This is a genomic window from Fictibacillus sp. FJAT-27399 (assembly GCF_001510655.1).
GTDB lineage: Bacteria > Bacillota > Bacilli > Bacillales > Fictibacillaceae > Fictibacillus_C > Fictibacillus_C marinisediminis.
In genome coordinates, this window is the sequence record NZ_LMVC01000003.1 from 457,552 (window position 1) to 514,657 (window position 57,106).

Genomic DNA, 57,106 nt, shown 5'->3' on the forward strand with positions numbered 1-57,106 from the left:
CAGCCGTCCAGACAAGAACAGTAATAAAAGGTGCACCTTGGGCGGTCGTATTCTTCTCTATCGGTATGTATGTTGTCGTGTATGGTTTGCGAAATGCAGGACTGACCAATTTATTGGCTAGTGCCATTGAATCCGTCACACATCATGGACTATTTGCAGGAACGATTGGAATGGGCTTTATCGCAGCGGTCATCTCTTCTGTGATGAATAATATGCCAACCGTTATGATTGATGCGTTAGCCATATCTGATACCCATACGACAGGTGTCATGAGGGAAGCCTTGATTTATGCGAACGTGATCGGTTCGGACTTGGGGCCGAAACTTACACCGATTGGTTCGTTAGCTACATTATTATGGCTTCATGTGCTGAATACTAAAGGCGTGAAAATAACATGGGGATACTACTTTAAAATTGGGGTCGTTTTAACGGTTCCAACCTTGTTTATAACGTTGACAGGTCTCTATCTATGGTTAATTATCCTTCATTAAATTGAGTTAAGGAGTGTTTGAGAATGGCTAAAAAAACAATCTATTTCTTATGTACCGGAAATTCATGCAGAAGCCAGATGGCAGAAGGCTGGGCTAAAATGCATCTTGGTGAAGAATGGGAAGTAAAAAGCGCAGGGATTGAAGCACATGGCTTAAATCCCAATGCGGTTAAAGCGATGAATGAAGTGGAGATTGATATTTCGAATCAAACATCTGACATCATTGATCCGGATATTTTAAATAACGCAGATCTTGTTGTCACGCTCTGCGGGGATGCGGCTGACAAGTGCCCGATGACTCCTCCGCATGTAAAACGGGATCACTGGGGATTTGATGATCCGGCGAAAGCGGAAGGAACAGAAGAAGAAAAATGGAAGGTGTTCCAGCGAGTACGTGATGAAATCGGAGAACGTATCGCAACGTTCGCGAAAACAGGAAAATAACAAGCAAGGGGCTGTCCAAGAAGTCTGTAAGCTGTTGATTTCCGTTCCAGGCTGCTCGCTTTCCGCGGGGCGTGCGGTGAGCCTCTTGGTGCAAGCACCGGCGGGAGTCTCACCTGTCACGCTAGTCCCGCAGGAGTCTCTCACCTTCCACTTCAATCAACTTTTCATTGAAGATTTTCAAGCCAAAAAGGAGCTGCTGAAGGTCAATTTTCGACTTTCAGGACAGCCCCTTTTTTTTTTGCCGTTTTAATATGGCGGATGATAGAAAGTCTGAGGATAATGGCTTGGATAATACTGATCTTGGCGTTGTTCTCCACTGCAGTTTTTCGGCGGCCCGATAAACGTGGTGGACTGGACGGGTGCGACCGTTTGGATCCATTGTTTTTCATTCATGCAATATGTGTGAGCCATGATGTTGGACGGGGTGAATTTTAAAAGATCGGAACCCAGGATGACATCCGGGGTCGGTGAGTTGAATATAGCCAGCAGGTGGGTTTGGTCAGAGGCAGCCACTTCATAATGCCACCAGCCTTGAGGAACGTTAGCAACCTGCCGGGGTCCGATCGGATAGTGATGGAACTGTTTCGTAAAAGGATTGAAGATGGAAACAACAGCAGAACCGGAAATGCAGTACACAAGCTCTGCGGCATTTTGGTGATAATGAGGTTCGACAATGTTATTGGTGCTCAAGAAAATATCCAATAAGGAAACATTGTCTAACGTGTTTAACTGCTGGATCCCCAAAACATTTATATAATTCTCACGGTCTTTGGTGAACACGTTGCTGCTGACATCGGCGGTGTATTGAGTGGCTGGTGATGTGTAATCCAGGTTTTGCACCATAGTTTACCCTCTTTCTTTTGGCAGATGGTCACTACCATACCCTATGCAGGTGCCCAGATGGCGTGACAGTATTTTTTCCTGCAGCGGCCTCATTTGTCCACTTTGTGACAAAAGAAGCAGAACAAGCCTTATTTTTATGAAAGTGTGATTTATATCACATATGAGAAAAGCCCCTCCGTTATAGCATGAAATAGTACTTATTTCACTCCATCAGGAAGATAGAAACACTGTTTCAGGTTATGAAAGGAGAGGTCACACATGAAGAAACATAAGTCCGGCTATCTTTGGAAGGTTTCTGCTCTGGGCATCACCCTGTTAGCACTTCTAACAGGATGCGACCCGCGGTATCTCGTCTTTAATCCGTCCGGCCCTGTCGCGCAAAAGGAGTTTGACTTAATTGTATTGTCTGCGGTTTTATGTGCCGCTGTGGTGATACCGGTTTTAGTTTTGCTTTTTTATATCGTATACAGGTACCGTGACAAACCGGGCAATAAAGCACCGTATACGCCAGAGTGGAATGACAGCAAAATATTGGAGATCGTGTGGTGGGGAATTCCGGTCATCATTATTTGTATTTTGGGCGTTTACACTGCCAAAACAACGTATTCTCTTGTCAAACCGCCGGTGACAGATGTAAAACCGATTACCATTCAGGTCACCTCACTCGATTGGAAGTGGCTGTTTCAGTATCCCGATCAAAAAATTGCGACCGTCAACTACGCGGAAATCCCGGCCGGCGTTCCAGTTCAATTCCAATTAACATCGGATTCGATGATGAACTCGTTCTGGGTTCCGGAGCTTGGCGGACAAGAATATACGATGCCGGGAATGGCGATGAGGCTCTGGCTGCAGGCAGACAAGCCGGGAACGTACTTCGGATCTGGTGCCAACTTTACCGGAAAAGGTTTTGCACATATGAAATTTAAGGTGGTTGCCAAGCCGCAGGCTGAATTCAACCAATGGGCAAAACAAATCAAAAAATCAGCTCCGGCGCTAACTCAGGAGAGATATGATCTGCTGACGAAAAAAGGACTGGCAGAGAAACAATCATTTTCTTCGTATCCTGAATCCTTGTTTCATAACACGATCGACCGCAACGGCGGCAAATATATGAAGCCTGAGATGAAGCACGGGGGACATGACATGTCGATGATGGACCACGATAAATAATAGAAAAGAAGAAAGGGGGAAAAACAGATGGCAGACAAGGCGAAAGGATTTTTTGTAACCGGCGATCCGCTGATTTATGGCGCGGATGTTGCCATTGTGATCACGCTTCTTGGTATTTTGGTTTTTCTTACGTTTTTCAAAAAATGGGGCTGGCTGTGGCGCGAGTGGCTCACAACCGTTGATCATAAAAAAATCGGAATTATGTATTTGGTATCCTCCCTCCTCATGCTGTTCAGGGGAGGAGTTGACGCACTGCTCATGAGAATGCAGCTGGCGTTCCCGAATTCACACTTTTTGGATTCACAGCATTACAATGAGATTTTTACGACGCACGGCACAATCATGATTTTGTTTATGGCGATGCCCTTTATGTTTGCACTGTTTAACATTGTGGTGCCGCTGCAGCTCGGAGCGCGCGATGTCGCGTATCCGTTCTTGAACGCGCTGAGCTTCTGGCTGTTTTTCTTTGGCGCCATGCTGTTCAACTTATCCTTTGTTGTGGGAGGATCGCCGGATGCCGGCTGGCTGAGCTATCCGCCGTTATCCGAACTTGCGGGAAGCCCGGGGCCGGGACAAAACTTCTATATCTGGGGAATTCAAATCTCGGGGATTGGAAGTCTGGCAACTGGAATTAACTTTCTCGTCACCATTTTAAAGATGCGTGCTCCCGGCATGAAACTCATGAAGATGCCGCTGTTCTCCTGGTCTGTACTGGCCAGCTGCATCACGATCATCTTCGCGTTTCCTGTATTGACGGTAACGCTGGCGTTATTGTTTGTTGACCGCTTTTTCGGTGCCCATATCTTTACGGCAACCGGAGGCGGAAACCCGATGATGTATGTCAACCTGATCTGGATGTGGGGACATCCGGAAGTGTATATCGTAGTGCTGCCGGCGTTCGGTATCTACTCAGAGGTCGTCAGCACCTTCTCGAAAAAGAAAATTTTCGGCTATAAATCCATGGTATTTTCCATGATGATCATCAGTGTACTTTCCTACTTTACGTGGGTCCATCACTTTTTCACGATGGGTGCCGGAGCCGATGTGAATACGTTCTTTGCCATAACAACGATGGCAATCGGTATTCCAACCGGTGTTAAAGTATTCAACTGGCTGTTCACGATGTTCCGCGGCCGCATCAGCATGACGCAGCCGATGCTCTGGACGCTCGCTTTTATTCCCTGCTTTGTCGTTGGGGGAGCGACAGGGGTCATGCTGGCTGTTGCGCCGGCTGACTATCAGTACCATAACAGCTATTTCCTGATTGCCCACTTTCATCAGGTCTTGATTGGCGGGGTCGTCTTCGGGTATTTGGCAGGACTCTACTACTGGTGGCCGAAAATGTTCGGCTTTAAATTGAACGACCGCCTCGGCAAATGGGCATTCTGGACATGGAACATTGGGTTCTATGTATGCTTCATGCCGCAATATGCGCTTGGATTCATGGGCATGACCCGCCGTGTCTATACGTACGGATGGGACATGGGCTGGGCGCCGTACAACCTTGTTTCCACGGGTGGCGCGTTCCTTATGGGAATCGGCTTCGTGTTCCAGGTGTGGCAGATCCTCTACAGCATCAAGAACGGCGAGCGCGATCTTACAGGAGATCCGTGGAACGGCAGGACGCTGGAGTGGTCCATTCCATCTCCTGCTCCGCTTTATAACTTTGCCTATATTCCAGAGGTGAAGAGTGATGATGCCTGGTGGGATATGAAGGAACATAAGCATGGAGCTGCATCTGAAAAAGAAAATAAAGAGTTTGAACCGATCCACATGCCTAAAAACTCAGGTATTCCATTTTTCATGGCGGCGTGCTGGTTTGTAGCTGGATTTGGGCTTACTTTTGAATGGGTGTGGGTAGGAATCGCCGGATTGGCTGGTGTAGCCATCTGCTTGCTGGCCCGTTCCTTCCAGCGGAAAACGGACTACTACATTCCTGTAGATGAAATCAAGCGGACGGAAGCTTCTTTAGGGAGGGTCGTGTGATGGCACAATCGGTAACGTCTATGGATACCCGCCACGAGGCGCATCACGATACGTTTAAATTGCTGGGCTTTTGGATTTTTCTTGTAACAGACTGTATTATTTTCGCTTGTTTGTTTGCTGTATATGCCGTCTTGAGGACTCACACAGATGGAGATCTTACAGGGCATGAGCTGTTTGAGGTCAAGGGCTTTACTGCTGAAACCTTCATCCTTTTGGCAAGCAGCTTTACGAGCGGGCTTGCTTCACTCGCGATGCATAAAGGAAACAAAAAACAGCTGATGGCATGGCTGGCGGTTACCGTATTGCTCGGTATGTCCTTTGTGGGACTTGAAATTATGGAGTTTGCCAAAATGGCAGCTGAAGGAGCAACGATATCCACTAACGCATTTCTTTCTTCCTTTTTTACACTGGTCGGAACGCACGGACTTCACGTCACGTTCGGTTTGATATGGATGATTGGTGTGATGGTTCAGATCGGCAGGCACGGCATCGACCATCTGACCAAAGAAAAAGTAACGATTGTCGGTCTGTACTGGCATTTTCTCGATGTCGTCTGGATCTTCATCTTTACCGTTGTTTATCTGTTGGGGGTGATGTAGATGAACGGACATGAAAACCATGGTTCATCAAAGACATACATTATGGGTTTTCTCTTTTCCATCATTTTAACGATCATCCCGCTGTGGCTTGTGATCCAGCATGTGATGAGCAAGAGCATGCTGACGGTTTCCATTCTTTTGATCGCTTTACTGCAGCTCATCATTCAGTTTTTCTTCTTCATGCACATTAGAGAAGGAGAGAAGCCGAGGTATCATGTGATGGCACTTGTGCTTGGAGCTGTCATGGTGTTCACGATCGTAGCCGGCTCCATCTGGATCATGACGTTTAATTCTCAGGTTCATTAAGGGAATAGACTTTACCTTCCTGCGTGCTGGAGCTGCATGTCGGAAAGCAGATCATGAGCGATAAATCGAGATGAAGGCTGGAGAAAGTGCCGGCACTGCTGATTAGTGATGGTCGGCTGAATAAGAAAATAATAATCTTGTAAAGAGGAAATGTGGGCATTGCTTGATGAATAGGAGCAGGCGATGAAGACCCATTTTCCTCTTTTTCTTTTCATGGGAAGGGTAAAACATACCGGGCAATGCAATCCGGTGAGAAGGTCAGTTTTAGGAATCAGGAAGTATTCGAGGGGATCGAATGTTTCAGGTGTATGCTGTTTGATAAGAAGAGTGGACAACCGTTTTAACTGCTTTTTGCTCAGAATCTCATTTGTGTGCAGTTGGTTAAGGTGTTCTATTTTTTCAGGGACTAAAGAGCTTCGTGTAATGTACTTGAGGTTACTAGGACTGCCTTTGGTTCGAATGATGGTCTGGGGACTGCTGATAACAACGAGGCATTCAATGGGTGGTTGAGGCAGACGGTTCTTTGTAAGCCATTCGGTTAACAGCTTTTTATGGCGTTGGATTTGTATGATCGGATATGCAAATCCTTCTTCTTTACCTTCGTGTGTACGTATCAGCTGTTGATGTGTTTCGTCAAAAAGAAGTGAGCCTGAAGAATTCTTCACTTCTAGATTGAGAAGGTAATAGGGTGTAAGAATGAGTAAATCCATTTGAAATTGACTGTTGAGAGCAGGAAGGCGAATGTCATGGAGGATAAGATGGTCTTTCGGTGGAAGTTCTTGCAGATAAAAGTCGAGGGACTGTTCGCCCCGGTATCCTTTGAACCGGCTGGCCAGCTCTTTTTCGATGATTGGCCGTTTTGGATGGTTTGGGGGCAGTCTGCTAAGCAAGGCTTCTAGTTTTTTGATGATAAGAGGGATTTGTATAGATTTGACGATCATAGCCACTCCTTATTAGATAGATCTCTCTTTTTTAGTAGATTTTCCTGCTTTAGAAGGGTGGTTTTATGGAGGGAGGAGAGCGGATGGGGAGTTTATGTGAAGAATGGAGCGGAAAAGGAGAGGAATTGTGCCGGACGCTCAATTAATTGAGCCGAACATCATTTAATTGAGCGTAACTCAAAATGAATTGATCCAAACTAAAATTCAGATAACTGCGCTCAACTAAGCCAGCCTAATTTCCACAAAAAACCCCACATTATCCTCATGCATTGTCATTTCCTGCAAAGTAAAACCCCTTCATTTCTGTCAATTAGTCTCTCATTCTTACATTTCTTAGGTCATTTTAGCGAGTTTTGTAACATTTTGAAATATAGTTGTAATGTAATTGCCCAAAAACTCCATCTACTAAATGATATAATTGCACTTGGGATTAAAAGAGGGTGTAGGAGAACGTATGGAGGAGGCAATACCATTGAAAAGAAAGATATTAAAGGGGTTATTATCTCTAAGCATTGGCTTGAGTGCTTTTACATACACTTCTGCTCATGCGCAAACGTTGGGTGAGATACATAAAAAGCAAGCTGAAAATCAGGCGAAAAAGCAAGAAAAGAATGCAGAAATCAAAGGCGTGCAAGGACAGCAGGACCAGGTGCTTGAGGAACTGCAAAAAATCGAGTCTACTCTGCAGCAGACGCTGAACGATATTCAGACGAAAAAAACAGAAATCAATGATACGAAAAACGAGATTCAAAGCTTGAAAGACCGAATTGTCAAGATTCAAAAACGCATCAAAGAACGCGATGCGATCTTAAAAGAGCGTGTCCGTTCCATGTATGAAAGTGGCGGAGCGGTGAAGTACCTTGATGTCGTACTTGGCTCACAAAACTTCGGTGATTTCCTTGACCGCTTGATCTCATTAAATTTGATCGCAGAATCTGATAAGTCCATTTTGGAAGATCAAAAGCGAGATAAAGCAGCAGTTGAACAGGATAAACAGCATGTAGAACAAAAGCTGAATTCCTTGAATGCGAAGCTTCAGGAATTAAATGGGCTGAATGATAAGCTCAGCGCCCAAAAAGAAGCAAAAAACAGACTGTCCGCTTCATTAAAGAAGAAGGAAACGCATCTTCATGAAGACGTGACAAGTATTGAAGAGAAAAATCAAATTCTTTCCGCACAGGAAAAAGCGGTAAAAGAAGAGATGGCAAGAGCAAAAAGAGAAGCTGAACAGCGCAAGCGTGAAGAAGCAGCCCGTAAAGAGGCAGCCAAACGTGCGGCTGAACGCCAACAAGAGCGGCATGATTCAGCGCCTTCACCTGCGCCGACTCATAGCGAGCCAAGTGTTTCAGCGAACTTTATCTGGCCTGCCAATGGCTACGTTTCATCGCCATTTGGCAAGCGTTTTGGCGGCAGTGATTTCCATCCGGGTATCGATATCGCTCAAGCTGGATCGGACAATGCGATCTCAGCAGCGGCTTCAGGTACGGTTGCCCGTTCTTACCTATCGTCTTCTTACGGTAATGTCGTATTTATTTCTTCTTTCATTGACGGCCAGCTGTACACGACTGTTTATGCACATATGAGTGAGCGTGCAGTCAGCACAGGACAAAGTGTAACTCAAGGACAACGACTTGGTACGATGGGTAATACTGGACATTCCACTGGACAGCATTTGCATTTCGAACTTCATAAAGGTGAGTGGAACTACGCGAAATCAAACGCTGTAAATCCAATCCCATATCTTCGTTAATCAACACATCAGGGAAGCACAAGGAGACATCTCCATGCTTCCCTTTTTATTTATAAAAAAAGCGGGGTGAGAAGATGAAGGCCAGTCAAGCTCGTAAAAACGCAGAAGATTGGGTGAAGAAGTACGCCAGCTCTGAAAGATGGTTTTTGGGTGCGTATTTCAGCGGATCGACCATCGGACTCGCAGACGACGAAGAACTGCCGGTTGGATCAGACGTCGATATTGTGCTTGTTACTGCAGAGGATGAACCACCGCTGAAACCCGGAAAGTTTCTTTATCGTGATACCTTGCTGGAAGCTACTTATCTACCTCAAAAATTATTAAAATCAGCCCAAGAAGTGCTATCCTCTTACCACTTGGCAGGAAGCTTCCGTACGAACACGATCATTGCTGACCCCACAGGACATTTGCAGAAACTCCAGCAGCAAGTGTCCAAGTATTTTCCGGAGAAAAAATGGGTGAGGAACCGATGCGAAAACGCAATGAGAAGAATTGAATCCGGGCTCGCTGCAATTCAGCCGAATGCACCGATTCATGAACAAGTAACAAGCTGGCTGTTTCCGGCAGGGGTCACGACCCACGTTCTTCTCGTTGCTGCCATGCAGAATCCGACCGTTCGGCTCCGTTACCTTAAAGCGCGCGAGGTACTGGTGGAATACGGACAGGAGGGATTATATACGGATCTGCTGAGGCTGCTCGGCTGTGGGCATTTTACATCTGAAAAAGTGGAGCACCACCTAGCCAACCTTGAAGAAACCTTCGATGGTGCAGCGGCGGTCTCCAGGACGCCGTTCTTTTTCAGTACAGATATTACGAAAATTGCCCGTCCGATCGCCATTGATGGAAGCAGGAAACTGATTCAGGACGGTTTTCATCGAGAAGCTGTATTTTGGATTGCAGCCACGTTTGCGCGATGCCGCACGATCCTTGCAGCAGATGCCCCGCCTGATTTGCAAGAATCACTGGCTCCTGCTTTTACCGAACTCCTCGCTGATTTAGGTATTGCAACCACAAGAGATATCTTTGACAGGGCACAGGAAGTGATCAGCTTTCTGCCGGCTGTATGGGACACCGCCAATGCCCTTATGGCGGCCAACCCTGATATTGATAAAAATAAGTAAAGGCATGCCCCCGGATAAAGGGCATGTCTTTTTTAATACGGCGAGTAAGACCATAAGAGCAAGAATGAGGACGATTTACACCGATGAAAGCTGATAGAATGAGGGCAGAATAATGAAGAGGTGAGTGATGAGATGAATCAGATCGAGCGGTTTAACGAACTACATCAAGGCAATGATTTGCTTTTGGTGAATCCTGTGCTTCAGAAACGGTATGACTATATTGAACCTGAAAACGATAAGCATGCTGCCCTTTACGAAAAACTGCTTAGGAAGGATGATTACGCTGGCTATTATATCGGCGTGACGACAACTGGCATCGCATGCCGCTTTGGCTGCAGCGCTACACCTCCCCACAAGCAGAACACCGTCTTTTCCAAAAGATTATTTGATCTCGTCTGCTTCGGGTTCAGAGAATGCAAAGTTTGCAAGCCGTTAACCCATGGGACCGAACGAGAGGACATCCGGAACTTTGTTGACCTGATACAGAAGGAACAACGTCCGGAAAAATATTTGAAGCAGATCTCTCCGGATGATTCCTCTTATAGCCGTGCGAGGAGATGGTTTTTGAAGCAGCATGACGGAGATCTGCAAAAGTACGTGTACGTCAAGCGGGTAAACGACATGCTCCGCAGCGGAAGCAACCGTGACGAAGAGCTCCCGAATACCCTTAGCTTCCAGAGATACTGGACGCCGATCGGTGTTTTGATCGCCTGTTTTTATGAGGGGGAATGCTGTTTGCTGGAATTTATGGACCGGCGGGCGCTTGAGACCGAGCTTGTTTTTCTGAAAAAGAGACTTAAAGCCAATCTCAAAAAGAGATCAAGCCCATTGAGCCGCCAATTAGGTTTCGAGCTCCAAGAGTATTTCTCCGGGTCACGCAAGGAATTTTCCGTGCCGGTTGCCAGTATCGGAACGGAATTTCAAGTGCAAACATGGAAAGCGCTGAAGGATATACCTTATGGCACGACGCGCAGCTATAAAGGGCAGGCGGAGCATCTGGGACGTCCCAAAGCCGTCAGGGCAGTGGCCAACGCAAACGGCAAGAACCGCATCTGCATCCTTATTCCTTGCCATCGGGTGATCGGGGATAATGGTGACCTGAGAGGATTTGCGGGTGGATTGGACCGAAAACAATTTTTACTTGAACTTGAAAATAACAGAAGTTTACAATAGGAGCAGAGGAAGGGGACAGTGAAGATGGACAATCTCTCATTTGATGAGATGTGGGAAAAAATTATGGCGTGCGACAGTTCGTATGACGGTTTATTTTATACTGCTGTCAAAACGACAAAAATTTATTGCCGTCCTTCCTGCCGCTCGAGAAAACCGAAGAAGATCAACGTGGATTTCTATGGAACTATTCCTGAAGCAGTAGAGGCGGGCTTTCGAGCCTGTAAACGATGCCAGCCGGATGCCGGGCTTTCTCCTCAGATGGAGATCGTCACAAGCGTCAAATCATTTCTTGTTCAGCATTATAAAAAACCGCTCGTTCTTCAGGACATTGCCGATTTTGCCGGTGTCAGTCCGTTTTATCTGGAACGGCAATTTAAACAGGCGACCTCAGAAACGCCGAGGGAATATTTGGAGAAGATCCGGGTAGACAAGGCCGCCCATCTTCTTAAAAATACGAGCCTTACAAATCTCGAAATCTGCTATGAAGCAGGGTTTCGAAGTCCGTCAAATTTTTATAAAGTCTTTCGTACGGTCTTGGATTGTTCACCAAGTGAATTTCGTAATAAGTAAAAGCACTTCTCCTTTGCGGAAGTGCTTTGTGTTTTTTAGAATCGAATTCAGTTCTTCACATCTTCCTTGCTGTGTGTCGGCCCTATATAAACCGATTCTGGTCTGAATATCGTGTTGTCTTCTGACTGTTCAAGAACATGGGCGGTCCAGCCTACCATTCGGCTGGCCGTAAAGGTGGGCGTGAACAGCTCGTCATCCATTTGAATGGCCTTCATAATCGCTGCAGCATAAAATTCTACGTTCGTATACAGCGAACGTCCTGGTTTAAATTCCTGCAATAGAGCAACAGCCGTGCGTTCTGTCTCAAGAGCCAGATCAAGCCATTGGTCTTTTCCTGTCATGTTTAAGAGACGCTCCTTCAAAGCGGCCGCTCTCGGATCAAGTGTTTTATATACGCGATGGCCAAATCCCATCAGCTTCTCACCACGAACTAACTTCTCTCGAATTACTCTTTCGGGATCGCCTGCTTCCGCCACTTCATCCAGCAGTGCGATCACACCGGAAGGGGCACCTCCGTGAAGGGGGCCTTTCATCGTCCCAATGGCTGATGTTGCAGCAGAAACGAGGTCCGATTCTGTGGAAGCTGTTACCCTTGCTGAAAATGTTGAAGCGTTCATCCCATGCTCCAGCGTCAAGATCATATAGGTTTCCAGCGCTTCAGCATGTGCTTTTAAAGGTGGTGTGCCGTTGATCATATAAAGATAGTTTTCAACATGATCTAAGTCCTCGAAGGGAGAAACAAACGGCCTACCTTCTATGCTGCGTATCCGATAGGCTATGATACTCGGAACGAGCGCTGTCAGTCTAATCGCTTGAGCAATCGTAGGTTTCCAGCCATATTCTTCAGAGCCTTCTGAAGAGATGGCGGTTCGGATCACGCTCATCAAATCCATGTTCTTTGGAAGGTGATCAATGATCTCTTTGATCGAACCTGAAAGCTTCCTGTTTCTTTTTAACTCATTCTTCAGATCGTTCAGTTCATTTTCATTTGGAAATTTTCCATGCCATAGAAAGTAGGCTGTTTCTTCGAATGAATAGTGCTTTGTCACTTCGCCGATATCTAAACCTCTGTACAGCAATTTTCCATTCAGGCCATCCACATGGCTGATGGACGTCTGTGCTGCCACAACACCTTTAAGACCTTTTTCCATCAATCATCTCTCCTTTTCTTCTTTGATAACATTGTATAGAATATATATAATTAAGAAAATTAAATCTTTTTAAAGAACTTGATCAGGATCATTAATAAGGAGATAATAATGGAGTTTAATTGGCTATATACCTTTTTAACGGCGGCAGAAACAGGGAATTTTAGAAAAACAGCAGAGATTCTTTACATATCACAGCCTTCCGTAACGGTTCATATTAAGCAGCTTGAAAAAGAAATCGGGGGATTGCTCTTTCATCGGGAAGGAAAGAAAGTTAAACTGACGGAAGACGGAAAACGATACTTGGATCATGCCAAAAAGCTGATTGCCGTTTATGAAAAAGGGCTTGAAGATCTTGCTTCCTTCAGCCAGGGCTATACGAGCAAGCTTATCCTGGCCATCTCACCGCTGATCGCTGACACGATTCTTCCCTTTGTGCTGAAGCGATACTTAAATAAGCATCCTGAAACAGAAATATCGGTGAAAATCATAGAATCAGAACACATCGAACAAGCGGTATTGAACGATGAAGTGGATATTGGTCTATCATGTCTTCCTACAGCCAATTCCAATTTAATCTGTAATCTCCTATACAGAGACAAAGTGATCTTTGTTTGTACACACGATGGCCGGGATTCAGAATCCGCACCGCCTCTGGAAGAAGCAGAAGTATTCGAATTGAATTATCTATTGACTCATAATCACCCAGGTTACTGGGGAGGCTTGATTAAAACGATTAAAGCTAAATATCCTGGTGTGCGAATGATGAAAGTGTCACAAGTGCATATTACGAAAAGATTTATTATAGAAGGGCTTGGGGTATCCTTTCTGCCTGCCTCTACAGTCAGGCGAGAACTGCTGGAGGGAAGGATGCTGGAAGTGGACTGCCATTCTATTCAGCTGCCTGACGCCAATACCTATGCACTGACAAAATACGATCACTCCAAACAAAGAGAATTCCTTTCCTTTGTTTCCAACCATAGAATTTAAAAAAAGGAGAGAAACCAATGAAAAAGAAAATGGCCATGATCAGTATGGCGTTGCTGCTTTTGGCTGCATGTTCATCCAATAACGGACAGGACGAGCAGAAGAAGCATGAAAAGCAAAATCTCGAAGCAGCTGACAGCGTGTTCAAGCAAAACTGTGCAAGCTGCCACGGAAACAATCTTGAAGGAGCAGCAGGGCCTTCACTAAAACATATCGGAAGTAAATATTCGGAAAAAGAAATCATGAGCATTATTTTAAAAGGGCGAAATGGTATGCCGGCCGGTCTATTGACTGGCGGAGACGCGAGGCTTGTGGCGGAGTGGCTCAAGAAAGAACACAAATAGGACACCTTGTAGGGGAATGGTCTTGTAGCTCGTGAGGAATGGGATTGCATTGCCATTCTTATAAACCAAGGATAAGCCAGCTTTTCCTTGATTTCTATTCAGGCTCTGCATTTGTTTCACAAACTGACTGACTCATTCTTCGCCAGCAGTCCCATTCTTGTTCTAAAAGTCAATAGATTTGAGGGTCTCTCTTAGCATCAGTAAGCGAGATGTTTTTTTTGAGAGATTAGCAATAATACGCTCTAACAAGGTACATAACAAAAACCGCCTTTTTAGGCGGTTTTTGTGTTTTATAAGAGGGGGGAGAGCAGGCGAGAGATGGATTCTCTGAAGCGGATCCACTTCGAACGCTCCTGATATTGTTCCCACGTTAATTTACGGGAAAGCTTTACATCCTCGTGAAAAGCGTCCATCAGCTTTTTGGCTATTGTTTTGTTGTATATAAAAGCATTGATTTCAAAGTTCAGCTTTAAGCTTCGGATATCGAAATTGGCGGTCCCGACGGATGATATCTCATCATCTACAACAATCGATTTGGCATGGATAAAGCCGTTGTCATAGATATAGACTTTCGCACCAGCCTTCAGCAAGTCTCCGATATTGGATAACGAAGCCCAATATACGAAAAGATGATCGGGTTTATTCGGTATCATGATCTTTACGTCTACACCCGAATGGCAAGCGATCCGCAGAGTATCCAGCAGACTGGCATCAGGAACAAAGTACGGAGTTTGAATGGTGATCGAATGTTTGGCAAGGGAGATCATCTTGATGTAGCCGTCTTTGATCTGCGGCCACTCCGATTCGGGCCCGCTCGTAACAATCTGCATGCCGATAGCGCCTTTGCCGATTTCCTCAGGAAAAAGGACAGGATCATAATCAATATCATGTCCATATGAGGCTTGGTTCCAGTCTAGTATAAAACGGGTTTGCATGGAGTGGACGGCTGTGCCCTGAATCTTTAAGTGTGTATCACGCCAAAACCCAAACCTCGGGTTAAGCCCCAGGTATTCATCCCCTACGTTAAACCCGCCGACATAACCGATCTTGCCGTCGATAATAACGATCTTCCGGTGATTTCGGTAGTTCATCCGAAAATTAATGAAGGCAAACCTTGTGGGGAAAAAGACTTCAACCTCTCCCCCGGCCTTTCGGAGTTCGGAGAAAAAGCGTTTGGTGAGTGTTCGTGATCCCAATTCATCATATAAGACCCTGACCTTAACCCCTTGTTTTGCTTTTTCGACCAAGACATCCCTTATCTTTCTGCCAAGATTATCTTTTTTAATAATGTAATATTGCAGGTGTATGTGATGTTCTGCCCGTTCGATATCTTGAATCAGATTCTCGAACTTTTTCCCTCCATCAGTAAAAATTTCAACGGAGTTATCCCGTGAAAAGGGAGCCTCGTTATTGACGAGCTGCATGTAGATCAAGTCCTGGCTTGCTCTCTCAGGTTCGTTGCAAAACTCAAAGGACCCGTCCCGAAGATGCTTCATCTGGCTTTTTAAGGTTTTCTCCAAACCAAGCTTTTTTCGGTCATCCCATTGAAATAGCCGGTGTCTGCTTAAGTTTCGTCCGAACAATAAATAAAGAAAAAAGCCACCTAAAGGAATGAACACTAAGACAAGGAGCCATGCCCAGGTGGAACTGGCATCACGGCGTTCCCGAAATACGATGACGGCCGCAAGCAATATATTCAAAATGGTAACAAGCATAAGTAATATAGAAAAAATATGCATAAAATCTCCTTAACAAGCAAGAGTACGGTAGATGTATAACATACCATAATCTCCTTGTATATTCCCAGTTCTTCAAATAACAAGCAGTATGACCGGATTGAATTTTTTCCATAACCCTAAACAAAGTGTATCATAGTACCATTTATCTCCTAATGACTATTGCGAAAGAAAGCATATGGGAGGATATAAGAGGATATCTTCTTATATGTAAGTATATTATGGCTAACTGTTGGGATTCCTAATAGTAACTGTCACACACCCTTATATCAAAGGATACATAGTTTGGTGCAGCTAAGAAACTTCTTTACAATTAAAAAGTTGCGGTTAATCGTTGTCGAAAAATGTCGTGAAACTAGAGGTGATGTTAATGGAAGCAAAAGTGAGTATTAGAAATGTAACCAAAGTATTTGGCAAATCACCGAAAGCTGCCGTTCAATTACTGAAAAAGGGTTACTCCAAGAAAGACATATTAAAAGAAACGGGCAGCACGGTCGGTGTAAATAACGCATCGTTTGATATCTATCCAGGTGAGATCTTCGTGGTCATGGGGTTATCCGGAAGCGGAAAATCCACTTTGATTCGAATGATCAACCGGTTGATCGATCCTTCAAGCGGCGAAATACTTATCGATAATGAAGACATCGTGAAAATGCCTACCTCTCAACTTAGAGAAGTGAGACGCAAGACGATCAGCATGGTGTTTCAAAACTTCGCATTATTTCCTCATAAAACCGTGTTAGAAAACACGGAGTACGGTCTGGAAATACAAAATGTCTCCCCATCGGAACGCAAGGATAAAGCGATGAGATCCCTTGAAATCGTCGGATTAAAGGGGTATGAAAATCAGATGCCATCCCAGTTGAGCGGCGGGATGCAGCAGCGTGTAGGCCTTGCAAGAGCACTGGCAAGCGATACTGATATCCTTTTGATGGATGAAGCATTCAGTGCCCTTGACCCGCTGATCCGGAAAGACATGCAGGACGAACTTCTTGAAATTCAGGAATCCATGAAAAAAACGATCATTTTCATTACACATGATCTGGATGAAGCTTTACGTATCGGCGACCGTATCGCCCTTATGAAAGACGGAAGCATAATTCAGATAGGAACACCTGAAGAAATTATGATGAATCCTGCCAATGAATACGTTGAGCGATTTGTAGAAGATGTGGATATATCACGCGTTCTTACCGCTTCTCACGTTATGAAACGGGCAGAAAAGATTTCTCCTGACAGAGGCCCGAGGGTCGCGCTGCAGATTATGAAAGATCAAGGATATTCAAGCATCTTTATCGTTGACCGCAAGCAAAGATTGCTTGGGGCCGTAACAGCAGATGATGCCTCTAAGGCCATTAAGGAAAACAAGACGATCGAGGAAGTCATGAATAAAGATGTGCTGACTGCAAGTGAAGATACACTTCTTTCCGACTTGCTTGAACCGATGGCGAATACTAATATTCCTCTTGCCGTAATTGATGAAGAAAAACGGTTAAAAGGAGTTATCATCCGGGGCGCTGTCATTGGCGCGCTTGCTGGAAACCGCGATGGGCTGAACGGAAAGGAGGATGACGAATGAATTTTCCGAAAATCCCTTTAGCACAATGGGTTGACCATCTAGTAGACTGGATCACAAATACATTTGATCCTGTCTTTAATGCTATTACTGGATTTATTGAAGGGCTTCTTGGCAACCTTGTTACTCTTCTTGGGATAGGTCCTTCTATCTTGTTAATTTTAATTATTACCCTTTTTGCTCTTTATACGAGCAGATGGGGAGTTGCCATTTTTACATTGGTTGGATTATTGTTAATCGACAATCTTGGATATTGGGATGCAACCGTCGATACGATTGCACTCGTATTGTCGTCAGTTGTCCTGACCATCCTGATCGGAATACCGTTTGGAATTTGGGCTTCACAAAATGATACGGCCAAACGGATCATCACACCGATTCTGGACTTCATGCAAACTATGCCAGCCTTTGTTTACCTAATACCATCTATTCTGTTTTTCGGAATCGGGGTTGTACCGGGTATCCTGGCTTCCGTTATTTTCGCAGTGCCTCCGACGATCCGCCTTACGAATCTCGGAATCCGTGAAGTACCGAAAGATTTAATTGAAGCCACAGAGGCCTTTGGTTCAACAACAGGGCAAAAGCTGTTTAAAGTACAGCTTCCTCTTGCTGCACCAACTATCCTTGCTGGTGTGAACCAGAGTATCATGCTTGCCCTGTCCATGGTCGTTATCGCTTCACTTGTCGGTGCACCTGGACTTGGAGCTGAAGTTTACCGTGCTGTTACTCAAATTAAAGTCGGTGAAGGTTTTGAAGCCGGAATTTCGATCGTTATCATCGCGATCATTCTGGACCGTATCTCTCAGAACTTGCGAAAACCGCTTTTCGGCAATATCATCAATAAAAAAATCGTTTATTCTGTATTGGCAGGTCTGCTAATCGTAGCTTACGCTGCAGTAGCGATCAGCCAGGCAAAACCAGATGAAACCAGCTCAAAAAATGTTGGTGACCAGGTGAACTATGAAATTACGGGTATCGATCCTGGTGCCGGATTGATGAAATCAACAGAAAAAGCAATGAAAGACTATGGTCTGAAGAAAGACTGGACACTGAAAGAAGGTTCAGCCGCAGCGATGACCGCCGAATTGAAAAAAGCGTATGAAAAGAAAGAACCGATCATCGTTACTGGCTGGACGCCGCACTGGATGTTCAGTAAGTACGATCTTAAATACCTGAAGGATCCTAAAGGGTCATACGGTAAAGGTGAATCCATTCACACCTTAACGAAAAAAGGGTTCAAGCAGGAAAATCCAGGTGCTAACAAAATCCTGGATCAGTTCTTCTGGAAGCCTTCTGACATGGAAGAAGTCATGGTGGATGTTCAAGATGGAGCACAGCCTGAAAAAGCTGCAGCGAAATGGGTGAAATCTCATAAACAAGAAGTAGGCAAATGGACGAAAGGCGCACAAAAAGGCAACGGAAAAGAAGTCAAGCTTGTCTATGTGGCCTGGGAATCCGAAATTGCAAGTACGAACGTAGTAGCCAAAGTTCTTGAACAGCAAGGCTATAAAGTAAAACTTCAGCAAGTTGAAGCCGGACCGATGTTCGCCGGTGTGGCTGATGGAAGTGCTGACGCTATGGTTGCAGCATGGCTGCCGACAACGCATAAGGATTATTACGACAAGTATAAAGGCAAATTTGAGGATCTTGGTCCAAACCTAAAAGGTACAAAATTAGGTCTTACCGTTCCAAAATATATGCCGATCGATTCCATCGAAGATTTAAAAAAATAATTCGAACTTCTTGAGGACAGCTTCCTGAAAGCTGTCCTCTTTTTTTAGGAAGACTAATGGCCAAATTCTTCTAATAAACATATAGGGAATACTGCAAATTGTTTGCAAGGGAGAGGTCAGCATGAATAACATTAACTGGGTTGTGAGTGATCCATATGTGTATCAAGCGCTGCAGTCGGTTGTAAGCAAACCGGTTGTCGTCCAGACGGAACGTGGCTCGGTTCGCGGAACGCTTAAACAGGTTGTTCCGGATCACATCGTCGTAGAATCAGCGGGAAACTCCTTTTATATCCGAACTCAACAGATCATTTGGGTCGTGCCAAATCCGCAATTGGTTCCCGAATAATACAACCTTCGCCACGCATAAGCATTGAGGTAGAACGGATCACAGCGGGGGTGAAGCACGATGATGAAGCGTGTGAACAAAATAGCGATAGAGCTTCCTAGGCCGGAACACGGTGACATGAACGGAGCCGCGGCGGTTCAGGAACTATTGGGCGGCAAGTTTGGTGAAATGTCCACGTTAAATAACTATATGTATCAATCGTTTAATTTTCGGGGGAAAAAGAAGTTTAAACCCTTTTATGACCTCGTTGCGAGTATTACGGCAGAAGAGTTCGGCCACGTCGAGCTCGTTGCCAACACGATTAATCTGATGTCGTTCGGAAATACGTTTCCAGGCGACCCTGACAGTACGCCTCTTCAGAATGGGAAAGATGCGCGTTATTCCCTCCACTTTACGACAACGGCACAGGCTGCTTACCCGGGGGACGGAATGGGCCGGCCGTGGAATGGAGACTTTGTCACCAACTCCGGAAGTCTTGTGGGTGATTTGCTTCATAACTATTTGCTCGAGATCGGGGCAAGAACCCATAAAATGCGCTGTTATGAGATGACCGATCACCCAACCGCAAGAACGATGATCGGTTATTTGCTCGTCCGCGGCGGCACTCATATCATCGCTTATGCCAAAGCACTGGAAGTGGCAACAGGGGTTGAGGTTGGTAAGATGCTGCCCGTGCCGAGCCTGGATAACAACAAGTTTGATTATGCTAAGCCATTTATAGATAAAGGGCTTTCCAATGTTTTATATACATGGGGGGAGCCGGAGTACCGGGATATCAGTAAAATCTGGAAAGGAAAAAATCCTGAGACGGGACAGCAGTTAACGGTCATTGACGGCATGCCGGAAGGAGCAAAGGTTCCTGATTTTGAGGAACTGCCTGAAGAGTTTGCTCCGGGCATTGATCAGGATGATTATCAGCGGATTTTGAAGCGGCTGATGTCGAATATATAAGGGGATGCCGGGTCGCTGATGAGTTTTTTGCGGTTCGGCTTCTGTCTTTGTGGGTATTGAGCCAAAATAATACATAATTGAGCCTAACTCCAAATAATGGATTCTAACTTATTATTCATACTATTTCACCCGGAAAACCTTGACATTCATCTTTAAATTAAGGTACTATACTAAAAAATAAAAGCATATCCAGAGCGGCTGAGGGACTGACCCTATGAAGCCCGGCAACCCCCGAATGGGCGGTGCCAATTTCAGACAAGAATCTATTTTGGAAGATAAGCGGACATGTAATCGTCAAAATGAATGTGCCGCCTTCTCCAGATTTGGAGAAGCCTTTTTAATCACATACAGTAAGAGCTGACTAGACATCTAGAGGCTCGTTTAAGCAGGAATCGACCTGTTTAAGCGGGTCTTTTTAATTGGCTGTTTTCGTAACCTTTGTTGCTCCTGGGAGTGGTTGATTTCCGTTTCAGGATGCTCGCTTTAACCGGACCTACTTTCGCGGGGCGTGCGCTGAACCTACCGGCGCGAGCGCCTACTTTCTCGGCGCTTGCGCCTGCGGGTTTCACCTGTCACGCTCGTCCCGCAGGACAAGGAAGGCTTCGGCAGCGTTATATCGCACGAAGAAAATGTGAAATTCATTTTCGAGGAGTCTCGCACCTTGCACTCCAATCAACTTAGCAATGAAGGTTTCTTTACAAAAATGCTCCCAACTAAAGCAACAATCATTAAGAAAAGTGTCATTTTAATTTTAAAAAAAACCGGGGAGGAAAGCGCATGTTCACTTTCTATTGGAGTCTATTGACTTTATTTTGGGTTATCGGACTCTTCATCTGGCATAAAATTTATCCGGACAAGAGGAATGAAGGGTGACCTTTTGTCTGAAAAGACCTTATCTCACAAAAGCGGGATAGGGTCTTTTGATTTTTATGTAAATTGTTTGATTTTCTGCAGTCCGTAGTTTAACCATGGTATGATAAAACATAATGATTACGTTTTATTTTGTTTAAGGAGGATCCTGTTATGTCTCGACCAAAGATACCAACCTATATATTAAGCGGCTTTTTAGGGAGCGGGAAAACGACCGTGCTGCTGAAGATGCTGTCTGATTTTAAAAGCAGGGGGCTCAAGCCGGGCATCGTTCTGAATGAACTCGGACAAGTGAATGTAGAAGGGCATATGTTCAAAGGTGAAAAAATGCTGGAGATGCTGGATGGCTGTATTTGCTGTACGATCCAGGACGACCTTCGCGAGGAACTGCAGTTCTTTTTACAGGATGAGAACGCTGTGGATATTTTGCTGATTGAAGGTACAGGAGTTGCAAATCCGAAGGAAATTCTTGAAGCACTGACGGATCCGCGGCTTCGTGACGGTTTTGAAACGCAATCGATCATCAGTCTGGCCGATGCAAGTAAGTTTCTTGAGTATCAAAGCATATTCTCCAGTTCAAGAGAGATACGCGAGATGCTCAATGAACAAATAACGAGCGCTACACTTATTCTTTTAAACAAGATGGATCTTGTTAACGAGAAAACGAAAGATAAAATCTATAAAAAGCTTAGAAAGCAATTAAAAGCGGAAGTAGAGATCATCGAGACAGTATATGGCGATGTAGAACTGGACGAGTTGCTGAAGAAACGGATGAGCACTGTCGCGGTATCGTTAAGCAAGGAAACAGGAAATGCTGGCCATTCTCATCATGAACATGAAGATCACCACCACCACGAGCATCCATTTAAGGCATTTAAAATAGAAGATTTCCCGGCGGTTGAACGGATCCGGTTTGAAAAATGGCTGAAAAAGCTGCCAGAAAGTGTGCTGCGAGGAAAAGGAATGGTATCACTGGCGTCCCCCTCAGGACTCTATCAATTCCAATTTGCATCGAAAGAAGTAGAAATGGAGCGGATGGAAGATCAAAATTGCAGGACATGCCTCATTTTAATTGGCTATAACATGCCGATTGAGGAAATTCGAGTTTCTTTTCAGCAGGAAGTGCTGCAAACCGTCAGCATCTAGGTACGTTTGGCAAGCTGGATTCAGTGGCGGGCGGAGGTTTACCCGCGGAAATATTTGCCCGCCAACACCACGATTCACACAATCTCCTATTCAGCAAAATCGTATAAAACATGCTACATTAATTCATGATGATAAGAGTGTAAGTTGAAGGAGGATATATCGTGATACGTTTTGGAGTAATCGGAACAAACTGGATTACCGATGCTTTCTTGAAAGCAGCAGGTGACTTGGAAGACCTTAAGCTGGCTGCCGTCTATTCAAGGACGGTGGAGAAAGGGAGAGAGTTCGCGGATAAGTACGGGGTACATACGGTTTTTACCGATGTGGAAGAGATGGCAAAATCCGATGTGATCGATGCGGTTTATGTTGCCAGCCCGAACTCTTTTCACTCGAAGCATGCCATCACGCTGATGAACCATGGCAAGCATGTGCTCTGCGAAAAGCCGCTTGCTTCCAACGCAGAGGAAGTCAAAGAAATGATCGAAGCGGCAAAAGCAAACAAGATTGTTCTGATGGAGGCGCTAAAATCAACCATGCTTCCGGGATTCAAAGCAATTCAAGAAAGTTTGCCCAAAATCGAGACCATAAGAAGATATGTGGGAAACTACTGCCAGTATTCTTCTCGCTATGATGCCTATAAAGAAGGAAACATTTTGAATGCGTTTAAGCCTCAGTTTTCAAATGGAGCACTCATGGACTTGGGAACGTACTGCATCTATCCGCTCGTAGTTCTGTTCGGCAAGCCGATCAGCGTAAAGGCGAGCGGGGTCATGCTGGAATCCGGTGTGGATGGGGAAGGCAGCGTCCTTTTGACGTATGAGTCGATGGAGGCTGTCATTACGTATTCAAAGATTACGGATTCGTTCCTTCCTTCTGAAATTCAGGGGGAGAAAGGGAGCATCATCATTGACCGGATTCATACACCGGAAAAGGTTGAGATTCGCCATCGAGGCGGATCGGTGGAAGATGTCTCTCAAACAGCCCAACATGAACCGATGTATTATGAAGCAAAAGAATTCATCTCTCTGATTCAGCAGGGAAAACTGGAATCAGACATCAACTCTCACGAAAATTCTCTTACAGTCATGGAGATTATGGATGAAGTCCGCAGCCAGATTGGTGTTGTCTATCCAAGCGACCGAAAATAAACGATTTGAACTGCTCAGAGTTTTTTCTGGGCAGTTCTTGTTTAGATAGGCTGTGAGAATGAAATAGTACGTACCATATGAAAATGGGGGTTTGGATGAGAGTGCATTGGTCACACTAAAGGTGACGATCCTTTCATTTACATAGATAGGGAAACTATTAGGCAATGAGGAGTGGAAGACATGACGAAAAAAGTGAAGAAAGCCATTATTCCGGCAGCTGGTCTTGGGACGAGATTTCTGCCGGCCACGAAAGCAATGCCGAAAGAAATGCTGCCTATCGTAGACAAACCAACCATTCAATATATTGTGGAAGAAGCAATTAATTCCGGGATAGAAGATATTCTGATCGTAACAGGTAAAGGAAAACGTGCGATCGAGGATCATTTTGATTATTCATTTGATCTGGAGCAGAGTCTGTTCAGCAAAGGAAAGGTGAAGCTGCTTCAGGAAGTTCAGCGCTCGTCAGAAATGGCAGATATTCATTACATCCGCCAGAAGCAGCCGAAGGGACTTGGGCATGCTGTATGGAGTGCAAGGAAATTTATTGGAGATGAGCCGTTCGCTGTCCTGCTTGGTGATGATATTGTCCAATCGGAAACACCGTGCATTCGCCAGCTGATCCAGCAGTATGAGAAAACAGGATCATCTGTTATCGGGGTAAAGCCTGTTCCAGAAGAAGAAACAGACCGGTACGGGATCATTGAAACGAGAAAACAAGCGGGACGCCTGTATGAGGTCTCCAATTTTGTAGAAAAACCTTCAAAAGGCGAAGCTCCTTCCAACCTGGCGATCATGGGGCGCTACGTTCTTACTCCCGAGATCTTTTCCATTCTCGATAACCAGGAAATCGGGGCCGGAGGGGAGATTCAGCTTACCGATGCCATTCATAGGCTGAACCAGGAGCAGAACGTTTATGCTTATGAGTTTGAGGGTGATCGGTATGATGTAGGGGACAAGCTTGGTTTTATAACAACCACGATTGAATTTGCATTGAAGAACAAAGAGCTTAACGAGCCTCTTATGCATTATTTAAAAGAAAAGCTGATGAACGTGCAGGCTGATCCAAAAATGTAAGCCATTGCCGATTTAAGGGCGTATCCTAAACAGAAGGGGTTCCATGATTGTGAAATACTGGTCAGCCTTGAGTCCGGAAAATAAACATCTGACATTGGCATGGGTGCTGCTGGTTTTGTTCATGGCCCCTCCGTTTATTCTCGGTGAGCATTCTCATATCCGAGTACATGACAATATGGATTCCAACATTGCGTGGTACAAGGTGTTAAAAGAAAGCGGGCAGCTGTTCGGTCCGATGGACACCGTCATTCCGCAAATTATCAACGGCCTTCCCAGGAATGCTTTCGGAACCGAGTTCAGTCTGATCCAATGGCTTCATCACTGGTTTCCGCCTATGACAGCTTATGCCATAAGCCAGGGGATTACCCGGATTTTTGCGTTCATCGGGATGTATTTGCTGCTGTCGAAGCATTTTATGAAAGATGAAAAGGCTTATCCCATAACCGTGTGGGTTTCACTTGCCTTTGCACTTACTCCCTTTTGGCCGTCGGGAATGCTCAGTACGCTAGGGCATCCCCTTGCTTTATGGGCATTTTTAAATATTAGAAAGCACAAAGAAACCTGGAGGGAATGGCTTACGCTTGTACTCCTGCCCCTATACTCCAGTTTTGTGCTTGGATTTTTCTTTTTTCTCACTGCAGTGGGTGTGATCTGGCTTTATGATGCAGTTACAAAAAAGCGGTGGAACATGCGCTTTTTATTCAGCATTGTATTGATGACGGTCCTTTATTTGCTGATTGAATATAGACTCGTATACTCTCTGGTAGTGCCGGAAGCACCGACAAGCCGGAATGAATTCATGAGCTCGAAGCTCTCGTTCTGGCATACGATACGGCTTGTTTTCAAAAACTATTTTCTGGGCCACACGCATGTCCTCACTTTACATACAGCGGTCATTTTACCCATTATGTTTGCTGCGCTTTGGAAGATTTGGAAAGAAAGCAGTGGGGAGATTAAAAAATCGTTCCTTCTCTTATTCTTGCTTAACTTCTTGCTGTCTGTCTGGTATGCCTTTTGGTTTTACAGGGGCTGGACGCCTGTAAAAGAGAAGGTTTCTTTTCTTGCGACGTTCAATTTTGCACGTTTTCATTTTTTGCGCCCGCTCGTTATTTATGTTTTGTTTGCTTTAGGAAGCTGGATTCTATGGAAAATAGAAGGCTGGCGGACATGGATAAAGGCCGGTTTGGCTCTTCAGATTTTTATTTTATGCTGTGCTCATGAGGAGATTTATTACCGTGTTGTCCATGCGCCATCCTTCAAGGAGTTTTATGCCGTCAAACAATTCGAGGAGATGGAACACTATATCGGAATGCCGCAGTCTTCCTATCGAGTGGCGAGCATCGGGATCCATCCTGCCATCGCCCAGTATAACGGCTTTTACACCCTTGATACATACAACAATTATTATCCGCTGTCTTATAAGCATAAGTTTCGCAGAATTATTGCCAAAGAACTTGATAAAGACCGGATGCTAAAAAATTACTTTGATCAATGGGGAAACCGGTGCTATCTTTTTGCAGATGAGCTGGGAAAGAAGTACCACTACACGAAACATTCAAAGAAACGCATTCAGCATCTCCAGCTGAACACGAAAGTCTTTACTCAAATGGGAGGCCGGTATATCTTTTCCGCGCTTCCGATTGATAATGCAGAAGAAAATCACCTGCATTTTGTAAAAGCATTTTCTCAAAAGGAATCGGCTTGGAGGATTTATTTGTATCGTGCTGAAGAAATGGACTAAAAATGGCAAAAGGAGTAGCCGGAATAGATGGCTGATGAGAAATGAAACATTCATTTGTACGATTTTTGATAGTTGGTGTAATCAATACATTGGTCGGATTATCGGTGATCTATCTGCTGCTTCATGCGGCAGATGTATCGTATTGGCTGGCAACATTTTTAGGAAACGCAGTTGGCGCATGTGTGAGCTATGTGCTAAACCGGATGTTCACGTTTAAAAGCTCCTCACCAGTAGCGGGAAGTATGGTACGGTTTGCTATCGTCATTCTTCTCTGCTATTTTATCGCCTATTATGCCGGAATTCGGATCGCAGACTGGGCCTTCTCAGCAATAATTCCTCTGCCAAAACACTTTGCCAAAGATGCCGCTGTTTTGATAGGAACAGGACTGTATACGGTTCTGAATTATGCCGGACAAAAACGCTTCGTGTTTACGGAGAGCAGCAGCTCTGGTAAAGCGGGCACTATGACGCGAGAGTAATTAAATAACAGTTCTTTACTTCGTTCCGGGTGCGGGATGATCTACCCCTTTTACATGATGCTGATGGCCATCGTCTACACTTGTGTAAAAGTCGTAATAGTGAACATGCATGCCGTTGCCTACTGGAATAGGCGGACCAGAATAGGCTCGGTAATGGTGGGTATGGCCATTTTCAAACATCACGTACCCTTCCGTAAAATGGATGTGGCCTCCGTCCTGTGTAGGAATGGGTGGAGAAGTGACATCAAGGCATTGATGGACGTGGTCTCCAGCCATGGAAGTATAATCAACGGAACCATGATTGTGGTTGGGAACAAACCCTTGGACAAAGTCATCCTTTCCCACTTTGTTGTTCATAAGAATCTCCTCCTGTAACATTTGGCCTAATCAATAGTTATGTTCTGTTTTGTTTTATTTTCCAAAATTTTATGTTTCATTGATTTTCTCTTGTGAAAAGAGTATGATTAATGAACTGGACTTTTGCCGTAATTATAAGGATGATGGATATGAAAAACCCAAAATTCAAAATCACATACCTGCCCTAAGCCGCCTTCGGCTTAGGGATTTTTTTTCCTTCGGGAAACATTATTTTAGGAGGGGAACATGGAGATTGTACATGAAAGAGAAAGAATAGGTAAAAAAGTGGCCTGGTTGGCTCTGATCAGCAACTGTATATTAACCATTGGAAAGGTTGCGGTCGGGCTGAATGCAGGAAGTGAATCGGTCTTTGCGGACGGTATCCACTCCGCTGCAGACATTGTAGCTTCTATTGCTGTACTGGCCGTGGTAGGAATCTCCAACAAGCCGCCTGATGAGGACCATCCATTCGGACATGGTAAAGCTGAAGTGCTTAGTGAAGGCTTTGTAGGTATTATTTTATTTCTTGTTTCTATATATATTGTTGTTGAAGGTATCCTGGGCTTAATCGGAACACCGAAAGCACCTGAGTACATTGCTTTGTTCGCCGCTCTATTTTCTTATATTGCAAAGCACCTGCTTTACCATAACTCCATGAAGCTGGGTGAAAAATATAACAGCAAAGCCATAATAGCGATCGCATTTGACCACAAAGCTGACATTGTAGCCTCCCTCGCTGCTTTTTTTGGCGTCATACTATCCATTATCGGGGATAAATTCAACTTGCCTTATCTCTTATACGGCGATGCTGCGGCCAGTCTGATCGTCGCTTTCCTTATCCTGAAAATCTCACTGAAACTGCTCGGTTCATCCGTTGATGTATTGATGGATAAGAATATTGAAAAACCGCTGCTGACACAGTACCGAAAAGTTGTCATGGAATTTAAAGAAGTGAAGCGGATTGACCGCATGAGAGCGAGGACACATGGCCACTACATCATTCTGGACTTAAGAATTTCGCTCAATTATGATCTGAGCATTAAAGAAGGCCATGATATTGCAAGAAATTTAAGAGACGAGATACAAAAAAGATTTCCGGATATATCTGAGGTATTTATTCATATTAATCCGTACTTTCCTGACAAAAATTGACACCCGGACTGGGTGTTTTTTGTTTATCACAAGAAAAATCGGGAATAGGTTGCATAAACAAATCCTTTAAAAGGAGGAGAAATTAAATGAAATCTATTCATGTTCTGCTTGAGTATACGGAAGAAGCTCCTGAAACGTTTGATAAAGATCTTCGCGGGAAATTAAATGATAATTTAAGTGATTTGGGGCTGAAAGTCGTTTCGATTGGAGATTTTGGTAAAGAAGGTGAAGATAACTCAGCCAGTTCACAGTCAAACAAAGCCTAGCCTGATGCTTCGGGAAAACGGACGACCATTATCCCGGATCACAACAATTCCGCAGGCGGGCAGTCAACCCCAGATGAGCAGCTGCCCGGATATAAAAATTATGAAAAAATAACCATTGAGCTTTAGACCTTGTCCCAGGACAGGGTCTTTTTCGTTTTTTTCAGGAATTAGGAACGTAAATAAGATAGAAATTTGTTGAATGGAAATAAAAACGTGATGTCGAAATTAGTATTTCGGGCGTTTATGTAAGTCTGCTCTAGTAAGATGTCCTCAAAAGGAAATGATTTTGTTGAAATAAAAAGGAAAAATACTTAAATTGTTGAAATGTATGAAGGGTAAGTAATCCAGTAGCCGTTCACTGAAATTCCATAAAACAAAATCCGTATGCCCGTAGAAAGTAAGCACTACCAATAAAACAGGAATAGAGGTGCTTACCATGAATTATCATCAGGTTACGGTTGAAATAAAAAATGAATTGGATATCTCTATTGCCCGTCAAGAAGGGAAAGAGCTTGCTAGAATCATCGGTTTTAATTCCGTTAATCAAGTCCGGATCAAAACCGTGATATCCGAGCTTGCCAGAAACATTTACCTTTATGCAGGAGAGGGTAAAATCATTGTCGAAGCGATTGAGGAAGAAAACCGGGCAGGGATCAGGGTATCGGCCATTGATCAAGGTCCAGGTATTCAAGACATTAAAATGGCGCTTCAAGCAGGATATACGAGTTCAGGAGGATTGGGAGCCGGTTTGCCGGGGGTCCAAAAATTAATGGATATCATCAATGTTCAATCGACTCTTAATTTGGGTACTGAAATCACGGCCATTAAATGGTGCAGTGAAAAAATGATGAAATAGCCGCCGAATTCCCGTGAAGAAAAAGGGAGCCGGCGGTTAAATTTTGCCTTTTTTTTGTGGGAAAAATTACAAACAGGATGTCTCTCCTCTATAATACACAATAAGCCGTACGATAAGGAGAACCCTTATTTATGATAAAGTCTGTTATTTTTGATTTTGATGGCACGCTCGCTGACTCAAGGCTCGTGTTCTTATCGGTGTTTAATCAGCTGGCAGCAAAGCATGGTTTTCGGAAAGTAGATGTTGAAGAGATGGAGTTTTTGAGGAAGCTTTCGATGATGGAAAGGATCAAACATCTGAATTTCCCAATGCACAAAATACCAGCATCGAGCGCTGAATTTTACGAGCTTTATAATCAAGCATTAGGGGATGTGACACTGGTCCCAGGCATGGCTGAACTTTTATCAGAAGTAAACAGGAGGGGATACAAGTCGGCCATAATATCTTCCAATTCGAAAAAGAATGTTGAAGCCTTTCTATCCCGAAACCGCCTCCACCATATGGAAGAGATCATTTGCTCCACCCGGCTTTTTGGTAAGGATCGCCATATTAAAAGCTATCTTAAAAAGAACGGAATGGCCAAGGAAGAAGTGATCTATGTCGGCGATGAAGCCAGAGATATTGCTGCCTGCAGAAAAAGCGGCATTAAAATCATCTGGGTAGGCTGGGGCTATGACGCAAGGGAAGCTGCAGAAAAGGAAAAACCGGATTTTATGGTTTTCCATCCCAAGGATATTTTAACGGTATTGAACTGATCAAATGATAAAACCCTGCGTCAAGGACGCAGGGTTTTGTATGGCAGTTTCCGCTTCTTTTGCTGCATAAGCAAAAACGGCAGCCTTCTCTTATTGCCTTTATAATGGATGATTTCAAGCAGTTGGTTCAGTGCTTTAACCTGATCGGATTCATTCATTTCTTATGTGCCCCCTCTTCATATCAATCTATGAAGGAGTTGAGGCATTATGCTTTTTTTTCTACGCCAGATATTCCTGCTGGATCACAGTGTTCAGTAAAATGTACTGTCCCTGATTAAGGATAGCCGAGTATAACTTGGCCTCGCTTTCAGATACACCAATCTTGACCAGTTTTTGGTGGGTGTTTTTTTCAGAGGGCGGGAGCTTGCTTGTTTCGTAAGGTCCTACAATCATCATATGCTTCGTGTCCATTCCGTCTTTTTTTAATAGTTTAAGCTTGTTTAATACTTTTTTCTCTGATGGGTAAATGCCAATAACCCTGCGAGTATTCATAGGCAGACCTCCTCAGTTTTAGAATGATAATTTAAGGGGATATTCTGTTAATTCCCGCAGTGGTTATACTTTAAAACCTATTTCAAAAAAATTTAAAGGGTTTAGGTTTGATTTTGTTCTGCGAAGGGTAAAAGCATTTTGAAGCAACTCACCCCCCCTTTTTAAGCCAGAGCCATAACGGTTTTGGTTTTTTTATGCTTTAAATGATGTGGTATAGTGAATGAGGAAGTATTTGAACAGATAGGGGTATGCACGTATGGTTGAGGTGTTACTGGCAGCGCTTTTGCCGATTGTTTTACAGCTTCTTTTTAACCGGGTGCTCTTTTCAAAGTATCTGCCTGTCATGATTACATTGCTAATTTTGCTGTTTGCGTTCGATGGCCTGAATCAGCCGCTGTATCTGCAGGCAACAGCACTATGTTCTGTATTGGCCGGATATTGGCTCGGTTTAAACATCCATAAAAAACAAGCGCGTAAAATGAAATAAAAGCGTTCGCCTCAAGAAGGGGCGGACGCTTTTTTTCGCCAGTAGCGAGCTGAATCCTTTAAAAAAACAAGGAGCAGTATGATAATATAGACCGAAACAACGCCGAGGCCGATATGGCCGAAGTGTAAAAGCTGCAGAAAGACGGATACGATTGTTGCGGCATAGATTCCGCCGAGATACGTTTCCATTTGATGATTTTGATAGAGCGAGGTTAGTCTGGCCCCCAGCTGAGCGCCGATCAATGCGCCGATGATTAAAAGGATGCCGATGTGATAGTTCAGCGTGATCGATTGTGCATAGGTCAGGAACCCTGCTGAAACAATGGCAAAAACACTGACAAGGCTTGTCCCAACTGCTTTTCTTGGTTCAAGTTTTAATACGGAAATCATCAGTGGAACCATGACAAAGCCGCCGCCGACTCCAAGGGTGGTCGAAAGAAATCCGCCAGTAAACCCAATCATCAGCGCTTTCGTCATTGAAAAGGCATTTTCCGCCGGCATCTCAGCAGTAATTGTATATTTCTTTTTCCTGAGCAGCTGAACAGCAAAGTATCCCATCAGTATGATATATAAGGCCGGTATTACAATTTTATCCCAATGCTTTTCGCTAAGCCACATGACAACAGGGTGTGCAGCCTGTGTGGCAAGTACTCCTGACAAGCCAAGGGTGATGGCTGTTTTCCAATAGATATTCTTCATGCGAAGATGAGCAAATACTCCTGAAACACTCGTCCCGATCGAATACATGAGACTGGTCGCGATCGCGGTAACCGGCTCATAGCCAAACAATATTAAAACAGGGGTTAAAACAAAGCCTCCCCCAAGTCCGAAAAACCCAGAAATAATCCCAACAGCAAGACCCAGGAAAATATAGAGCAAATCCATGATGCATTCTCCTTTTGACGTTCTGTGCAACATTCAAAAGTGTACACCAAAAGAAGAAGTAAAGAAAAGACATTTTATAGACTTAAATGTTTTTTCCAGCATTTAACGCACGAATATTTGTTCGTAAAAATTAGAGTTTCACAGGTCAGCTGTGTTATAATCTTATTAGCAAAATTTAGGAACGGAGGTTGTGAAATGAGTGAGCCTTTTCAGCTCGTTTCTTCTTACGAACCGCAGGGAGACCAGCCTAAAGCGATCCGCAAGCTGGTTCAGGGAATCAAAGAGAAGAAGCAAAAAATGACACTGCTTGGCGCCACAGGTACAGGTAAGACATTTACGGTTTCAAATGTCATAAAAGAGGTGAATAAACCAACGCTGGTTATCGCCCATAACAAAACATTGGCTGGACAGCTGTACAGTGAGTTCAAAGAATTCTTTCCGAATAACGCGGTTGAATACTTTGTGAGCTACTACGATTACTATCAGCCGGAAGCATATATCCCGCAGTCCGATACGTTCATTGAAAAAGATGCGAGCATCAACGACGAAATTGATAAACTCAGACACAGTGCCACCTCTTCGTTATTTGAACGGAAGGACGTTATCATCGTTTCCAGTGTTTCCTGCATATATGGCCTGGGTTCACCGGAAGAGTACAAAAGCCTGGTTATTTCCTTGCGTACAGGCATGGAAAGAGACAGGGACCAGCTTCTGCGTGATTTGGTAGATATCCAGTACAACCGAAATGATATCAATTTCACACGCGGTACTTTCCGCGTGCGTGGAGATGTTGTGGAGATCTTCCCGGCTTCACGTGATGAACGCTGTCTCAGAGTAGAGTTCTTTGGTGATGAGATCGACCGGATTACCGAGGTGGACGCCCTCACTGGAGAAATTGTCGGCGAACGGAACCATGTTGCCATTTTCCCGGCATCCCACTTCGTAACACGTGAAGAAAAAATGAAATTAGCCATTCAGCGGATCGAAGCCGAGCTGGAAGAGAGGCTGAAGGAGCTGAATGACGCAGGGAAGCTGCTTGAAGCCCAGCGCCTTGAACAGCGTACGCGCTACGATATTGAAATGATGAGCGAGATGGGCTTCTGCTCAGGAATTGAAAACTATTCCCTGCACCTTACGCTTCGCCCGATTGGATCTACACCGTATACTCTCCTTGATTATTTTCCTGATGATTCAATGATCGTCATTGATGAGTCCCATGTTACATTGCCGCAGATTCGTGGAATGTATAACGGAGACCAGGCAAGAAAGAATGTACTGGTGGAGCACGGCTTCCGTCTGCCGTCAGCCAAGGACAACCGTCCGCTCACGTTTGATGAATTTGAAGGAAAAGATAAGTTTCAGCATATATACGTTTCCGCGACCCCAGGACCTTATGAAGCGGAGCATGCCCCTGAACCGATCCAGCAGATCATCCGCCCGACAGGATTGCTAGATCCGACCATCGAAGTGAGGAAAAGCAAAGGGCAGATTGATGACCTTCTCGGGGAAATCAATGATCGTGTGGCGAAGAAAGAACGGGTGCTCGTAACAACGCTCACGAAAAAAATGTCCGAGGATCTGACAGATTATCTGCAGGAAATGGGTATAAAGGTAAGATACCTCCATTCCGAGATCAAAACGCTGGAGCGGATTCAGATCATCAGAGATCTCAGGCTCGGTGTGTTTGACGTGCTGGTCGGGATCAATCTCCTGCGGGAAGGTTTGGACATTCCTGAGGTATCTTTGGTTACGATCCTGGATGCCGATAAGGAAGGGTTCCTTCGTTCAGAAAGGTCTCTCATCCAGACGATGGGCCGTGCAGCGCGTAACAGCAATGGCCACGTCATCATGTATGCCGACCGTATTACGAAATCCATGGAGATTGCCATCGGAGAAACACAGAGGCGCCGGAATGTTCAGATGCAGTATAACGAGGAGCACGGGATCACGCCGCAAACGATTAAAAAAGCAGTGCACGATGTCATAAGTGCCACTCAAGCGGCTGAAGAAGCCGAGGAGTATACATCTAAAGCACCAAAACAAAAAATGAGCAAGAAAGACCGCGATGCATTTGTTGAACGCCTCGAAGTTGAAATGAAAGATGCAGCAAGAAATCTGCAGTTTGAGCGCGCCGCAGAGCTTCGTGATATGATTCTTGAGCTTAAGGCTGAAGGGTAAGGTGATTGTAGTTGTCTACAAACCAAAACATTATTGTAAAGGGTGCACGCGCCCATAATTTAAAGAATATAGATATTACCATTCCAAGGGATAAACTGGTCGTATTGACCGGTCTATCAGGATCAGGCAAGTCCTCACTTGCTTTTGATACCATTTATGCAGAAGGGCAAAGGCGCTATGTTGAGTCTTTGTCTGCTTATGCGCGCCAATTTCTTGGCCAAATGGATAAGCCGGATGTCGACTCGATTGAAGGCCTTTCTCCTGCGATCTCGATCGACCAGAAAACGACGAGCCGCAACCCGCGTTCGACTGTAGGGACCGTTACAGAGATTTATGACTACCTTCGGCTTCTCTTTGCCCGAATCGGTCGTCCGGTCTGCCCGAATCACGGAATAGAGATTACATCCCAGACGATCGAACAGATGGTCGACCGCATACTCGAGTATCCGGAACGTACCAAGCTGCAGATTCTTGCACCTGTGGTTTCCGGACGCAAAGGTGAACACGTTAAAGTGCTTGAAGACATTAAAAAGCAAGGCTATGTTCGTGTCAGAGTGGATGGTGAACTGCGCGACATCGGTGATGAAATCAAGCTCGAAAAGAATAAAAAGCATTCGATTGATGTGGTCATCGACCGTATTGTCGTAAAAGAAGGAATCGCCACCCGTCTCGCTGATTCCCTCGAAACGGCGCTGAACCTCTCCAGTGGGACTGTTACGGTCGATGTCATGGGAGAAGAAGAACTGTTATTCTCCCAAAATCATGCCTGCCCGTATTGCGGATTTTCAATTGGTGAGCTCGAACCGCGACTGTTTTCTTTTAACAGCCCATTCGGGGCATGTCCTTCATGTGACGGCCTTGGAATGAAGCTTGAAGTGGATCCGGAGCTCGTCATCCCTGATTGGAGCCTGTCCTTAAATGAGAACGCGATTGCCCCATGGACACCTGTGAGCTCCCAATACTACCCGCAGCTCCTGAAAAGTGTTTGCACTCATTTTGGAATCGACATGGACACTCCTGTTAAAGACCTGCCTAAAGAGCAGTTGGATAAAGTACTTTATGGCAGTGACACGGAGAGAATCCGTTTCCGTTATAAAAATGATTTTGGACAAATTAAAACGAATGATATTTATTTTGAAGGCGTTCTGGCTAATGTTGAACGCCGCTATAAAGAAACAGGTTCTGATTACATCCGGGAACAGATGGAAGGGTATATGGGCCAGAAAGCCTGCCCTGCCTGCAAAGGTTACCGTCTAAAAAAAGAATCGCAGGCTGTTCTCATTAACGGCCAGCATATCGGTGAAGCCACGGCTCTATCCGTGACAGAAGCGAAAGAATTCTTTGAAAATCTTGATCTGACGGAAAAAGAGCAGGCGATCGCACGCTTGATTTTACGTGAGATCGTTGACCGGATCGGGTTCCTGGTTAACGTCGGCCTGGATTATTTGTCACTAAACCGTGCAGCTGGAACGTTATCTGGAGGAGAAGCCCAGCGTATCCGTCTGGCAACACAGGTCGGTTCAAGGCTGATGGGTGTTCTGTATATCTTGGACGAGCCTTCTATCGGACTTCATCAGCGGGACAACGACCGGCTGATCCGCACGCTTGAAGAGATGCGCAGCCTTGGTAATACACTGATCGTCGTTGAACACGATGAGGACACGATGCTGGCCGCTGATTATATTATTGATATCGGCCCTGGTGCTGGAGCTCATGGAGGCGTCATTACTGCCCAAGGCTCTCCGAATGAAATCATGGATGATCCGAACTCTCTTACCGGGCAGTATCTTTCCGGTAAAAAGTTTATCCCGCTTCCAAAGGCGAGAAGAAAGCCGGACGGCCGAAACATTGAAGTCATCGGAGCTTCCGAAAACAACCTGAAAAATGTAAAGGTAAAGATTCCTCTTGGACTTTTTACAGGGGTAACAGGTGTTTCCGGTTCCGGAAAAAGTACGCTCGTTAATGAAATCCTGCATAAAGCATTGGCTCAAAAGCTTCATAAAGCCAAGGATAAACCAGGAGCTCATAAAGAAATTAAAGGCTTGGAACATGTGGACAAAGTCATTGACATCGATCAGTCGCCTATCGGAAGGACACCGCGTTCCAATCCGGCTACCTATACAGGTGTTTTTGATGATATCCGGGATGTCTTTGCTTCCACCAACGAAGCGAAGGTCAGAGGCTACAAAAAAGGCCGATTCAGCTTTAATGTAAAAGGCGGCCGCTGTGAAGCATGCCGTGGAGACGGGATCATCAAGATCGAGATGCATTTCCTTCCTGATGTGTACGTGCCTTGCGAAGTATGCCACGGAAAACGGTACAACCGTGAAACGCTTGAAGTGAAGTATAAAGGGAAGAACATTGCGGATATTCTAGATATGACGGTTGAGGAAAGTGTAGATTTCTTTGTCAACATTCCAAAGATCAATCGAAAGCTGGCTACTATTCTAGATGTTGGTCTAGGCTATATCAAGCTTGGCCAGTCGGCAACTACCCTTTCCGGAGGAGAAGCACAGCGGGTGAAACTGGCATCCCAGCTTCATAAGCGCTCTACCGGAAAAACGATCTACATTCTGGATGAGCCGACAACCGGCCTTCATGTGGATGATATCTCCCGTTTGTTAAAGGTGCTGCAGCGCTTAGTCGATAATGGAGATTCAGTTGTAGTCATTGAACACAATCTTGATGTCATCAAGCAGTGTGACTATTTGATCGACCTTGGCCCTGAAGGCGGAGACAAAGGCGGAACACTCGTCGGTGCAGGTACGCCGGAGAAACTGGCTGGCATACCTGAATCACATACCGGCCGCTATCTTGCTCCGATCATCAAACGCGATAAGAAGCGCATGGACGCCATTCTGAAACAAAAAGAATCGGTGGCTAAATAAATCTTTTCACAGCAAGTGCCAGGCACCGCGATTACACAAGTGTGTAATGGTGGTGCCTGGCACTTTAAATTTAAGAGCCTGCGATAAAATAAATCGCAGAGCTCTTCTATTTTTTTAGGAAAAGTAATAGCTTGTATATAAGAAAGTTTATTAACAGGACGATCAGGCTACCTATAATAGCCGCGATGAGCCTTTCTCCTGCAGAATAATCGGCGCTGGAATCGCCCAGGGCTCCAAATATGATTCCGGCCAGCATAAGTATCGTTAAAAAAGTAAAGAAAGATTTTATCGCTTTTTGGGTTGAAAACATGTTATCCTCCAATATGATTTCCCTTACAAGTATGGGTAGGGAAGGTCTGGTTGCCAAAAAAGAAGTATCCTCATCTAAGATAGCCTATAATAAGGGAAAAAAACAAATCGACATGTGAATTTTTAAAGGATGTATATTTCTTAAGTAGAATTACAAGAAGTAGTCCTTTTCATTGTTCTATAGTTCAGGAGGAAACACAGCATGAATCCAAAAGTAAAGCGTATTTTATCGGCCATTTGTTATTTCAGTCTGTTTTTTGCACCTTTTCTTTTCCCGGCAGTGGTTTATTTCGCTGTGCAGGACCAGGGTGTTACCTACCATGCCAAACGCTCATTTTTATCACATCTTTTTCCACTCATCGCTATACCGCTCGGGATTATCATTTCAGCTGAAACGGAATTCAACATGACGGCGATTATTATCAGTGTTATTCTATTCGGCCTTACTTCGTTTGCCGTGATGGTGTGGAATATTATTCAGGGAATTAAAGTTTTTACCCGATAGATGCAGTTCAGCATCCATTGACCGGAACAGAAGACAGCAGCCTAGAATCAGCCGGCGCCGGTTTTTAAAACATTGAAGGGGGCGTCAATTTCACATGGAAGAGCGAAAAATGATTTTAAACATGCTTAATGAAGGCAAGATTTCAGCAGAGGAAGCTGAAAAGCTATTGCTTGCTGTTAACCATAAAAAAGCGTTTGCGCTGCCATCCGGGACTTTGACTAAAAAACCAAAGGATACAAAAAAGGATCCTTCTAAGGGCTTTAAAATGGGCAAATTCTTCAACAGGGTCGTTAAGCGGATCAAGACGGTTGATTTTGATCTGAATTTTGGCCCGCATGAGGACGTTCACTACATTTTTGAAGACCGGCATGTCATGTTTGAAGCCATAGATATCGAGATTTATAATGGATCTATTACGATTGTTCCATGGGACAGAAATGATGTCCAGATTGAATGTGAGGCGGAAGTTTACAAGATTCCTGAAGGGACAGCAGCAAAAACAAAGTTCCGCAACGAAACGTTTTATGATTGTGATGCGACTCGCCTTCGCTTTTATGCAAGAAATAAACATCAGAAAGTGAATGCGGTCATCTCTGTACCGAGGAAAAACTATCAGGAGGTAAAGCTCGTCACGTTCAACGGCGGAATTAAGATCGGTGATTGTGAAGGCCGGCAGATGGCCTTAAAGACCACGATCGGCTCACTTTTCGTCAATAATTGCAGTGGAGAGAAGCTGAAGGCCGAAGCGTCAAACGGCAGCATCACCTTAAAGGAAAGCCAATGGAAAGAGCTGATCGCCGAGACGATGAACGGTCCCGTACGGCTGAACGGGCAGGTGGATGACATTCGAATCGAAACGATCAACGGCTCCATTTATTATCGTTTAGACACTCCGGCGACAGGGTATGCATCATTAAAAACTGTCACGGGTAAAATAGAAGCAGAATTACCTGAATCACTGGAAGTCGAGGCTAGTTTAAAAACCTATGTTGGCGGTCTTGTCAGTGACTTTGACGGAATGGAAGTCTTGGAGCAAAAAAAGGAAGTAACCAAGAAGTTTCTTCGTTTTATTGCTAATAAAGGAAACGAACCGGCTTACCGTATGGAAGCGGAAGCCAAGACAGGATCCATTGCCATCCTGAAGGTTAAATAAGGAGTGACATCATGAAAAGACTTGTTCGTTCTAGTGACCGGAAATTAGCCGGTGTCTGCGGGGGCATTGCTGACTATTTCGCCATTGATCCTGTAATTGTTCGTCTGATCGTCATTGTTGCCCTTATCGCGACAGCTGTAGCACCTGTTGTTATCGGCTATTTGATTGCCATATTTATCATTCCTGAAGAAAGTGAAGTGCACTAAATGTTTAACTGGTTAATCTCTTTACTTGTGAACACTGTAGTTCTTATGGTGGTTGCAGGCTATTATCCGCCTTTTCACCTGGAAGGGGTCGGTGCTGCTTTTTTAGCCAGCATCATCCTTTCCATTTTCAACTTATTTATCAAGCCCATACTGATCCTGCTGACGCTCCCCGTCACCGTATTGTCTTTCGGTCTGTTTCTTATCGTGATCAACGCCATTCTGCTTATGCTGACAGCGAAAGTCATGGGAGATCAGTTTAATATCGACGGATTTGGCGCCGCCTTTTTGGCAGCGATCATTATCTCAGTATTAAACCTGTTGATTCAAAATTTTATAATTGAACCTATGCAAAAAAAGAAGCGTTCCAGATAGGGGCGCTTTTTTGGTAGTTAAATCGAGGAGGTGTGGTGCCAGGCACCGAGGCACCAAGGCACCAAGTTTGCTTACAGCAAACAGAAGGAGGCGAAAAATGGAATCTGAAAGGCTGCAGTTCAGGGAGTATTCGATGGAGGATTTGGAGTTTTATGCTTCTCTATGGGGACAATCTGATGTTGTTCAATACATAGGGAAAGGGTTAACAAAAACAAAAAAGGAAGCCACGAAAAGTTTAGAGAATTGGATCCTTCCAGGCTACAAAAATGGTTTGGGCCTTTATATCATACTGCATAAAGAGACAGGGGAGCCTATCGGGCACGCTGGCCTGGTCCGGCAGATTGTGGAGGGGAGAAGAGAGACGGAGATCGGCTATTGGCTGGCAAAACCTTTTTGGGGGAAAGGGTTTGCATCAGAAGCAGCTGCCTTTTTCATGTCCTACGGAAAGATTCAGCTGAAGTATGGAAGGATGATCTCTCTTATTCATCCCAAGAATACTGCGTCCATTGCTGTGGCAAAAAAAATCGGCATGGCCTATGAAAAAACGGTGTTCTTTAACGGAAGCCGTACTCGTATATATGCTTCAGGATGATAGCAGACACTAGGGCTACAGGATGGCAAGGATATGAATATTTTTGAAAAATGAATTTTGTTACCTTATTGCCCTTAGTGTACAATAATAGTTGAATGGAAGAACAATAGGAGGAAACCATGGCGAAAGTACATACAAAAGAGTTGATCGATAAATTTCAGCTTGAACTGGTCAGCGGGGAAGAAGGTGTGCACCGCACGATTACGACCAGTGATATTTCCCGTCCGGGACTTGAGATGGCTGGGTATTTTACTTATTATCCTGCTGAACGGCTTCAGCTTCTTGGAAAAACAGAACTTTCTTTTATCAGCGAACTGCCTTCTCAAATTCGCATAGAGCGGATGGAACAGCTGTGTACGGATGAAACACCGGGCATTATTATCTCGAGGGAAATGGAAGTGCCTAAAGAGCTGCTGATTGCCTCTCATGGGACAGGCGTGCCGATCATGCGGACGAAAATGACCACTACCCGCCTGTCGAGCAGACTGACCAATTATTTGGAAAGCCGCCTAGCACCAATGACTGCTGTTCATGGTGTATTGGTTGATATATATGGAATCGGAGTGCTCATTAAAGGAGACAGCGGGGTAGGAAAAAGTGAAACTGCGCTGGAGCTAGTGAAACGGGGACATCGTCTGGTTGCGGATGATTCTGTAGAAATCCGCCAGGAAGATGAAGAGACTCTCGTCGGAAGTGCGCCTGAGCTGATCCAGCATCTGCTGGAGATCCGAGGTCTCGGTATCATCAACGTCATGACGCTGTTTGGTGCGGGAGCGATTCGAAACTATAAAAAGATTTCTCTCATTATCAACCTGGAAACCTGGGATTCCAAAAAGGTATACGACCGTCTTGGGCTTGAAGAAGAGACCATGCCAATTCTGGACGCTGAGGTGCCGATTTTAACGGTGCCCGTCCGTCCGGGACGTAACCTTGCTGTCATTATAGAAGTGGCTGCGATGAACTTCCGCCTGAAACGAATGGGTATGAATGCTGCCAAGCAGTTTAACGACAGACTTACTGATGCTATTGCGTCTGGCGATGAAGAAGATTTATAAATCATGGCTCTTTTCTAAATGATTTTTGCTTTGGGACGATTTAGTAAAGAATCTTCTTTGATAAGTTGATTGGAGTGCAAGGGACGAGACTACGGCTAGGAGAAGCGGGACAGGTGAGACCCACAGGCGCATGCGCTGAGGAGGTAGGCGCTTGCGCCGGTAAGGCTCACCGCCCGCCCCACGGAAAGCGAGCATCCTGAAACGGAAATCAACTACTCCCAAGGGCAACAAATTTTACGAAAACAGCCTAAATCATATAAAAAGATAGATAGAAGGAAGTGTGAATCGTGGACGCTAGTATTCATCCGATTGACCGGGTTGCATTTGAACTAGGCCCCATTACCGTCTATTGGTATGGGGTTATTATCGGGCTTGGAGCTTTGCTCGGGCTTTGGATTGCCGTCAGGGAGTCTGAACGCCGCGGGCTTGGGAAAGATATGTTCGTGGACGTTGTTATGTGGGCAGTGCCGATCGCCATTATCTGTGCACGGATATATTATGTTGCGTTTGAATGGGATTTCTACAGTAAGCATCCCGAAAAAATTATTGCCATCTGGGAAGGCGGCATCGCCATCCATGGGGCGCTCATCGGTTCTTTTTTAACCGCTTTTATTTTTTCAAAAATCCGTGGCATCTCGTTCTGGAAACTGGCGGACATCGCGGCTCCCAGTATCATACTCGGCCAGGGAATCGGACGCTGGGGCAATTTTATGAATCAGGAAGCACACGGAGGCCCCGTCAGCCGCAGCTTTTTGGAAAACACCCTGCACCTACCCGACTTTATCGTGAATCAAATGTACATTAATGGAACGTACTATCACCCTACTTTCTTATATGAATCACTTTGGGACTTGGCGGGATTTGTGATCCTGATGTTGTTAAGAAAAGCTAATCTCAAACGGGGTGAGCTGTTTTTCGGCTATGTCATCTGGTATTCGATCGGAAGATTTTTTGTTGAAGGACTGCGGACGGACAGCTTGATGCTCACCTCAACATTAAGGATCGCTCAAGTGATCTCTCTCGTACTGATCGCCGTGTCAATCATTTTAATCATCTACCGCCGCAAAGCGGGACTGTCTGAGAAGCGCTACCTGGAAGGGTAAGCCCTCTCGGCTGCCCTTTAAGTAAAAGCCAGACAGAACAACACGAAAGGACTCTCATGCTATGAAAATCAATACGGCTTTATTTGATTTAGACGGAACGCTTATCAACACGAACGAACTAATCATTGCCTCCTATCTTCATACGCTTGATAAGTTTTTCCCTGAACAATACAATCGCGAACATATTATTCCTCTGATGGGGATGCCCCTGACCGAAACGATGGAGCACTTTGACAAGAACCAAGTCAAAGAGCTCATTGAAACGTACAAAGACCATAACCTTTCTCACCATGATGAACTCGTTACAGAGTTTGAAGGGGTGATTGAAACGATCGAGACGCTGCATAAAAACGGCTACAAACTTGGCATCGTGACCACAAAGATGAGACGTTCCGTTAACCTGGGGCTTAAACTTGCCGGTCTTGACTGCTATTTTGATACGATCGTTACGCTCGATGATGTGGAGCGGGCCAAGCCTGATGCGGAACCTGTGGAAAAAGCACTGGCTCTACTGAATGCCAAGCCCGAGGAAGCCATTATGATTGGTGACAGCAAGTATGATATTCTGTCAGGAAAAAATGCGGGGACAAAAACAGCAGGAGTGGCCTGGACCATCCGTGGCCGTGAGTATCTTGAGGAGTTTTCACCAGATTATATGCTGGATGAAATGACGGACCTGCTGGCCATTTTAGGAGAGAAATAAAGTGAGGAAAACGGAACGGTACCCTGTTCAAGGCAAAAATTCGCTTTACCAGGTCTATGCCACGGTGCCTTTTTGGAAGGTGGCAAAGAATTTTGCTGCCATCCAGGTATCGCGCTATACTCCCTTTCTGCCCGTGAAAAACTGGATCTATAGGACTTTTCTCGGGATGAAGGTAGGAGAAGATACAGCGGTCGCCCTGATGGTGATGATGGATGTCATGTTTCCCGAGCGGATTTCGATTGGCCGAAATACGGTCATCGGTTATAACACGACGATTCTCGCACATGAATACTTGATCCGGGAGTACCGGCTTGGTGATGTGACCATCGGGGATGAAGTGATGATCGGTGCAAACAGCACGATCCTTCCAGGGGTCACGATTGGACATGGTGCAGTTGTTTCTGCAGGCACACTCGTTCATAAAGACGTACCCGCAGGGGCCTTTGTCGGCGGAAATCCCATGCAAATCATTTATACGAAAGAAGAAATGGAAGGCCGGGAGCGGGAAAAAAGTTGAATTTTGTCGTGCTTTCGGCTCTTGGGTTTTTATTGCGTAAGGAGTATACTAGAAACAAGACAACTCGGTAAGCAGGAGGGAAGAAACTTGAATCGAAAATCTTTTTCTATATTTTTTGTAAGAGATACATTCAAAGTAGGCCATCTCATGGACGATAGCACCATCGGTCAACATTCTGCATCCCAAGCCAGCAGCAACACAGAACTTCTTGCAACAAGAGACGCTTACCGTTTTCGCACTACAGTTTCCCGGTTAAAAGGAAGTGCATTTGTAAAGCACTATGAGCTGCATGATGATAAAGCCAGTATCTATTATTATGGTGATTATGCATCCTATCGCAGGCTTGTACCTCATTCTGCACTCGGGAAGGAAGACTACTTACACTACTTAGGCACTGAAGAAGCAGTGTACCAACTACTCCTTGAGTCCACGGTTTATTTGCTGAAAGAACTCCATTTCCTTAATCATGTAAACATCGAAATTCCGAACCATGGTAAAAAATATACAGTCAACGTTTCACGGAACGAATTGGACGAACACCTGGATTGCCATCTGTCTGAAATGAAGGACGGACACCATCACCGGTTTTATTTATTATGCCGGGATTTAGAAGTGGAAAAATTCGTATCTCAATTTGTAAAAGTTAAAAGGCTGCGCAGAAAACATTAAATTTTGCTGAGAAAAAGGGGCTGTCCAAGAAGTCTGTAAGCTGTTGATTTCCGTTCCAGGCTGCTCGCTTTTACCGGCGCGAGCTCCTACTTTCGCGGGGCGTGCGGTGAGCCTTACCGGCGTGAACGCCTACTTTTTGGTGCAAGCACCGGCGGGAGTCTCACCTGTCACGCTAGTCCCGCAGGACAAGGAAGGCTCCGGCAGCTTTTTATCGCACGAAGAAAATGTGAAGTTCATTTTCGAGGAGTCTCGCATCTTCCACTTCAATTAACTTTTCATTGAAGATTTTTCAAGCCAAAAAGGGGCTGCCTGAAGGTCAATTTTCGACTTTCTGGACAGCCCCTTTTTTATTTTGTTTGGCTTTGTTAAAGCATATTGTTGATTTCCAATCATAATGGACATCGCATACTGATGCTTAAAAGAGGCCCTCAAGTCTTTTTCTCCATGAAAAAGGGGTGATAGCTGGCGATGATAAGAGCCGGCTGATTTGTGAAACAAATGAAGCGCAAGAAAAGCAGATGGGAACGATACTGCTATTCTTTTCGAAAAACGCTGTAGGGAGAAGCTGACGAAAGAAGAAAGATACCTATCATTTTATATCGGAATCTGAAGCGGTCCATCATGAAAAACTGCATCAGCTCTATGAAGACAGGACCGAAAAATATTGTTCGCGGGGCTTGAGGGCAAGAAAAATCTCTCCATCCTGCCGTTTCACGGAATGGAGAGCTGGCTGGATTTAAGATGGGCTACCGACAGCAAAGGGAGAGCCAAAGATCATCCTGGAAAAAAAGCTGTGAATGATCTATTGAATGAGTGATTCCATCATGTCTGCGTTCAGGGGACCAATATGAAGCTGGGCGATCGTGCCGCTTTTGTCTATGACATACGTCGTTGGTAAGGTAAACGCATGATACTTTCCACCCACCTTCCCCTTTTCATCATATAAAACAGGGAAGGTGACGTGATGCTTTTTGGCAAATGTTTTGGCCGCTTCACGTGAATCTTCTGAGGTAAGATTCACGGCGAGAATGACCACATCTTTGCTTCGATGTTCTTTATAAAACCGCTGCATCTCCGGCATCTCAGCCTGGCACGGAGGGCACCAGCTGGCCCAAAAGTTCAGAAACACTGTTTTTCCTTTATATTGGGAAAGTGAGATCGTTTTCCCGTCCAAAGAGTTTAGTTTGAAATCAGGCGGGGTGTTGCCTCTTTTCAAACCTGATACTCCTGCTTCAGCAGCTGGAAGCTTTTTATTCTCGATAGGGGCGGTTCCTTCTAAAGAAAGCAAAACAAGAGCTGCTAGTACAAGCGAGCTGAGTCTGTGAAAAAGTTTGTTTTTCATGAAAAAAAGAACAAAAAATATCCCGCATGATACGGTGGAAAAGGCAGCGGACACGATGCTTTTTTCATAGAAAGCATGAACACCCTCGTAAAACATGTAGAAGGCAGTTCCGGAGAGTGTGCCAGTGAATAATAAAGAGGATGCTGATGCATGCGTTCTGCTCAGAGCAATTAAAACATACAAACCAGCAGCGATCGTCCCAAAAACCAGCCCCGGTGTGCCTCCTGAGAAATAGAGAAGGTAACTGGGGTGCTTAATCGTCAATAACGGGTGTAGAAAAAAATAGCTTATTTTCCATATGAAAAGGATAAGGGTTGCGGCATTCCAGACTAGATTGATTTCTGCATACCCTTTGTTTTCCTCTTTGGCTTTAAAATGCACCACTCCATAAGCAAACATTCCAGATAACAATAGGAGCAAAAGCTGAGTGTTCAAGTGTAAGAGCCCCAGCTGAATAACTTCTGGCATCGATCATAACCGCCTTCCTTAAAAACATATATTACTATTACCTTATCCACGGTAAGGGACAAGTATGATAGAGAAAATCATAAAAAGGGTGATGAATAATGAGTCGTGTAACGGATGAAATACGCTCAAGATTTAAATGTGTGAAATGCCAGCATGACCAATGTCAAACGAAGGAACTTGCCATGACAGGATCGGGCTTAAGCAAGCTTCTCGATATCCAGCATAACCATTATTTGTTTGTTTCGTGTGAGAACTGCGGATATGTGGAGGTTTACAATCCGTCCATTCTGGAAGGGAAGAAAGGGCAGCTCGGGACGATCATGGACATCTTCTTCGGATGAAAAAAGGCTTCAGCAGCGGAACATCATGTTCTCGCTGTTGAAGCTTTTTTTTACGATTGTCAACCTCTCATACTGATGCTTGAGAGAGCCCCTCAAATCATTTTTTATTTACAGCAGGGTTGGGATAGCTGGCTTTTTATAGGCCTCTTCAATCCAAACATACCCTAATTCATCATCTTGGATAAACAATATGTCTTTTGTTACAAAAGATAGAATCCGACACCCATGATCAGGTAGGCTGCGAGAAGGGTCAATCCTTCAAACCAGTTGGTATCCCCATCATTCGTAATGGAGATGGTCAGGAACACAGCCAAGACCATCGAAACGAGTTCAGGCAGTGAGAAGACAAGTGACATCTGCTTCTCAAAGAACATGGAAGCAAGAACTAGAACAGGAGCAACAAACATGGCGATCTGGAGTGTTGAACCGACGGCGATTTCAACAGTTACTCCAATTTTGTTTTTGTAGGCCATCAATACAGCAGAAGCATGTTCCGCTGCATTACCAACGATTGCGACGATGATAATCCCGATGAATACTTCGCTCCAGCCAAGTGCTCTGCCTACTTCTTCAAACGTATGCACGAGGTTTTCTGAAATGTACGCAACAGCCAAGGTTGCGAGGAATAGAACGTTGATTGATTTCTTCTTAGTCCACTCTGCTGCTTCTTCTTCATCATGCTCTCCGCTTTCCTCGTCATAGGCATAAACGCCGCGATGAGTCACAAGCTTAAAGTAGAGGGCAGCCAAGTAAAGGACGATCATGATCGCAGAAACCCATATGCTTAATGTAAAAGATTCGTGATTATCAAGTGTCAATGAGAATACTTCAGGGAAAACAAAAGCTACAACAATGGCAAAAATCATTAATCCCGCGTTGTGCTGGGCATCATGCACATTAAACTTTTGCCGTTTAAACTTCAAGCCGCCGATAAAGAACGAAAGTCCCCCGACAAGCAAAAGGTTCCCCAATACTGAACCTGTCAAAGATGCGAGCACGACTGAAACTAATCCAGCTTTTAAGGCGAAAATAGAAATGATCAGCTCTACTGCATTGCCAAAGGTGGCGTTAAGCAGCCCTCCGACCCTGGGGCCAACTGTAATGGCAAGGCTCTCGGTCGCTCTTCCCATGAATGAAGCCAGGGCAACAATCGTTACGCAGTAAATAATAAATGAAGCAACTGCCGGCCAATGCATCAGGCTGGCGGCGACAGATAAAGGAATTCCTAGTATAATTCCGATGAAAAAAATGCGATTAATCACTATGTATGCTCCTTTATAGTAGAGTTTTTTTGTGAAATACTAAATTAACTGCAGTGATTCCTATGTTTTTAGCTCCCATCAAGTATTCCCTTTTTCATCCGTCTGTAACGTATTTTATCGATAAAAGGGTCAAGCCTGCAAGTGTTGCCTTCCCGCTCTTTCGGTTGACGAATGACAAAAAGAGGTGTAGACTACAACGTATATTTTATCTCGGTAGTATATTAGCGAACTAAAGCAAAGTGAAGGTGTGAGTCAATGTCAAAGCCGTTTGTTTTCGAAAAACCAATGGGGATGAGAGATACTCTTCCCGTGTTATATCAAGTAAAACAGCAGGTTCGTAAGGTGATGGAACAAGAGATCAAAGGATGGGGCTATCAGTTCATTCAAACCCCTACTTTAGAATATTACGATACAGTAGGCGAAGCATCTGCGATCTTGGATCAGCAGCTCTTTAAACTAATGGATTCAGAAGGAAAAACGCTCGTCCTCAGGCCAGACATGACAGCGCCGATCGCCCGAGTGGTTTCTTCGAGCATGAAAGATGTTTCGTATCCCATTCGTCTGGCGTATGATTCTGCTGTATTCCGTTCACAGCAGCGGGAAGGAGGCCGCCCTGCAGAATTTGAACAAGTAGGCGTCGAACTGATTGGCGATGGAACATCAAGTGCAGATGCGGAGGTTATCGCGCTCATGGTGTCAGCCCTCTCAAAGGCAGGACTGCAAGAATTTAAAGTGGCCGTGGGGCATATTGGGTTCCTTAATGAACTTTTTCTTGAAGTGCTCGGAAACGCTGAGCGAGCAGAAGAACTTTTGCGATATTTATATGAAAAAAATTATGTAGGCTACGCCAGTCATGTGAAAAACCTGGCACTGTCGTCCATTGATAAAAAACGATTGCTGGATCTGCTTCACCTGCGAGGGGGGGAAGAGATCCTGGATGAGGCCAAAGGTATGTCAGCACCTGAAGGGAAAAAAGCAGTTGCTGATTTACAAGAGCTTTTTTCAATTTTAGATTTGTACGGAGTAAAAGATAAAGTCGTCCTTGATTTTACGCTCTTCAGCCATATGAGCTATTACACGGGTATCGTATTCGAAGGATATACCAATGAGCTAGGCTTTCCGCTATGCAGCGGAGGGAGGTATGATCAGCTGCTCGGTGAATTCGGCAGGAGTGCGCAGGCGATCGGTTTCGGTATCCGGCTTGATTACTTGATAGAGGCATTGAACGTGAAAGAGCCACTTAACCCTCGGACATGCATCGTTTTTAGTCCGGAACGCAGAAAAGAAGCCATCGAAAAATCAAGAGAACTTCGCGAAAAAGGGCTATCTGCTATTGTTCAGGATATTTCAGGGGTCGGCAACGTTGATGAATACAGCGGCCGTTTTCAGGAAGTCATTTATTATATCGGCAAACCGGAGAAAGGGGAGATACAATGAGCAGCTTATTAACGGTAGCAATGCCAAAGGGGCGGATTTTTCAGGAAGCAGTAGAGCTTTTGCGCCAGGCGGGTTATCCGCTGCCTCCCGAATTTGAAGATTCGAGAAAACTCATTATTGAAATAGAAGAAGCAGGGATGCGTTTTATCCTGGCCAAGCCCATGGACGTTCCCACTTATGTGGAGCACGGCGTTGCAGATGCAGGGATCGCTGGAAAAGACGTAATGCTTGAAGAAGAACGGGATGTATATGAAGTCCTGGACCTGAAAATCAGCGACTGTTATCTGGCTGTGGCCGGACTTCCCGGACAAAGAGAAAACTCAGTGGCACCCAAGATTGCGACGAAATATCCGAATGTGGCGGCACAGTATTTCCGGGAGCAGGGAGAACAGGTGGAGATCATCAAATTGAATGGATCCATTGAACTCGCTCCGCTGATCGGATTGGCGGACCGCATTGTCGATATCGTTTCTACCGGAAGAACATTGAAGGAGAATGGCCTTGTAGAAATGGAGAAAATTCGGGAGATTACATCCAGAATTATCATCAATCCAGCGAGCTACCGCATGAAAGCAGGGGTTATTGATGAGCTGGTCGAACGTCTTAGCAAAGTGGTAGAGAGCAAGGAGGAAGTACTGTGAAGATTGAGAGAGCGATAGACTTAAAAAGTTTAAAGCGAAACATCGATCAGGATTCTGAAGCACAGCTTTCTTCTGTTAAAAGTATCTTAAACCAGGTAAAAGAACAGGGAGATGCCGCGCTTTTTGAGCTGACAGAGAAGTTTGACGGGGTGCAGCTGAAGGAATTGCAGGTGTCACCAGAAGAAATTCAGCAGGCATACGATGAAATCGACGATGAAATGGTTGAAATCATAAAAGAAGCCGCCAGAAACATAGAGGAATACCATGTTCAGCAAAAAAAGCAATCATGGTTTTTTACTAGACAGGATGGTACAGTGCTTGGCCAGAAAATTACACCGCTTGATTCCGTAGGCGTGTATGTTCCCGGTGGTACAGCAGCTTATCCTTCGTCCGTGCTTATGGGTGTAACACCAGCAAAGGTGGCCGGCGTAGAGCGGATCGTGCTGATTTCTCCGCCTGACAAAAACGGCAAGCTCCCGGCTGGTGTACTGGTAGCCGCCAATGAAAGCGGAGTGGCTGCGATCTTTAAAAGCGGCGGAGCACAGGCCATCGGGGCTCTTGCTTATGGAACAGAAACGATCCAGAACGTAGATAAAATTGTTGGACCCGGAAACCTTTATGTGGCACTCGCGAAACGTGAAGTATTTGGAACGGTCGATATTGATATGATTGCAGGTCCGAGTGAAATCGCCGTATTGGCGGACCAGACAGCCAATCCTTCCTACATTGCGGCTGACTTGCTGTCACAGGCGGAGCATGATCCAAGATCAGCGGCTGTTTTGGTAACAACATCAGAAGTCCTGGCAGAACAAGTGGCAGAAGAAGTGGACAAGCAGCTGCAGACGCTTCCACGCAGAGAGATCGCAGAAGAAGCGGTGCGGAATTATGGAGCCATCTATCTTGTGGATACCTTAAAAGAAGGTATTGATTTGATCAATGAGATTGCTCCTGAGCATTTGGAAGTGATGACGGAAAGCCCAATGGAACTGCTGGGGCAAATTAAACATGCGGGAGCAATTTTTCTTGGCCCGAACAGCTCAGAGCCTGTTGGCGATTACTTTGCCGGCAGCAACCATGTTTTGCCGACCAGTGGAACCGCACGTTTTTCATCGCCGCTCAATGTGGACGATTTTACGAAAAAATCAAGTGTCATCATGTACAGTGAAACAGCCATTAAGGATAACGCTAAAAAGATAGCCGCATTTGCCCGGCTCGAAGGACTGGAAGCACACGCACGGGCAGTAGAGAAGCGATTGGGGGAAACCGAACATGAGTAACCGAACCTATTCAATAGAAAGAAATACAAAAGAAACGCAGATCGCCCTGGAGTTTTCCATTGATGGCGAAGGACAATCGGATATCGACACACCTGTTCCTTTCTTAAACCACATGCTGGACGGGTTTACCCGGCATGGCTTATTTAATCTATCGGTGAAAGCCACAGGCGATACGGAGATTGATGATCACCACACGACAGAGGATGTTGGAATCTGTCTTGGAACAGCAATCAAGGAAGCACTTGGCGATAAAAAGGGGATTAAGCGCTATGGGAACGCTTTTGTGCCGATGGATGAAACCCTTGCCCAAGTGGCCATCGACTTAAGCAACCGTCCTCATCTTGAGTTTCGCGCAGAATTTCCTTCTCAAAAGGTAGGGACATTTGATACGGAGCTTGTGCACGAGTTTTTCTGGAAGCTTGCACTGGAAGCACGAATGAATCTTCATGTGATTGTGCATTACGGAACAAACACCCATCATATGATTGAAGCCGTCTTTAAGGCCTTCGCGAAAGCGTTAGATGAAGCGACCCTTATCGATCCCCGTGTGAAGGGTGTTCCTTCAACAAAGGGGATGTTATAAATGATCGGCATTATCGATTACGGGATGGGGAACCTGCACTCCGTAAGTTCCGCCCTCAAACGCCTTGATCAGCCTTACTTTCTTTCTGATCAAAAAGAAGAGCTGGCAAAGGCAGATAAGCTTCTCCTGCCGGGTGTAGGATCGTTTAAGGATGCCATGGCCATTTTAAACGGAACAGGGCTGGCAGATTTTATTAAAGAAGAAGCCGCTGCAGGAAAGCCGCTGCTCGGTATCTGCCTCGGCATGCAGCTTCTTTTTGAAGAAAGTGAGGAAAATGGCATCACCAAAGGGTTAGGTCTGCTTCCCGGAACAGTCGAACGTTTCTCAGGAAAAACGAGCAGCGGTGAGACGTACAAAGTGCCGCATATGGGTTGGAATAAGCTTGAGTACAACCGAACTTCTCCGCTGATTGAAAACCTGGATGAAGGCTATGTTTATTTTGTTCATTCCTATGCGGTCCAAACGGGTGACAGCGATTGTTTGATTGCCCAGGCCCAATACGGTGGCCAAAGCGTGCCCGCTGTAGTCGGACAGAACAATATTTTCGGTACACAATTTCATCCGGAAAAAAGTTCAGAAGTAGGCATGACGATTTTAAGCAATTTTTGCAATCTGGCAGAGGAGGCGAAGGCATGAGTGAATTTTTATTGTATCCAGCCATTGATATGCGCGGCGGGAAATGCGTAAGGCTGCTGCAGGGAGATTATAATCAGGAAACCGTTTATGGAGATTCCCCTTTTGACATGGCCAAGCAATTCGCGGAAGCAGGTGCAAAATGGATTCATATGGTTGATCTTGATGGTGCAAAGGCGGGGGAGAGGGTCAATCACCAGCATGCTGTCCGAGTCGCCAAAGAACTTCAGGTTTCTGTACAAATAGGAGGCGGAATACGCACGGAAGAGGATGTGGCCTTCTATCTGGAAGAGGGAGTGAACCGTGTGATCTTGGGAAGCGCGGCGATTTCCAATCCGGAGTTTGTACTAAAAATGCTTCGTACTTACGGAGAACGGATTGCAATTGGCATTGATGCTCGAGACGGCTATGTGGCGACTGAAGGATGGCTGAACATGTCTGAGATTAAAGCGGCTGATCTTGCTGAGCGGCTGTCGAATGAAGGAGCAGAGACGTTTATTTTTACAGATATTTCGAAGGACGGTACCCTGCAAGGGCCAAACACCGAAGCGATTGGCCAGCTAGCCGGTCTAACGGGTAAAAACGTAATCGCATCAGGAGGAATCAGCTCTCTGGCTGATCTTGAGGCGCTGAAAAAAGACCACCGCGGCATCGGCGGTGCGATTATCGGGAAAGCCCTGTACACAGGCAGATTTACACTAGAGGAAGCGCTGGAGAAGGTGAAATAAATGCTGACAAAACGAATCATTCCCTGTCTTGATGTCAAAGAAGGCAGAGTTGTAAAAGGCGTACAGTTCGTCAACCTCATTGACGCTGGTGATCCGGTCGAGCTTGCAGCTTTTTATGACCGGGAAGGCGCGGATGAGCTTGTCTTTCTTGATATTTCCGCTTCTCATGAAGGCCGGCAGACGATGATCGATGTTGTGGACCGGGTGGCGAGCCAGCTCGCCATCCCGTTTACCGTAGGTGGAGGCATCAATTCACTGGAAGACATGAAACGTGTGCTGCGAGCAGGCGCCGATAAGGTTTCTGTTAATACAGCTGCACTTTTGCGCCCTGAGCTCATTACAGAAGGCGCTGATTACTTCGGTTCCCAATGTATTGTCACAGCGATCGATGCCAAGTATGATGAATCTCTTGGTTCTTGGCGTGTCTATACTCATGGGGGCAGGAAACCGACCGAGTGGGAAGTAACGGCATGGGCGAAAGAGGCGGTCAAGCGGGGTGCAGGCGAAATTTTGCTGACGAGCATGGATCAGGACGGAGAAAAGAGCGGTTTTAATCTGGCACTGACAAAAGCAGTAAGTGAAGCAGTTACGGTTCCGGTCATCGCATCCGGCGGAGCGGGGAATGCACAGCACTTCCATGAAGCTTTTACAGAAGGAAAAGCAGATGCAGGTCTTGCTGCCAGCATCTTTCATTATAAGGAAACGTCGGTTAGAGAAGTAAAGAAAGAGCTAAAAGAAAAAGGAGTGGTGATCCGATGAATGTGTCTTCCGTAAAGTTTGATGAAAAAGGGCTGGTGCCGGCCATCGTTCAGGACGCCCGTACGAAAACGGTGCTTACCCTTGCGTATATGAATGAAGAGTCGCTGAAAAAAACACTCGAGATTGGTGAAACGGTATTCTACAGCCGTTCCCGCCAGGAGCTCTGGCACAAGGGTGAAACGTCCGGCAACACGCAAAAAGTCGTGGACATCCGCATGGACTGCGACCATGATGCGCTCGTCGTGTTTGTCGATCCGAAGGGGCCTGCGTGCCATACCGGGGCTGAGAGTTGTTTTTCTGGGGAAGCATCACTGCGAGGTTCGGTTGATGAAGAGCCTCTACGAGGTTCGGTTACAGGTGAGTCCCTGCGAGGTTCGGTTACAGGCACCATAAGTTCGGTGCCAGTCACCGACGTGCCAGCCACCGATGGATCAGTCACCGATGGATCAGCCACTGAAGGGAAAACATCCTACGGGGATGTTGTTCCGGGCAAAGCAGGAGGAAGTAAATCTCCTGAAATACTTAATGTGCTGCAGGGGCTGATTGCCGAGCGAGAGCGGCAGATGCCTGAGGGAGCATACACTACCTATCTTTTTGATAAAGGTGTGGACAAGATATTGAAAAAGGTCGGAGAAGAAGCTTCAGAGGTGATCATTGCTGCGAAAAATCGCGACAAAGAAGAACTGAAATGGGAAGCCGCCGACTTGATTTATCACCTTCTTGTCCTTTTGCAGGAACAAAAGCTTCCGTTTGCTGAAGTTTTGGGCGTATTGGAAGAGCGACATACTTCCAAGGATCGAAAATAAAGAGTAATTGTGGGGCCGGCGGGATGTCGGCGGCCTTTTTGTGCGATGAAATGATGGAATTGAGCGTAAATCAGGGATAATTGAGCCAACTGGAGAATAATTAGAGTCTAACTCAAATTAATTGAGCCAAACAAGCACTTAATTGATCCAATCTAACTATTCAGACTTCTTCACCACCACAACAACCGCCTCCAAACCAAAACACCTGGAATTAACTTGAATTCTCCCGCTGAATACACTAAAATAGTTAAAAACCAAAAGAGATAAAAGTAATGAGAGGAATCAGTAGTAGTTATCTCCCTGTTTCAGAGAGCCGGTGGGTGGTGAGAACCGGTCACAGATAAGTATGAATTACCTCCTCGAACTTTCTTTGTGAACGGGTCTATGATTTCAGATCAGTAGCAGAGAACGGCCTGAACCGTTAATTCGCTTGAGTGGAAGCTTTAAGCTTCAACAAGGGTGGTACCGCGTGCTAACACCACGTCCCTTTTTTAGGGATGTGGTTTTTTATATTTTTAAGGAGGAATGATTAGGATGAAAGACTTGATTCAACTATTGTCAGCTGACCAAAAAAGCGAGCTGGAGCGGCAATATGCACTGTATGCCAATGGTGTACAGGAGATCATTCCTGCTGAGGATTTTAAACAGAAGATCGCGAAGTCTTTGCTTAAGAATAAGCCTTTAAAAGTAAAGCTTGGCTTGGATCCCTCTGCTCCGGACGTTCATATCGGACACACGGTCGTTCTGCAGAAGCTGAAACAGTTTCAGCAAAACGGGCACATTATCCAGCTCATTATTGGTGATTTTACAGGCAAGATCGGGGATCCTACCGGCAAATCCGCTGTACGGAAGCAGCTTACTGATGAAGAAGTGAAACACAATGCGAAGACCTATTTTGAGCAGTTCGGCAAAGTGCTGGATATGGAAAAGGTGGAGCTTCATTATAATGCCGACTGGCTTTCCAAATTGAACTTTGAGGATGTCATCCAGTTGGCAGGCAAAATAACCGTTGCGCGGCTTCTTGAACGAAATGATTTTACAGAGCGGATCTCTATGGGCAAGCCGATCTCTCTTCATGAATTCTTTTACCCGCTCATGCAAGGCTACGATTCTGTTGTTCTGGAAAGTGATCTTGAACTCGGGGGAACCGATCAGCATTTTAACGTGCTGATGGGGAGGCACCTGCAGGAACACTATAAAAAAGAGAAGCAGGCCGTGATGCTGCTGCCTTTACTTGAAGGTCTTGACGGTGTTGAAAAGATGTCAAAATCAAAAGGCAACTACATTGGAATCAATGAAGAGCCGAATGAGATGTTCGGCAAAACGATGTCCATTCCTGATGAACTGATGCCGAAGTATATTGATTTGGCCACAGATTACACGGTGGATGAAAAGAACAAGCTGAAAGAGGATCTAAAAGAAGGCACCCTTCACCCTCGTGACGCGAAAATCCAGCTAGGCAAGACTTTTGTCCGGATGTTCCACGGAAAGGAAGCAGCAGAAAAAGCAGAACAGCATTTTCTGCGTGTTTTCCAAAAAGGAGCATTGCCTGAAGAAATCCCGGAAGTGAAGTGGAATGGCGATCGAAATGTTGCTGTCGTTGAACTTCTTGTTGCCCTGCAGTTGTTAAGTTCCAAAAGTGAAGCCCGGAAAATGATTCAGAACGGCGGGGTGAAGCTTAATGGAAAAAAGGTGTCAGACATAAAACTTGAGATTGAGATAAAAGATGATACAATCGTTCAAGTAGGAAAAAGAAAGTTTGTTAAATTAACTGTATAAATTGAGGCCACCGTTTTCCGCTTCAGGAGACGGTGGTTTTCTGTCGTAAAAAGCTTCTGGACAAAAACAGCAATATTTTTTCCATTTGCTTGCTGTTTTTTAAAGATCCATAGATTAAAATGAAATCTTAATAAAACCTTTGTCGAAAGTTTCATTGACAAAGTTTAAAAAGGGTATGTAAGACGCTTTTGGTGTATGGTATACTTTTTTGGGTTGAAAACGAACGGCTAGAAATAAAGGCTATGTAATATGCTTTTTACATAGAAATTGGAGGAAAGAATGAAAAAGGAAAATCACGCGGAAAGTGACATGCGCATACTTCCTTTCATGCAGGATGGAGAATATTATTTCCACCGGGGTATTAAAGCTTACCAAAAGAAGGATTTAGATAAAGCAAGAAAATTATTTGAACGAGCTGTGTACCTGCAGCCCGAAGAACCGGCATTTTATTGCCAGCTCGCATCCACATTGGCCGAGCTGGGTGAATATGATAAATCTAACCTGTATTTAGTGCAGGTGCTTGAAACAATGGGACAGGACATTAGTGAGTGTTACTTTTTTATGGCAAACAACTATGCGCATTTGGGAATGTTTTCAGAAGCCGAAACCTATGCCTCGCTTTATATGAAAAAAGATCCTGACGGTGAATTTTTTGATGATGCACTTGAACTGATCGATTTGATCAATTTTGAGACTGGAAGTGAAGCTTTAACAGAGGAAGAGGAATTGATCATCGGCCATGAAGAGGCCCGGCACAGTATTGAAAAAGGCGACTTGAAGGAAGCAAAAAAACAGCTGGCTGAACTCATCAGCAAGCATCCTGCGTTTTGGGCTGCGTATAACAATCTTGCTCTTACTCATTTTTATTTAAATGAATTT

Annotated in this window: 64 protein-coding genes, 1 riboswitch and 1 other annotated feature (2 of these 66 running past the window's edge); of the genes, 53 read left to right on the top strand and 11 right to left on the bottom strand. The window is 45.0% G+C overall.

All coding sequences use genetic code 11. From position 1 onward, the window contains the following. The 3 genes in view from AR335_RS16290 to AR335_RS16300 are tightly spaced (at most 34 nt apart) and all read left to right on the top strand, a layout consistent with a single transcriptional unit that may run on beyond the window. A protein-coding gene (locus AR335_RS16290; protein WP_062237857.1) for an arsenic transporter crosses the window boundary here: on the top strand, positions 1–491 show its 3' portion. It extends 808 nt beyond the left edge of the window; 491 of the gene's 1,299 nt are visible here — the last part of the coding sequence; its start codon lies off the left edge, out of view; it ends in the stop codon at positions 489–491. A 23-nt stretch (positions 492–514) separates the two neighbouring features. Further along, positions 515–934, top strand: coding sequence for an arsenate reductase (thioredoxin) (gene arsC, locus AR335_RS16295; RefSeq protein ID WP_062237859.1), 420 nt, complete (start codon positions 515–517; stop codon positions 932–934). A gap of 34 nt (positions 935–968) precedes the next feature. Beyond that, positions 969–1,184 (top strand): hypothetical protein, encoded by a 216-nt coding sequence (locus AR335_RS16300; protein ID WP_062237861.1) that lies wholly within the window; start codon positions 969–971, stop codon positions 1,182–1,184. Here AR335_RS16300 and AR335_RS16305 read toward each other — a convergent pair. Continuing rightward, positions 1,181–1,777, bottom strand: coding sequence for a cupin domain-containing protein (locus AR335_RS16305; protein WP_062237863.1), 597 nt, complete (start codon positions 1,775–1,777; stop codon positions 1,181–1,183). The genes AR335_RS16300 and AR335_RS16305 overlap by 4 nt on opposite strands. A gap of 258 nt (positions 1,778–2,035) precedes the next feature. Between AR335_RS16305 and AR335_RS16310 the strand changes: the two genes are divergently transcribed. Genes AR335_RS16310 through cyoD form a run of 4 tightly spaced genes read left to right on the top strand, consistent with a single transcriptional unit; the run spans position 2,036 to position 5,838 of the window. Continuing rightward, entirely contained in the window at positions 2,036–2,947 is a 912-nt protein-coding gene (locus AR335_RS16310; RefSeq protein ID WP_062237866.1) for a ubiquinol oxidase subunit II, read from the top strand. A 27-nt stretch (positions 2,948–2,974) separates the two neighbouring features. Then, the gene (gene qoxB / locus AR335_RS16315; RefSeq protein WP_062237868.1) at positions 2,975–4,933 is read left to right on the top strand and encodes a cytochrome aa3 quinol oxidase subunit I; all 1,959 of its coding nucleotides are present in this window, start codon (positions 2,975–2,977) and stop codon (positions 4,931–4,933) included. Beyond that, positions 4,933–5,532: a cytochrome o ubiquinol oxidase subunit III gene (gene cyoC / locus AR335_RS16320; RefSeq protein WP_062237871.1), complete on the top strand. Its 600-nt coding sequence runs from the start codon at positions 4,933–4,935 to the stop codon at positions 5,530–5,532. Before qoxB ends, cyoC begins: the two co-directional genes overlap by 1 nt. Next, positions 5,533–5,838, top strand: coding sequence for a cytochrome o ubiquinol oxidase subunit IV (gene cyoD, locus AR335_RS16325; RefSeq protein ID WP_062237873.1), 306 nt, complete (start codon positions 5,533–5,535; stop codon positions 5,836–5,838). A gap of 11 nt (positions 5,839–5,849) precedes the next feature. Here the strand turns inward: cyoD and AR335_RS16330 are convergent, their stop codons facing one another. Next, a complete protein-coding gene (locus AR335_RS16330; RefSeq protein WP_062237874.1) occupies positions 5,850–6,779 on the bottom strand; it encodes a nuclease-related domain-containing protein in 930 nt (309 codons plus the stop codon). Between the two features lie 472 nt (positions 6,780–7,251). Between AR335_RS16330 and AR335_RS16335 the strand changes: the two genes are divergently transcribed. The 4 genes from AR335_RS16335 (at position 7,252) to AR335_RS16350 (ending at position 11,393) form a co-directional block, all read left to right on the top strand. Beyond that, on the top strand, positions 7,252–8,529 hold the full coding sequence (locus AR335_RS16335; protein ID WP_062237876.1) for a murein hydrolase activator EnvC family protein: 1,278 nt from the start codon (positions 7,252–7,254) through the stop codon (positions 8,527–8,529). A gap of 74 nt (positions 8,530–8,603) precedes the next feature. After that, the gene (locus AR335_RS16340; RefSeq protein ID WP_062237878.1) at positions 8,604–9,650 is read left to right on the top strand and encodes a hypothetical protein; all 1,047 of its coding nucleotides are present in this window, start codon (positions 8,604–8,606) and stop codon (positions 9,648–9,650) included. A gap of 132 nt (positions 9,651–9,782) precedes the next feature. After that, on the top strand, positions 9,783–10,823 hold the full coding sequence (locus AR335_RS16345) for a methylated-DNA--[protein]-cysteine S-methyltransferase (protein ID WP_062237880.1): 1,041 nt from the start codon (positions 9,783–9,785) through the stop codon (positions 10,821–10,823). A gap of 24 nt (positions 10,824–10,847) precedes the next feature. Beyond that, a complete protein-coding gene (locus AR335_RS16350; RefSeq protein WP_062237882.1) occupies positions 10,848–11,393 on the top strand; it encodes a bifunctional transcriptional activator/DNA repair enzyme AdaA in 546 nt (181 codons plus the stop codon). A 47-nt stretch (positions 11,394–11,440) separates the two neighbouring features. Here the strand turns inward: AR335_RS16350 and AR335_RS16355 are convergent, their stop codons facing one another. Further along, a complete protein-coding gene (locus tag AR335_RS16355; protein WP_156419042.1) occupies positions 11,441–12,547 on the bottom strand; it encodes a citrate synthase/methylcitrate synthase in 1,107 nt (368 codons plus the stop codon). Positions 12,548–12,652: 105 nt separating this feature from the next. On the opposite strand from AR335_RS16355, the gene AR335_RS16360 reads away from it, so the two are divergent. Together AR335_RS16360 and cccB are read left to right on the top strand one after the other, a co-directional pair. Then, positions 12,653–13,531, top strand: coding sequence for a LysR family transcriptional regulator (locus AR335_RS16360; protein WP_062237887.1), 879 nt, complete (start codon positions 12,653–12,655; stop codon positions 13,529–13,531). A gap of 17 nt (positions 13,532–13,548) precedes the next feature. Next, complete coding sequence (gene cccB / locus AR335_RS16365) at positions 13,549–13,872, top strand: cytochrome c551 (RefSeq protein ID WP_062237889.1); 324 nt, start codon at positions 13,549–13,551, stop codon at positions 13,870–13,872. 290 nt (positions 13,873–14,162) lie between these two features. On the opposite strand, the gene cls is transcribed toward cccB, so the two are convergent. Then, positions 14,163–15,611: a cardiolipin synthase gene (gene cls / locus AR335_RS16370; RefSeq protein WP_062237891.1), complete on the bottom strand. Its 1,449-nt coding sequence runs from the start codon at positions 15,609–15,611 to the stop codon at positions 14,163–14,165. Between the two features lie 367 nt (positions 15,612–15,978). Here cls and AR335_RS16375 point away from each other — a divergent pair, with 367 nt between their 5' ends. The 10 genes from AR335_RS16375 (at position 15,979) to AR335_RS16415 (ending at position 26,672) form a co-directional block, all read left to right on the top strand. Then, entirely contained in the window at positions 15,979–17,187 is a 1,209-nt protein-coding gene (locus AR335_RS16375) for a quaternary amine ABC transporter ATP-binding protein (RefSeq protein WP_062237893.1), read from the top strand. Then, positions 17,184–18,917, top strand: coding sequence for a glycine betaine ABC transporter substrate-binding protein (locus tag AR335_RS25390; protein ID WP_062237895.1), 1,734 nt, complete (start codon positions 17,184–17,186; stop codon positions 18,915–18,917). The genes AR335_RS16375 and AR335_RS25390 overlap by 4 nt, the downstream gene beginning before the upstream one ends. 121 nt (positions 18,918–19,038) lie before the next feature. Next, positions 19,039–19,263: a YuzF family protein gene (locus tag AR335_RS16385; protein ID WP_053357041.1), complete on the top strand. Its 225-nt coding sequence runs from the start codon at positions 19,039–19,041 to the stop codon at positions 19,261–19,263. A gap of 60 nt (positions 19,264–19,323) precedes the next feature. Beyond that, positions 19,324–20,214, top strand: coding sequence for a manganese catalase family protein (locus AR335_RS16390; protein WP_062237897.1), 891 nt, complete (start codon positions 19,324–19,326; stop codon positions 20,212–20,214). Positions 20,215–20,396: 182 nt separating this feature from the next. Next, positions 20,397–20,496, top strand: a riboswitch (SAM riboswitch). A gap of 268 nt (positions 20,497–20,764) precedes the next feature. Further along, positions 20,765–21,019, top strand: coding sequence for a hypothetical protein (locus AR335_RS24260; protein ID WP_156419043.1), 255 nt, complete (start codon positions 20,765–20,767; stop codon positions 21,017–21,019). 218 nt (positions 21,020–21,237) lie between these two features. Next, positions 21,238–22,230: a CobW family GTP-binding protein gene (locus AR335_RS16395; RefSeq protein ID WP_062237899.1), complete on the top strand. Its 993-nt coding sequence runs from the start codon at positions 21,238–21,240 to the stop codon at positions 22,228–22,230. A gap of 161 nt (positions 22,231–22,391) precedes the next feature. After that, positions 22,392–23,378, top strand: a complete 987-nt coding sequence (locus tag AR335_RS16400) for a Gfo/Idh/MocA family protein (protein ID WP_062237901.1) — start codon at positions 22,392–22,394, stop codon at positions 23,376–23,378. 180 nt (positions 23,379–23,558) lie between these two features. Next, a complete protein-coding gene (galU, locus tag AR335_RS16405) occupies positions 23,559–24,452 on the top strand; it encodes a UTP--glucose-1-phosphate uridylyltransferase GalU (protein WP_062237903.1) in 894 nt (297 codons plus the stop codon). Positions 24,453–24,495: 43 nt separating this feature from the next. Next, positions 24,496–26,193, top strand: coding sequence for a DUF6044 family protein (locus AR335_RS16410; RefSeq protein ID WP_062237905.1), 1,698 nt, complete (start codon positions 24,496–24,498; stop codon positions 26,191–26,193). 41 nt (positions 26,194–26,234) lie between these two features. Beyond that, the gene (locus AR335_RS16415; protein WP_053357047.1) at positions 26,235–26,672 is read left to right on the top strand and encodes a GtrA family protein; all 438 of its coding nucleotides are present in this window, start codon (positions 26,235–26,237) and stop codon (positions 26,670–26,672) included. Positions 26,673–26,687: 15 nt separating this feature from the next. On the opposite strand, the gene AR335_RS16420 is transcribed toward AR335_RS16415, so the two are convergent. Next, positions 26,688–27,029, bottom strand: coding sequence for a YmaF family protein (locus AR335_RS16420; RefSeq protein ID WP_053357048.1), 342 nt, complete (start codon positions 27,027–27,029; stop codon positions 26,688–26,690). A 252-nt stretch (positions 27,030–27,281) separates the two neighbouring features. On the opposite strand from AR335_RS16420, the gene AR335_RS16425 reads away from it, so the two are divergent. From AR335_RS16425 to AR335_RS16440, 4 genes are all read left to right on the top strand, one after another. Then, on the top strand, positions 27,282–28,181 hold the full coding sequence (locus AR335_RS16425; protein WP_199805105.1) for a cation diffusion facilitator family transporter: 900 nt from the start codon (positions 27,282–27,284) through the stop codon (positions 28,179–28,181). A gap of 86 nt (positions 28,182–28,267) precedes the next feature. Continuing rightward, the gene (locus AR335_RS16430) at positions 28,268–28,447 is read left to right on the top strand and encodes a hypothetical protein (protein ID WP_062237909.1); all 180 of its coding nucleotides are present in this window, start codon (positions 28,268–28,270) and stop codon (positions 28,445–28,447) included. Positions 28,448–28,883: 436 nt separating this feature from the next. Further along, positions 28,884–29,303, top strand: coding sequence for an anti-sigma regulatory factor (locus AR335_RS16435; protein ID WP_053357051.1), 420 nt, complete (start codon positions 28,884–28,886; stop codon positions 29,301–29,303). A 131-nt stretch (positions 29,304–29,434) separates the two neighbouring features. Next, entirely contained in the window at positions 29,435–30,058 is a 624-nt protein-coding gene (locus AR335_RS16440) for an HAD-IA family hydrolase (RefSeq protein ID WP_062237911.1), read from the top strand. 20 nt (positions 30,059–30,078) lie between these two features. Here the strand turns inward: AR335_RS16440 and AR335_RS24265 are convergent, their stop codons facing one another. Then, the gene (locus AR335_RS24265; protein WP_156419044.1) at positions 30,079–30,216 is read right to left on the bottom strand and encodes a hypothetical protein; all 138 of its coding nucleotides are present in this window, start codon (positions 30,214–30,216) and stop codon (positions 30,079–30,081) included. Positions 30,217–30,277: 61 nt separating this feature from the next. Further along, positions 30,278–30,550 carry a hypothetical protein gene (locus AR335_RS16445; RefSeq protein WP_062237915.1) on the bottom strand — a complete coding sequence of 91 codons (273 nt, stop codon included), beginning with the start codon at positions 30,548–30,550 and terminating at the stop codon, positions 30,278–30,280. A 256-nt stretch (positions 30,551–30,806) separates the two neighbouring features. Between AR335_RS16445 and AR335_RS16450 the strand changes: the two genes are divergently transcribed. Next, positions 30,807–31,037 carry a DUF2198 family protein gene (locus tag AR335_RS16450; RefSeq protein ID WP_062237917.1) on the top strand — a complete coding sequence of 77 codons (231 nt, stop codon included), beginning with the start codon at positions 30,807–30,809 and terminating at the stop codon, positions 31,035–31,037. An 11-nt stretch (positions 31,038–31,048) separates the two neighbouring features. Here the strand turns inward: AR335_RS16450 and AR335_RS16455 are convergent, their stop codons facing one another. Beyond that, the gene (locus tag AR335_RS16455; protein WP_062237919.1) at positions 31,049–31,921 is read right to left on the bottom strand and encodes a sulfite exporter TauE/SafE family protein; all 873 of its coding nucleotides are present in this window, start codon (positions 31,919–31,921) and stop codon (positions 31,049–31,051) included. 195 nt (positions 31,922–32,116) lie between these two features. On the opposite strand from AR335_RS16455, the gene uvrB reads away from it, so the two are divergent. Together uvrB and uvrA are read left to right on the top strand one after the other, a co-directional pair. After that, entirely contained in the window at positions 32,117–34,099 is a 1,983-nt protein-coding gene (gene uvrB / locus AR335_RS16460) for an excinuclease ABC subunit UvrB (RefSeq protein ID WP_062237922.1), read from the top strand. A gap of 11 nt (positions 34,100–34,110) precedes the next feature. Beyond that, entirely contained in the window at positions 34,111–36,987 is a 2,877-nt protein-coding gene (gene uvrA, locus AR335_RS16465) for an excinuclease ABC subunit UvrA (RefSeq protein ID WP_062237924.1), read from the top strand. 106 nt (positions 36,988–37,093) lie between these two features. On the opposite strand, the gene AR335_RS16470 is transcribed toward uvrA, so the two are convergent. Continuing rightward, entirely contained in the window at positions 37,094–37,297 is a 204-nt protein-coding gene (locus AR335_RS16470; RefSeq protein WP_062237926.1) for a hypothetical protein, read from the bottom strand. A 201-nt stretch (positions 37,298–37,498) separates the two neighbouring features. On the opposite strand from AR335_RS16470, the gene AR335_RS16475 reads away from it, so the two are divergent. The 12 genes from AR335_RS16475 to AR335_RS24275 all read left to right on the top strand — a co-directional run bounded on the left by AR335_RS16475 (position 37,499) and on the right by AR335_RS24275 (position 44,988). Further along, the gene (locus AR335_RS16475; protein WP_053357059.1) at positions 37,499–37,801 is read left to right on the top strand and encodes a hypothetical protein; all 303 of its coding nucleotides are present in this window, start codon (positions 37,499–37,501) and stop codon (positions 37,799–37,801) included. Between the two features lie 94 nt (positions 37,802–37,895). Then, on the top strand, positions 37,896–38,954 hold the full coding sequence (locus AR335_RS16480) for a DUF4097 family beta strand repeat-containing protein (RefSeq protein ID WP_062237928.1): 1,059 nt from the start codon (positions 37,896–37,898) through the stop codon (positions 38,952–38,954). A gap of 11 nt (positions 38,955–38,965) precedes the next feature. After that, positions 38,966–39,160 (top strand): PspC domain-containing protein, encoded by a 195-nt coding sequence (locus AR335_RS16485; protein ID WP_175501768.1) that lies wholly within the window; start codon positions 38,966–38,968, stop codon positions 39,158–39,160. Then, complete coding sequence (locus tag AR335_RS16490) at positions 39,161–39,532, top strand: phage holin family protein (RefSeq protein WP_053357062.1); 372 nt, start codon at positions 39,161–39,163, stop codon at positions 39,530–39,532. Positions 39,533–39,629: 97 nt separating this feature from the next. Continuing rightward, on the top strand, positions 39,630–40,124 hold the full coding sequence (locus AR335_RS16495; RefSeq protein WP_062237930.1) for a GNAT family N-acetyltransferase: 495 nt from the start codon (positions 39,630–39,632) through the stop codon (positions 40,122–40,124). 119 nt (positions 40,125–40,243) lie between these two features. Continuing rightward, the gene (gene hprK, locus AR335_RS16500) at positions 40,244–41,179 is read left to right on the top strand and encodes an HPr(Ser) kinase/phosphatase (RefSeq protein ID WP_062237934.1); all 936 of its coding nucleotides are present in this window, start codon (positions 40,244–40,246) and stop codon (positions 41,177–41,179) included. A 287-nt stretch (positions 41,180–41,466) separates the two neighbouring features. Next, a complete protein-coding gene (gene lgt / locus AR335_RS16505) occupies positions 41,467–42,282 on the top strand; it encodes a prolipoprotein diacylglyceryl transferase (protein WP_062237936.1) in 816 nt (271 codons plus the stop codon). A 61-nt stretch (positions 42,283–42,343) separates the two neighbouring features. After that, positions 42,344–42,985, top strand: a complete 642-nt coding sequence (ppaX, locus tag AR335_RS16510; RefSeq protein ID WP_062237938.1) for a pyrophosphatase PpaX — start codon at positions 42,344–42,346, stop codon at positions 42,983–42,985. Position 42,986: 1 nt separating this feature from the next. Then, positions 42,987–43,502 (top strand): acyltransferase, encoded by a 516-nt coding sequence (locus AR335_RS16515; RefSeq protein ID WP_062237940.1) that lies wholly within the window; start codon positions 42,987–42,989, stop codon positions 43,500–43,502. Positions 43,503–43,589: 87 nt separating this feature from the next. Beyond that, positions 43,590–44,171 (top strand): hypothetical protein, encoded by a 582-nt coding sequence (locus AR335_RS16520; protein ID WP_062237942.1) that lies wholly within the window; start codon positions 43,590–43,592, stop codon positions 44,169–44,171. Between the two features lie 43 nt (positions 44,172–44,214). Further along, entirely contained in the window at positions 44,215–44,442 is a 228-nt protein-coding gene (locus tag AR335_RS24270) for a hypothetical protein (RefSeq protein ID WP_156419046.1), read from the top strand. Between the two features lie 393 nt (positions 44,443–44,835). Then, on the top strand, positions 44,836–44,988 hold the full coding sequence (locus tag AR335_RS24275; RefSeq protein ID WP_156419047.1) for a hypothetical protein: 153 nt from the start codon (positions 44,836–44,838) through the stop codon (positions 44,986–44,988). Here AR335_RS24275 and AR335_RS16525 read toward each other — a convergent pair. Next, on the bottom strand, positions 44,974–45,981 hold the full coding sequence (locus AR335_RS16525; RefSeq protein ID WP_062237944.1) for a peroxiredoxin family protein: 1,008 nt from the start codon (positions 45,979–45,981) through the stop codon (positions 44,974–44,976). The two genes, AR335_RS24275 and AR335_RS16525, sit on opposite strands and share 15 nt — an antisense overlap. 98 nt (positions 45,982–46,079) lie before the next feature. On the opposite strand from AR335_RS16525, the gene AR335_RS16530 reads away from it, so the two are divergent. Next, positions 46,080–46,322: a zinc ribbon domain-containing protein gene (locus tag AR335_RS16530; protein ID WP_053357070.1), complete on the top strand. Its 243-nt coding sequence runs from the start codon at positions 46,080–46,082 to the stop codon at positions 46,320–46,322. Positions 46,323–46,522: 200 nt separating this feature from the next. On the opposite strand, the gene cax is transcribed toward AR335_RS16530, so the two are convergent. Then, positions 46,523–47,587, bottom strand: coding sequence for a calcium/proton exchanger (gene cax / locus AR335_RS16535; protein WP_255357595.1), 1,065 nt, complete (start codon positions 47,585–47,587; stop codon positions 46,523–46,525). A gap of 252 nt (positions 47,588–47,839) precedes the next feature. Between cax and AR335_RS16540 the strand changes: the two genes are divergently transcribed. The 10 genes from AR335_RS16540 to AR335_RS16585 all read left to right on the top strand — a co-directional run. After that, positions 47,840–49,021 (top strand): ATP phosphoribosyltransferase regulatory subunit, encoded by a 1,182-nt coding sequence (locus tag AR335_RS16540; protein ID WP_062237946.1) that lies wholly within the window; start codon positions 47,840–47,842, stop codon positions 49,019–49,021. Next, a complete protein-coding gene (gene hisG, locus AR335_RS16545; RefSeq protein ID WP_062237957.1) occupies positions 49,018–49,662 on the top strand; it encodes an ATP phosphoribosyltransferase in 645 nt (214 codons plus the stop codon). Before AR335_RS16540 ends, hisG begins: the two co-directional genes overlap by 4 nt. Then, complete coding sequence (gene hisD / locus AR335_RS16550; RefSeq protein ID WP_062237959.1) at positions 49,659–50,939, top strand: histidinol dehydrogenase; 1,281 nt, start codon at positions 49,659–49,661, stop codon at positions 50,937–50,939. Before hisG ends, hisD begins: the two co-directional genes overlap by 4 nt. Beyond that, positions 50,932–51,522, top strand: coding sequence for an imidazoleglycerol-phosphate dehydratase HisB (gene hisB, locus AR335_RS16555; protein WP_062237961.1), 591 nt, complete (start codon positions 50,932–50,934; stop codon positions 51,520–51,522). Before hisD ends, hisB begins: the two co-directional genes overlap by 8 nt. Further along, positions 51,523–52,158, top strand: a complete 636-nt coding sequence (gene hisH / locus AR335_RS16560; protein ID WP_053357076.1) for an imidazole glycerol phosphate synthase subunit HisH — start codon at positions 51,523–51,525, stop codon at positions 52,156–52,158. Continuing rightward, complete coding sequence (gene hisA / locus AR335_RS16565; protein ID WP_062237963.1) at positions 52,155–52,883, top strand: 1-(5-phosphoribosyl)-5-[(5-phosphoribosylamino)methylideneamino]imidazole-4-carboxamide isomerase; 729 nt, start codon at positions 52,155–52,157, stop codon at positions 52,881–52,883. Before hisH ends, hisA begins: the two co-directional genes overlap by 4 nt. Continuing rightward, positions 52,884–53,642: an imidazole glycerol phosphate synthase subunit HisF gene (hisF, locus tag AR335_RS16570; protein WP_053357078.1), complete on the top strand. Its 759-nt coding sequence runs from the start codon at positions 52,884–52,886 to the stop codon at positions 53,640–53,642. Continuing rightward, positions 53,639–54,448, top strand: a complete 810-nt coding sequence (gene hisI, locus AR335_RS16575; protein ID WP_062237966.1) for a phosphoribosyl-AMP cyclohydrolase — start codon at positions 53,639–53,641, stop codon at positions 54,446–54,448. The genes hisF and hisI overlap by 4 nt, the downstream gene beginning before the upstream one ends. Before the next feature lie 263 nt (positions 54,449–54,711). Beyond that, positions 54,712–54,939, top strand: a binding site (T-box leader). 43 nt (positions 54,940–54,982) lie between these two features. Beyond that, entirely contained in the window at positions 54,983–56,227 is a 1,245-nt protein-coding gene (gene tyrS / locus AR335_RS16580) for a tyrosine--tRNA ligase (RefSeq protein WP_062237968.1), read from the top strand. Positions 56,228–56,506: 279 nt separating this feature from the next. Then, a protein-coding gene (locus AR335_RS16585) for a tetratricopeptide repeat protein (RefSeq protein WP_062237970.1) crosses the window boundary here: on the top strand, positions 56,507–57,106 show its start. 1,002 nt of this gene lie beyond the right edge of the window; only the first 600 of its 1,602 coding nucleotides appear in the window; the start codon lies at positions 56,507–56,509; its stop codon lies off the right edge, out of view.

Coding starts and splice junctions, on each gene's coding strand:
- arsC (WP_062237859.1), top strand. CDS start 515: ATGGCTAAAAAAACAATCTATTTCTTATGTACCGGAAATTCATGCAGA.
- AR335_RS16305 (WP_062237863.1), bottom strand. CDS start 1,777: ATGGTGCAAAACCTGGATTACACATCACCAGCCACTCAATACACCGCC.
- AR335_RS16310 (WP_062237866.1), top strand. CDS start 2,036: ATGAAGAAACATAAGTCCGGCTATCTTTGGAAGGTTTCTGCTCTGGGC.
- qoxB (WP_062237868.1), top strand. CDS start 2,975: ATGGCAGACAAGGCGAAAGGATTTTTTGTAACCGGCGATCCGCTGATT.
- cyoC (WP_062237871.1), top strand. CDS start 4,933: ATGGCACAATCGGTAACGTCTATGGATACCCGCCACGAGGCGCATCAC.
- cyoD (WP_062237873.1), top strand. CDS start 5,533: ATGAACGGACATGAAAACCATGGTTCATCAAAGACATACATTATGGGT.
- AR335_RS16330 (WP_062237874.1), bottom strand. CDS start 6,779: ATGATCGTCAAATCTATACAAATCCCTCTTATCATCAAAAAACTAGAA.
- AR335_RS16340 (WP_062237878.1), top strand. CDS start 8,604: ATGAAGGCCAGTCAAGCTCGTAAAAACGCAGAAGATTGGGTGAAGAAG.
- AR335_RS16345 (WP_062237880.1), top strand. CDS start 9,783: ATGAATCAGATCGAGCGGTTTAACGAACTACATCAAGGCAATGATTTG.
- AR335_RS16350 (WP_062237882.1), top strand. CDS start 10,848: ATGGACAATCTCTCATTTGATGAGATGTGGGAAAAAATTATGGCGTGC.
- AR335_RS16360 (WP_062237887.1), top strand. CDS start 12,653: ATGGAGTTTAATTGGCTATATACCTTTTTAACGGCGGCAGAAACAGGG.
- cccB (WP_062237889.1), top strand. CDS start 13,549: ATGAAAAAGAAAATGGCCATGATCAGTATGGCGTTGCTGCTTTTGGCT.
- cls (WP_062237891.1), bottom strand. CDS start 15,611: ATGCATATTTTTTCTATATTACTTATGCTTGTTACCATTTTGAATATA.
- AR335_RS16375 (WP_062237893.1), top strand. CDS start 15,979: ATGGAAGCAAAAGTGAGTATTAGAAATGTAACCAAAGTATTTGGCAAA.
- AR335_RS25390 (WP_062237895.1), top strand. CDS start 17,184: ATGAATTTTCCGAAAATCCCTTTAGCACAATGGGTTGACCATCTAGTA.
- AR335_RS16385 (WP_053357041.1), top strand. CDS start 19,039: ATGAATAACATTAACTGGGTTGTGAGTGATCCATATGTGTATCAAGCG.
- AR335_RS16390 (WP_062237897.1), top strand. CDS start 19,324: ATGATGAAGCGTGTGAACAAAATAGCGATAGAGCTTCCTAGGCCGGAA.
- AR335_RS16395 (WP_062237899.1), top strand. CDS start 21,238: ATGTCTCGACCAAAGATACCAACCTATATATTAAGCGGCTTTTTAGGG.
- galU (WP_062237903.1), top strand. CDS start 23,559: ATGACGAAAAAAGTGAAGAAAGCCATTATTCCGGCAGCTGGTCTTGGG.
- AR335_RS16410 (WP_062237905.1), top strand. CDS start 24,496: ATGATTGTGAAATACTGGTCAGCCTTGAGTCCGGAAAATAAACATCTG.
- AR335_RS16415 (WP_053357047.1), top strand. CDS start 26,235: ATGAAACATTCATTTGTACGATTTTTGATAGTTGGTGTAATCAATACA.
- AR335_RS16420 (WP_053357048.1), bottom strand. CDS start 27,029: ATGAACAACAAAGTGGGAAAGGATGACTTTGTCCAAGGGTTTGTTCCC.
- AR335_RS16430 (WP_062237909.1), top strand. CDS start 28,268: ATGAAATCTATTCATGTTCTGCTTGAGTATACGGAAGAAGCTCCTGAA.
- AR335_RS16435 (WP_053357051.1), top strand. CDS start 28,884: ATGAATTATCATCAGGTTACGGTTGAAATAAAAAATGAATTGGATATC.
- AR335_RS16440 (WP_062237911.1), top strand. CDS start 29,435: ATGATAAAGTCTGTTATTTTTGATTTTGATGGCACGCTCGCTGACTCA.
- AR335_RS24265 (WP_156419044.1), bottom strand. CDS start 30,216: ATGAATGAATCCGATCAGGTTAAAGCACTGAACCAACTGCTTGAAATC.
- AR335_RS16445 (WP_062237915.1), bottom strand. CDS start 30,550: ATGAATACTCGCAGGGTTATTGGCATTTACCCATCAGAGAAAAAAGTA.
- AR335_RS16450 (WP_062237917.1), top strand. CDS start 30,807: ATGGTTGAGGTGTTACTGGCAGCGCTTTTGCCGATTGTTTTACAGCTT.
- AR335_RS16455 (WP_062237919.1), bottom strand. CDS start 31,921: ATGGATTTGCTCTATATTTTCCTGGGTCTTGCTGTTGGGATTATTTCT.
- uvrB (WP_062237922.1), top strand. CDS start 32,117: ATGAGTGAGCCTTTTCAGCTCGTTTCTTCTTACGAACCGCAGGGAGAC.
- AR335_RS16470 (WP_062237926.1), bottom strand. CDS start 37,297: ATGTTTTCAACCCAAAAAGCGATAAAATCTTTCTTTACTTTTTTAACG.
- AR335_RS16475 (WP_053357059.1), top strand. CDS start 37,499: ATGAATCCAAAAGTAAAGCGTATTTTATCGGCCATTTGTTATTTCAGT.
- AR335_RS16480 (WP_062237928.1), top strand. CDS start 37,896: ATGGAAGAGCGAAAAATGATTTTAAACATGCTTAATGAAGGCAAGATT.
- AR335_RS16485 (WP_175501768.1), top strand. CDS start 38,966: ATGAAAAGACTTGTTCGTTCTAGTGACCGGAAATTAGCCGGTGTCTGC.
- AR335_RS16490 (WP_053357062.1), top strand. CDS start 39,161: ATGTTTAACTGGTTAATCTCTTTACTTGTGAACACTGTAGTTCTTATG.
- AR335_RS16495 (WP_062237930.1), top strand. CDS start 39,630: ATGGAATCTGAAAGGCTGCAGTTCAGGGAGTATTCGATGGAGGATTTG.
- hprK (WP_062237934.1), top strand. CDS start 40,244: ATGGCGAAAGTACATACAAAAGAGTTGATCGATAAATTTCAGCTTGAA.
- ppaX (WP_062237938.1), top strand. CDS start 42,344: ATGAAAATCAATACGGCTTTATTTGATTTAGACGGAACGCTTATCAAC.
- AR335_RS16525 (WP_062237944.1), bottom strand. CDS start 45,981: ATGCCAGAAGTTATTCAGCTGGGGCTCTTACACTTGAACACTCAGCTT.
- AR335_RS16530 (WP_053357070.1), top strand. CDS start 46,080: ATGAGTCGTGTAACGGATGAAATACGCTCAAGATTTAAATGTGTGAAA.
- AR335_RS16540 (WP_062237946.1), top strand. CDS start 47,840: ATGTCAAAGCCGTTTGTTTTCGAAAAACCAATGGGGATGAGAGATACT.
- hisG (WP_062237957.1), top strand. CDS start 49,018: ATGAGCAGCTTATTAACGGTAGCAATGCCAAAGGGGCGGATTTTTCAG.
- hisB (WP_062237961.1), top strand. CDS start 50,932: ATGAGTAACCGAACCTATTCAATAGAAAGAAATACAAAAGAAACGCAG.
- hisH (WP_053357076.1), top strand. CDS start 51,523: ATGATCGGCATTATCGATTACGGGATGGGGAACCTGCACTCCGTAAGT.
- hisA (WP_062237963.1), top strand. CDS start 52,155: ATGAGTGAATTTTTATTGTATCCAGCCATTGATATGCGCGGCGGGAAA.
- hisF (WP_053357078.1), top strand. CDS start 52,884: ATGCTGACAAAACGAATCATTCCCTGTCTTGATGTCAAAGAAGGCAGA.
- hisI (WP_062237966.1), top strand. CDS start 53,639: ATGAATGTGTCTTCCGTAAAGTTTGATGAAAAAGGGCTGGTGCCGGCC.
- tyrS (WP_062237968.1), top strand. CDS start 54,983: ATGAAAGACTTGATTCAACTATTGTCAGCTGACCAAAAAAGCGAGCTG.